Origin of the sequence: Arthrobacter sulfonylureivorans (assembly GCF_047607445.1) — a bacterium.
GTDB lineage: Bacteria > Actinomycetota > Actinomycetes > Actinomycetales > Micrococcaceae > Crystallibacter > Crystallibacter sulfonylureivorans_A.
Genome location: NZ_JBLKRT010000012.1, coordinates 57672 through 107378, shown reverse-complemented (window position 1 = coordinate 107378; position 49707 = coordinate 57672). Strand labels below are relative to the sequence as shown.

The 49707-nt window shown below is 65.3% G+C and carries 49 protein-coding genes and 1 tRNA gene (1 of these 50 cut by a window edge); 29 read left to right on the top strand and 21 right to left on the bottom strand.

The window, feature by feature from the left end:
* The first annotated feature begins 281 nt into the window (after positions 1–281).
* From ffh to ACMX2H_RS07990, 4 genes are all read left to right on the top strand, one after another.
* Positions 282–1868: a signal recognition particle protein gene (ffh, locus tag ACMX2H_RS08005; RefSeq protein WP_414959985.1), complete on the top strand. Its 1587-nt coding sequence runs from the start codon at positions 282–284 to the stop codon at positions 1866–1868.
* A gap of 167 nt (positions 1869–2035) precedes the next feature.
* Positions 2036–2593, top strand: coding sequence for an NUDIX hydrolase (locus tag ACMX2H_RS08000; RefSeq protein ID WP_414959984.1), 558 nt, complete (start codon positions 2036–2038; stop codon positions 2591–2593).
* Positions 2594–2603: 10 nt separating this feature from the next.
* A complete protein-coding gene (locus ACMX2H_RS07995; RefSeq protein ID WP_414959983.1) occupies positions 2604–3314 on the top strand; it encodes an alpha/beta fold hydrolase in 711 nt (236 codons plus the stop codon).
* A 61-nt stretch (positions 3315–3375) separates the two neighbouring features.
* Complete coding sequence (locus tag ACMX2H_RS07990; RefSeq protein ID WP_414959982.1) at positions 3376–4617, top strand: hypothetical protein; 1242 nt, start codon at positions 3376–3378, stop codon at positions 4615–4617.
* Here the strand turns inward: ACMX2H_RS07990 and ACMX2H_RS07985 are convergent.
* Positions 4599–5030 carry a YkvA family protein gene (locus tag ACMX2H_RS07985; protein WP_414959981.1) on the bottom strand — a complete coding sequence of 144 codons (432 nt, stop codon included), beginning with the start codon at positions 5028–5030 and terminating at the stop codon, positions 4599–4601. The two genes, ACMX2H_RS07990 and ACMX2H_RS07985, sit on opposite strands and share 19 nt — an antisense overlap.
* A gap of 151 nt (positions 5031–5181) precedes the next feature.
* On the opposite strand from ACMX2H_RS07985, the gene ACMX2H_RS07980 reads away from it, so the two are divergent.
* The 11 genes from ACMX2H_RS07980 to ACMX2H_RS07930 all read left to right on the top strand — a co-directional run bounded on the left by ACMX2H_RS07980 (position 5182) and on the right by ACMX2H_RS07930 (position 12801).
* Complete coding sequence (locus ACMX2H_RS07980; RefSeq protein WP_136786935.1) at positions 5182–6069, top strand: VOC family protein; 888 nt, start codon at positions 5182–5184, stop codon at positions 6067–6069.
* A 67-nt stretch (positions 6070–6136) separates the two neighbouring features.
* Complete coding sequence (locus tag ACMX2H_RS07975) at positions 6137–6622, top strand: hypothetical protein (RefSeq protein WP_414959980.1); 486 nt, start codon at positions 6137–6139, stop codon at positions 6620–6622.
* 378 nt (positions 6623–7000) lie between these two features.
* Positions 7001–7426 carry a 30S ribosomal protein S16 gene (gene rpsP / locus ACMX2H_RS07970; RefSeq protein ID WP_136786937.1) on the top strand — a complete coding sequence of 142 codons (426 nt, stop codon included), beginning with the start codon at positions 7001–7003 and terminating at the stop codon, positions 7424–7426.
* Positions 7426–7665, top strand: a complete 240-nt coding sequence (locus ACMX2H_RS07965; RefSeq protein ID WP_136786938.1) for an RNA-binding protein — start codon at positions 7426–7428, stop codon at positions 7663–7665. The genes rpsP and ACMX2H_RS07965 overlap by 1 nt, the downstream gene beginning before the upstream one ends.
* A gap of 121 nt (positions 7666–7786) precedes the next feature.
* The gene (gene rimM, locus ACMX2H_RS07960; RefSeq protein ID WP_136786939.1) at positions 7787–8335 is read left to right on the top strand and encodes a ribosome maturation factor RimM; all 549 of its coding nucleotides are present in this window, start codon (positions 7787–7789) and stop codon (positions 8333–8335) included.
* Positions 8336–9409 carry a tRNA (guanine(37)-N(1))-methyltransferase gene (gene trmD, locus ACMX2H_RS07955; RefSeq protein ID WP_414959979.1) on the top strand — a complete coding sequence of 358 codons (1074 nt, stop codon included), beginning with the start codon at positions 8336–8338 and terminating at the stop codon, positions 9407–9409.
* A gap of 389 nt (positions 9410–9798) precedes the next feature.
* Positions 9799–10155, top strand: a complete 357-nt coding sequence (gene rplS, locus ACMX2H_RS07950; protein WP_136786941.1) for a 50S ribosomal protein L19 — start codon at positions 9799–9801, stop codon at positions 10153–10155.
* Between the two features lie 41 nt (positions 10156–10196).
* A complete protein-coding gene (lepB, locus tag ACMX2H_RS07945; RefSeq protein ID WP_414959991.1) occupies positions 10197–10904 on the top strand; it encodes a signal peptidase I in 708 nt (235 codons plus the stop codon).
* An 11-nt stretch (positions 10905–10915) separates the two neighbouring features.
* Positions 10916–11749 (top strand): signal peptidase I, encoded by an 834-nt coding sequence (gene lepB, locus ACMX2H_RS07940; protein WP_414959978.1) that lies wholly within the window; start codon positions 10916–10918, stop codon positions 11747–11749.
* Entirely contained in the window at positions 11746–12444 is a 699-nt protein-coding gene (locus tag ACMX2H_RS07935) for a ribonuclease HII (RefSeq protein WP_414959977.1), read from the top strand. Before lepB (ACMX2H_RS07940) ends, ACMX2H_RS07935 begins: the two co-directional genes overlap by 4 nt.
* Positions 12445–12477: 33 nt before the next feature.
* Positions 12478–12801: a DUF2469 domain-containing protein gene (locus ACMX2H_RS07930; RefSeq protein WP_136786944.1), complete on the top strand. Its 324-nt coding sequence runs from the start codon at positions 12478–12480 to the stop codon at positions 12799–12801.
* Between the two features lie 3 nt (positions 12802–12804).
* Here ACMX2H_RS07930 and ACMX2H_RS07925 read toward each other — a convergent pair whose 3' ends face one another.
* Positions 12805–13104, bottom strand: a complete 300-nt coding sequence (locus ACMX2H_RS07925; RefSeq protein WP_414959976.1) for a hypothetical protein — start codon at positions 13102–13104, stop codon at positions 12805–12807.
* A 709-nt stretch (positions 13105–13813) separates the two neighbouring features.
* On the opposite strand from ACMX2H_RS07925, the gene ACMX2H_RS07920 reads away from it, so the two are divergent.
* The 5 genes from ACMX2H_RS07920 (at position 13814) to ACMX2H_RS07900 (ending at position 18806) form a co-directional block, all read left to right on the top strand.
* Positions 13814–14170: a YraN family protein gene (locus ACMX2H_RS07920; RefSeq protein WP_414959975.1), complete on the top strand. Its 357-nt coding sequence runs from the start codon at positions 13814–13816 to the stop codon at positions 14168–14170.
* A complete protein-coding gene (locus tag ACMX2H_RS07915; protein ID WP_414959974.1) occupies positions 14170–15711 on the top strand; it encodes a YifB family Mg chelatase-like AAA ATPase in 1542 nt (513 codons plus the stop codon). Before ACMX2H_RS07920 ends, ACMX2H_RS07915 begins: the two co-directional genes overlap by 1 nt.
* Positions 15712–15749: 38 nt before the next feature.
* On the top strand, positions 15750–16958 hold the full coding sequence (locus ACMX2H_RS07910) for a DNA-processing protein DprA (protein WP_414959990.1): 1209 nt from the start codon (positions 15750–15752) through the stop codon (positions 16956–16958).
* 200 nt (positions 16959–17158) lie between these two features.
* Positions 17159–18112, top strand: coding sequence for a tyrosine recombinase XerC (locus tag ACMX2H_RS07905; RefSeq protein ID WP_414959973.1), 954 nt, complete (start codon positions 17159–17161; stop codon positions 18110–18112).
* Positions 18113–18302: 190 nt separating this feature from the next.
* Positions 18303–18806, top strand: coding sequence for a DUF3145 domain-containing protein (locus tag ACMX2H_RS07900; RefSeq protein ID WP_136786950.1), 504 nt, complete (start codon positions 18303–18305; stop codon positions 18804–18806).
* A gap of 115 nt (positions 18807–18921) precedes the next feature.
* On the opposite strand, the gene fabF is transcribed toward ACMX2H_RS07900, so the two are convergent.
* The 6 genes from fabF to aceE all read right to left on the bottom strand — a co-directional run bounded on the left by fabF (position 18922) and on the right by aceE (position 26989).
* Positions 18922–20157 (bottom strand): beta-ketoacyl-ACP synthase II, encoded by a 1236-nt coding sequence (gene fabF, locus ACMX2H_RS07895; RefSeq protein WP_414959972.1) that lies wholly within the window; start codon positions 20155–20157, stop codon positions 18922–18924.
* Positions 20158–20263: 106 nt separating this feature from the next.
* Positions 20264–20509: an acyl carrier protein gene (locus ACMX2H_RS07890; protein WP_136786952.1), complete on the bottom strand. Its 246-nt coding sequence runs from the start codon at positions 20507–20509 to the stop codon at positions 20264–20266.
* A 112-nt stretch (positions 20510–20621) separates the two neighbouring features.
* Positions 20622–21689 (bottom strand): beta-ketoacyl-ACP synthase III, encoded by a 1068-nt coding sequence (locus tag ACMX2H_RS07885; RefSeq protein ID WP_414959971.1) that lies wholly within the window; start codon positions 21687–21689, stop codon positions 20622–20624.
* The gene (locus ACMX2H_RS07880) at positions 21686–22651 is read right to left on the bottom strand and encodes an ACP S-malonyltransferase (protein WP_414959970.1); all 966 of its coding nucleotides are present in this window, start codon (positions 22649–22651) and stop codon (positions 21686–21688) included. Before ACMX2H_RS07880 ends, ACMX2H_RS07885 begins: the two co-directional genes overlap by 4 nt.
* 109 nt (positions 22652–22760) lie before the next feature.
* Positions 22761–24119: a PucR family transcriptional regulator gene (locus ACMX2H_RS07875; RefSeq protein ID WP_414959969.1), complete on the bottom strand. Its 1359-nt coding sequence runs from the start codon at positions 24117–24119 to the stop codon at positions 22761–22763.
* Between the two features lie 128 nt (positions 24120–24247).
* Entirely contained in the window at positions 24248–26989 is a 2742-nt protein-coding gene (aceE, locus tag ACMX2H_RS07870; RefSeq protein WP_414959968.1) for a pyruvate dehydrogenase (acetyl-transferring), homodimeric type, read from the bottom strand.
* Between the two features lie 515 nt (positions 26990–27504).
* Here aceE and ACMX2H_RS07865 point away from each other — a divergent pair.
* From ACMX2H_RS07865 to ACMX2H_RS07850, 4 genes are all read left to right on the top strand, one after another.
* Positions 27505–27927, top strand: coding sequence for a DUF3052 domain-containing protein (locus ACMX2H_RS07865; protein ID WP_136786956.1), 423 nt, complete (start codon positions 27505–27507; stop codon positions 27925–27927).
* Positions 27924–28388 (top strand): peroxiredoxin, encoded by a 465-nt coding sequence (locus tag ACMX2H_RS07860; protein ID WP_414959967.1) that lies wholly within the window; start codon positions 27924–27926, stop codon positions 28386–28388. The genes ACMX2H_RS07865 and ACMX2H_RS07860 overlap by 4 nt, the downstream gene beginning before the upstream one ends.
* A gap of 5 nt (positions 28389–28393) precedes the next feature.
* Entirely contained in the window at positions 28394–29227 is an 834-nt protein-coding gene (locus tag ACMX2H_RS07855) for an NAD-dependent protein deacetylase (protein ID WP_414959966.1), read from the top strand.
* Positions 29228–29595: 368 nt separating this feature from the next.
* Positions 29596–29671 (top strand) — tRNA-Val (locus ACMX2H_RS07850).
* Between the two features lie 247 nt (positions 29672–29918).
* Here the strand turns inward: ACMX2H_RS07850 and ACMX2H_RS07845 are convergent.
* Complete coding sequence (locus ACMX2H_RS07845; RefSeq protein WP_414959965.1) at positions 29919–30161, bottom strand: hypothetical protein; 243 nt, start codon at positions 30159–30161, stop codon at positions 29919–29921.
* Positions 30162–30226: 65 nt separating this feature from the next.
* On the opposite strand from ACMX2H_RS07845, the gene ACMX2H_RS07840 reads away from it, so the two are divergent.
* From ACMX2H_RS07840 to gndA, 3 genes are all read left to right on the top strand, one after another.
* Positions 30227–30361, top strand: coding sequence for a hypothetical protein (locus tag ACMX2H_RS07840; protein WP_414959964.1), 135 nt, complete (start codon positions 30227–30229; stop codon positions 30359–30361).
* A gap of 538 nt (positions 30362–30899) precedes the next feature.
* The gene (locus tag ACMX2H_RS07835; protein ID WP_414959963.1) at positions 30900–31121 is read left to right on the top strand and encodes a hypothetical protein; all 222 of its coding nucleotides are present in this window, start codon (positions 30900–30902) and stop codon (positions 31119–31121) included.
* 128 nt (positions 31122–31249) lie between these two features.
* Positions 31250–32686, top strand: a complete 1437-nt coding sequence (gene gndA, locus ACMX2H_RS07830; RefSeq protein WP_414959962.1) for an NADP-dependent phosphogluconate dehydrogenase — start codon at positions 31250–31252, stop codon at positions 32684–32686.
* A 313-nt stretch (positions 32687–32999) separates the two neighbouring features.
* On the opposite strand, the gene ACMX2H_RS07825 is transcribed toward gndA, so the two are convergent.
* The 10 genes from ACMX2H_RS07825 to msrA form a co-directional block, all read right to left on the bottom strand.
* Positions 33000–35063 carry an acyltransferase family protein gene (locus tag ACMX2H_RS07825; RefSeq protein WP_414959961.1) on the bottom strand — a complete coding sequence of 688 codons (2064 nt, stop codon included), beginning with the start codon at positions 35061–35063 and terminating at the stop codon, positions 33000–33002.
* A 516-nt stretch (positions 35064–35579) separates the two neighbouring features.
* Entirely contained in the window at positions 35580–36353 is a 774-nt protein-coding gene (locus tag ACMX2H_RS07820) for a DUF2182 domain-containing protein (protein WP_414959960.1), read from the bottom strand.
* 1 nt (position 36354) lies between these two features.
* Positions 36355–36960, bottom strand: coding sequence for a DUF1326 domain-containing protein (locus tag ACMX2H_RS07815; RefSeq protein ID WP_414959959.1), 606 nt, complete (start codon positions 36958–36960; stop codon positions 36355–36357).
* A 198-nt stretch (positions 36961–37158) separates the two neighbouring features.
* Positions 37159–39363, bottom strand: coding sequence for a S8 family serine peptidase (locus ACMX2H_RS07810; RefSeq protein ID WP_414959958.1), 2205 nt, complete (start codon positions 39361–39363; stop codon positions 37159–37161).
* A gap of 687 nt (positions 39364–40050) precedes the next feature.
* On the bottom strand, positions 40051–41496 hold the full coding sequence (locus ACMX2H_RS07805; protein ID WP_414959957.1) for a hypothetical protein: 1446 nt from the start codon (positions 41494–41496) through the stop codon (positions 40051–40053).
* A gap of 364 nt (positions 41497–41860) precedes the next feature.
* Positions 41861–42742: a sunset domain-containing protein gene (locus ACMX2H_RS07800; RefSeq protein WP_414959956.1), complete on the bottom strand. Its 882-nt coding sequence runs from the start codon at positions 42740–42742 to the stop codon at positions 41861–41863.
* Positions 42743–42917: 175 nt separating this feature from the next.
* Positions 42918–43904, bottom strand: coding sequence for a diaminopimelate dehydrogenase (locus tag ACMX2H_RS07795; protein WP_414959955.1), 987 nt, complete (start codon positions 43902–43904; stop codon positions 42918–42920).
* A 47-nt stretch (positions 43905–43951) separates the two neighbouring features.
* Positions 43952–44539, bottom strand: a complete 588-nt coding sequence (gene epsC / locus ACMX2H_RS07790) for a serine O-acetyltransferase EpsC (RefSeq protein WP_136786967.1) — start codon at positions 44537–44539, stop codon at positions 43952–43954.
* Between the two features lie 80 nt (positions 44540–44619).
* A complete protein-coding gene (gene cysK, locus ACMX2H_RS07785; protein ID WP_414959954.1) occupies positions 44620–45555 on the bottom strand; it encodes a cysteine synthase A in 936 nt (311 codons plus the stop codon).
* A gap of 90 nt (positions 45556–45645) precedes the next feature.
* Entirely contained in the window at positions 45646–46170 is a 525-nt protein-coding gene (gene msrA, locus ACMX2H_RS07780; RefSeq protein ID WP_414959953.1) for a peptide-methionine (S)-S-oxide reductase MsrA, read from the bottom strand.
* 101 nt (positions 46171–46271) lie between these two features.
* Here msrA and ACMX2H_RS07775 point away from each other — a divergent pair, with 101 nt between their 5' ends.
* Both ACMX2H_RS07775 and ACMX2H_RS07770 read left to right on the top strand, forming a co-directional pair.
* Entirely contained in the window at positions 46272–47300 is a 1029-nt protein-coding gene (locus ACMX2H_RS07775; protein ID WP_414959952.1) for a Nif3-like dinuclear metal center hexameric protein, read from the top strand.
* Positions 47301–47375: 75 nt separating this feature from the next.
* Positions 47376–48116 carry a zinc ribbon domain-containing protein gene (locus ACMX2H_RS07770; RefSeq protein WP_414959951.1) on the top strand — a complete coding sequence of 247 codons (741 nt, stop codon included), beginning with the start codon at positions 47376–47378 and terminating at the stop codon, positions 48114–48116.
* Between the two features lie 62 nt (positions 48117–48178).
* On the opposite strand, the gene ACMX2H_RS07765 is transcribed toward ACMX2H_RS07770, so the two are convergent.
* Together ACMX2H_RS07765 and ACMX2H_RS07760 are read right to left on the bottom strand one after the other, a co-directional pair.
* On the bottom strand, positions 48179–49168 hold the full coding sequence (locus tag ACMX2H_RS07765) for an SGNH/GDSL hydrolase family protein (RefSeq protein ID WP_414959950.1): 990 nt from the start codon (positions 49166–49168) through the stop codon (positions 48179–48181).
* A 122-nt stretch (positions 49169–49290) separates the two neighbouring features.
* On the bottom strand, positions 49291–49707 hold the 3' portion of the coding sequence (locus ACMX2H_RS07760; RefSeq protein WP_414959949.1) for an accessory Sec system protein Asp2. Its footprint extends 1347 nt past the window's final position; 417 of the gene's 1764 nt are visible here — the last part of the coding sequence; its start codon lies beyond the right edge, outside the window — the gene reads right to left on this strand; it ends in the stop codon at positions 49291–49293.

Below are 49707 nucleotides of genomic sequence, written 5' to 3'. Positions count from 1 at the left end.
CGGAAGGAACGGTAGCGACGACGGGCGCCGCGACGCGGAGGCCCGGTACCGGCGACGGGTGCCGCGACGACGTTCTGGCAAACCCGCGTCGTTCCCGCGTCCGGAGAAAGCGTCTGCAGAAGCAGTCCGTACAGCCGTCCGAAGAAGATACGAAGAAGACGTCTGTAAAAGGCGGTCAAACGGCGGCGAGACTGAGGCCACCGCCAGTTGATACCCTTAAGAGCTGAACTCCGGCGTGGCCCGGGGACTGTGAACCAGATCGACGAAAGTAGACACGGCGCGTGTTCAATTCACTCTCTGACCGGTTGACCTCAACCTTCAAGAATCTGCGCGGCAAGGGACGCCTGTCCGAGGCCGACGTCGATGCCACCGTGCGCGAGATTCGGCGCGCCCTGCTTGACGCCGACGTCGCGGTGCCCGTGGTGCGCGAGTTCACCGCCCATGTGAAGGAGCGGGCTCTCGGCGAGGAAGTCTCGGGTGCGCTGAATCCGGGTCAGCAGGTCGTCAAGATCGTCAACGACGAACTGGTCAACATCCTCGGCGGCGAGACCCGCCGCATCAAGCTGGCCAAGAACCCGCCGACGGTGATCATGCTCGCCGGTCTGCAGGGTGCTGGTAAGACCACGTTGGCAGGCAAGCTGTCCAAGTGGCTCAAGGGACAGGGCCACAGCCCGCTGCTGGTCGCCGCTGACCTGCAGCGCCCCAACGCCGTGACCCAGCTTCAGGTCAACGGCCAGCGCGCCGGCGTGCCCGTCTATGCCCCGCACCCGGGCGTGCAGTCCGAGTTCGATGCCGTCACCGGCGATCCGGTGGCCGTGGCCCGCGATGGTATCGCCGAAGCGCGGCAGAAGCTGTACGACGTGGTCATCGTGGACACCGCCGGCCGCTTGGGCGTCGACGCCGAAATGATGCAGCAGGCCGCGGACATCCGCGCAGCCATCAACCCGGACGAAGTCCTCTTCGTGATCGACGCGATGATCGGCCAGGACGCGGTCAACACCGCGCAGGCCTTCAACGAAGGCGTCAACTTCACCGGCGTCGTCCTTTCCAAGCTCGACGGCGATGCCCGCGGCGGTGCCGCGCTCTCCGTCGCGTCGGTGACCGGCAAACCGGTGATGTTCGCCTCCACCGGCGAAAACCTGGACGACTTCGAGATCTTCCACCCGGACCGGATGGCAAACCGCATCCTGGACATGGGCGACATCCTCACCCTGATCGAGCAGGCGGAGAAGTCCTGGGACAAGGGCGAAGCCGAGCGGATGGCGAAGAAGTTCGCCGACCAGGAAGACTTCACGCTGGACGACTTCCTCGCCCAGATGCAGCAGATCCGCAAAATGGGCTCGATGAAGAAGATGCTCATGATGATGCCCGGCGCCGCCAACATGCGCCAGCAGTTGGAGAACTTCGACGAGCGCGAGATCGACCGCGTGGAGGCGATCGTCCGCTCGATGACGCCGCACGAGCGGGTCGCCCCGAAGATCATCAACGGTTCCCGCCGCGCCCGCATCGCCAAGGGTTCCGGCGTCCACGTCTCGGAGGTCAACGGCCTGCTGGAGCGCTTCGGCCAGGCCCAGAAGATGATGAAGAAGATGGCGCAAGGCGGCGGCATCCCGGGCATGCCCGGCGTGGCCGGCCCCGGCGGTTTCGGTGGCGCACGCAAAAAGCAGCAGGCTGCCAAGGGCAAGAAGAAGACCCGCTCCGGCAACCCGGCCAAGGCGGCGCAGGAACTGCGCGAGGCCGAGGAGCGGCGCAAGAACAAGGCATCGGTTCCGGCCGGAAGTGCCTTCGGCGCCCCGCAGGACGGACAGGATTTTGATCCGTCGGCGCTGAACCTGCCCAAGGGCTTCGATAAGTTCCTCGGCAAGTAGCCTGCCCAGGCTCCACATGCAGTGTGAATGCCCCGTCGGTATGTCCGGCGGGGCATTTGCCGTAAAGAGGGAAGGTAGGCTGGGTTGCTGAATCGTTTCGGCAAGACGACGGTCAAGACGACGCGGCTCATCGGCCCACCGGCGAGGCAGCGCAGCGAAGGAGTTTTGTGGCAGAGCAGGCACACACCGGAGTGGACCGCCCGGCCGGGCGGCGGCAGGGCGCCGTCGTGGTCATCGTACGCAGCGTCGGCGGATCCGTGGTGCTGCTGAACGGTCCCGACGGCCCCGCTTTGCCCGCTGCAGCCGTCCGGCCCGGCGAAGATCCCCGGTCCGCCGCGGCCCGCGTGCTGGCCGAATCCTCGCTCCCGGTGCCGCCCGGACGCATTCTGGCGCTCGACTACCAGCCGGTGGCTGCCGCTGCCGCCGAAGCCATCACCTTTGTGTACGACGGCGGAACGTACGACGGCGGTGAGCTCGCCGCGGGTGCCGGGGGACAGGCCGTCTTCCTCCCGGTCGAACAGGCTGCGACGGTCCTGGACGGCGCACAGTCCGCCCAGTTGGCCGCCGGACTGCGCGCCCACGAGCTGCTCACCGTGGCGGAACTGCGCAACGGGCAGGTGCTGCAGACCGCGCAGTCGCGCGTGCCGGAACGCGAGCTTGCCCCGCACGTCTGGGAACCCGAGCCGGCAGCTGGCTCCAAAGGAACTGTCGGGTCCGGCGTTTAGTATTTCTCCCATGGCAATTGGCAGCGGAGAGCGGGTGGTCTTTGTCCACGGCACCGACAGCTTCGGAGCCGCGGCCTGGCCGCACCAGCACCGGCTGGCCGGGCGGTACGACTGCCTGTTCCTCCGCCGCCACGGCTTTGACCTGCAGGCGGACCCGCTGCCCACGGATTTCGACGAAGACGCCCGGATCGTTGGCGGCCATCTTGGTGCCGGTGCACACGTCGTAGCGCATGCACAGGGTGCCGTCGCCGCGATGATGGCCGCCGTGGAACATCCGGACAAGGTGCTTTCGCTGACGCTGTTCGAGCCGGCGTGTTTGTCGCTGACTGCGGACCTGCCCGCCACGCAGGCCTACCGGCAACGCCTGGAGCCGCTGTTCGCTGCGCGCCGTGAATTGACCGATGAGGAGTACCAGCGCGAGTTCGTCCGGCTGGTGGTCGGAGCGGAAGCGCTGCCGCTGGCCACCGCGGCCGACCGGGCACAGGCAAAACGGGCCAGGTTGCAAGCGCCGCCATGGAACGCACCGCTGCACATTGTCCCGGGCCTGCCCACGCTAGTGGTCACCGGCGGCTGGGAGCCGCTGTATGAGGAAGTGGCCCACTACCTGGCCGGCACCGGCGCCATTCACCGCCACGCTGGCGGGCATCACCGCCCACAGGATTCCGAGCAAGGCCATGCACTTCTGGAGGCCTTCCTGGCCGGAAAGCCGCTGCCCGACTGAACCGAGCATTTCTGGCCGTCGCTGTGCCGCTGGACTGAGCAGAGATTGCTAGCGTTGAGCTATGAACCAAACAGGTTGGGAACCGGCGTCCGGACAACTGTGGTGGCCGTGGCCGCTGGATGAGGCAGGTGTGGCAGCGCTGCAGCAGCAACTCTCCAACCGGTCGCTGCTCGGCGCTTACGCCGGCGGGGTCCCGCAGCCCGGCGACAGTGTGGTGTCCGTGTTGCTGGCCGTGAATCCGGAGCAGCGTGCCGCAGTATTGGATGCCGTGGGCAAGGCGGTGCCCGGCCCTGACGTCGCGGCGCTGGTCCGCGGACTGTCCGCCGACTTGGGGGCAGCTGTGGAGATTGACGGCGTCGAATACGAGGCACCCGCGCCGGAAGCTGCGCTGGAATTGGATGTCGTGCCGGAACCCGACGACGCCGAGGAGCTTGCAGCACCGGACGCCGCCGAGCTGCGCACCGTGCTGGTGGGTAAGTTCCGGCGCGAGGATCTGATGATGTTCGGTGCCCTCAACGGCGTGGAGGTCCACCTCCTCGGCTCCGCTGAAGGAAATGCGGAGGGGCTTGCACCAGGGCAGCGCCTCGTGTTGATTCACGGCGACGCGGCGCCGGGCCTCTACAACTGGCCGGCCTCTGCTAAACCCATCGTGGCGCTGATGGACTTGGACGGGTTCCGCGCGGTCGAAGCCTGGCTGCCCGGCACCCGGCGCGATCCGGACACCAGCTTTTGGCATGCGTGGGAGGGGCCGGCCAAGCCGTTCCCGTCTGCATCGCGCGCCGATGCCGAGGCGCTGCGGCTGCTCGGCCGAATTGTGCATCCCGAAGGACCCGATCCGCGGCGGCTCGGCGACGTCCTCGGTCTGGAACCGGGCGCGGTCGAAGGACTCCAGGAGCTCATGGCTTCGCCGGACGAACCGGGGATCCTGGCCCGCGCCGGCCAACTCCTGGAACTGCCGCCGGTCGCCGCACGGCTGGCTGAAGGAACACTGCAGCCTGACCGGGTCCCCGGGATGGAGACCCTGCCGGTGCAGTCAATCGGCAAGGCACTGCTCGAACTGGCCAGCACCCCTGCCGAAGGGAGGGGGCCCTTCGCTGCATGGCAGCGCGCCGTCGTCGCACGCCCCGGGATGCTGGCTGGCAGTGCAGCTGCGGCGGCCACCGGGGCTGCGCTGCTGTTCCGGGCCGCGGCACGCCGTCCGGCCAGTGCCCGGTTGCTGCGCGCCGGTGCGCTGGGGCTGGTGTTGCAGGCCGCCGGAGATGTTGCATTGGGTGGCTATCTGGCCTACCGGCGGCGCCGCTGATCCTGGGAGACTCCGGCCAGCCGTTCCACCGCGTTGAGCCCGGCTTCCGTGCCGGGCCAATGCCGGCGCAGCGGTTCCGGTCCAGCCGACCGGACCATCGCGCGCAGCAGCCAAGCGGCCACCATCACGTCGTCGGCGTAGCCGAGTACCGGGACGAAGTCCGGAACCACGTCGATGGGCGAGGCCAGATAGATCAGCAGCAGCAGCGGAAGCAACCGCGTCCGGACGAGGAGCTCCGGATCGGCCGCCAGCCGGCGCAACAGGCGGAGCAGATCGGGCAACAGACGCAACGCATCCCGCATGCCAACGGTGTCCGGATGGCGCCTCGCATAGCCCCAGAGGGCCAGGAGCATCAGGACGTACAGGAGCACCAATCCGCCGGCCACGGCGAGGACCGGTTCCCACCATTGCATTGCAACATCCTGGTTTGTAGCTCGTAGTGACCCTTCAGGATCAGCGTACCGGCGGGGCGGCGGCGGAATCGGTGCGAGCTGGCAATAGCCAAACCTGAACCTCTGGGACAGGGGACTGGAATAAACGTGAAGGTTCAAGTATTCTATTTACATGAACTTTCAAGTAAGCCCTCAGGACCTGCTCTCCGCCGACCTCAGCATGGGCACCGTGATGCTCAAGGTGGGGGACATGAAGAACATGACCAACTACTACCAGCAGGCGCTGGGGCTGGATCCCGTCTCCGAGGGACTCGGTGGGGTCTTCCTGGGCCGCGGCACCACGCCGCTGCTCCACTTGGCGCCGGCCAACGGGTTGCAGTTGCCGTCCCGCGGCGAAGCCGGCTTGTTCCACACAGCCTTCCTGTTCGAGAACCAGTCGGACCTGGCCGCCACCGTGGCCACCGCGGCGCAGACCGATCCGTCCCGGTTCACGGGCAGCGCCGACCACCTGGTCAGCGAGGCGTTCTACTTCACCGACCCGGAGGGCAACGGCATTGAGCTCTACTGGGACCGCCCGCGCGATCAGTGGTCGTGGAATCAGACCGCGGAAGGCAAGGAGGTCCACATGGACAGCCTGGCCCTGAACCCGCAGACCTACCTGCAGAGCCACCTGACCGAGGAGTCGCTCGCCAACCAGCGCCAGTCCGGCGCGGATATCGGCCACGTGCACCTGCAGGTCGGCGACACCCACACCGCCGAAGAGTTCTACGTGAAGACCCTCGGCTTCGAGCGCACCGCCGGCTGGCACGGCCAGGCGCTGTTTGTTGCCGCCGGCGGCTACCACCACCACATGGCCATGAACGTCTGGAACAGCCGCGGCGCGGGCCCGCGCAAGGACACCCTGGGCCTGGGCGAAGTGCTGATCCACGTGCCGACCGACGATGAGGTGGGCGCCTTGGCTGAGCGGCTGACCAGCGCCGGCGTCTCGCACCATCACACCGGTGCCGAGCTGCGCTTCGAGGACCCGTGGCGCAACCAGCTGCGCATCGCCGTCGGCTAAGGGGAAGTCCGCCCGATGCGGCTAGGCTGAATGAGAACCATCGGTCTAGCCGCGGAAGGGCTTGCACATGTCCGGAACCACCGAAATCTTCGTTGCCACCCATGACGCCGCCGTCCGGCGCGCCGCAGAACTCGAGGCCAGCGTCGAATCCCGCGGCGAAACCGACGGACCCATGGCCGCGGTCGGGGATGCCCCCAGCCTCCGACTCAACGGAGTGACCGACCTGGAAATCGAAATCCTCGGCGGTCTGGCTGCCAAGGCCGTCGGCGCCGCCGGCGGCGAGGCGCTGGACATGGCAGACGTCTCCAGCGACTACCTGATGGTGGCCCCAGACGGCATGGTCCAGTCGCTGGCTGAGCTTTTGACCCATACCGACGACGCCGGTGCCTCCTTGATCCCGGAGGTCGCCTCGCTGTGGGCTGCCGAAGAGGACATGCCGTTCAGCGGCGACATCGCCGAGGACCATGTGCGCCGGATCGCCCAGCTGGCGTCGCAGGTCGAGCAGACCGAACGCCAGCAGCTCTACGTCTGGTCCAGCACCGCCGAAGCCTAAACGCCACGCCGTGGTCGACCAAGTGAGCGCCTGACCCGGTGGTCGACCAAGTGAGCGCCAGCGCCTGACCCGGTGGTCGACCAAGTGAGCACCAGCGAACGCGTGGAGACCCGCCGCAGCAAAAGCGCCAGCCCCACCCGGTGGTCGACCAAGTGAGCGCCAGCGAACGCGTGGAGACCCGGCCGCAACCCTCCGCAACCCGCCTATCGCCGTCGAGTCGCGCGGATTGGTTCCTATCTGGCACAATAGTCAGGTACTCGATCTGCGCGGCCCCTCTCTCCGTGTATGCATCTTGTCCTTTGAACCCCAACCATGGCCCGCCCCACGGGAGCAGACATACGGGTTCGCCCATTTTCAGAACCAGGAGTGACCACAACAGTGGCCGTAAAGATTCGCCTTAAGCGCTTCGGTAAGAAGTTCTCTGCCCACTACCGCGTCGTTGTCATGGATTCCCGCGCCAAGCGCGACGGCCGTGCCATCGAAGAGATCGGGCAGTACCACCCGACCGAAGAGCCCTCGTTCATCGAGATCAACTCCGAGCGCGCCCAGTACTGGCTCGGTGTCGGCGCCCAGCCGACCGAACAGGCTGCAGTCCTGCTCAAGATCACCGGCGATTGGCAGAAGTTCAAGGGTATTGAGGGCCAGGAAGGCACTCTCAAGACCAAGGAAGCCAAGGAAGCCTTCGTGGCTCCCGAAAAGGACTCCGTGATCATCCCCGAGGCCATCACCCCGAAGGCCAAGAAGGAAGAAGCTGCCGAGGCTCCGGCCGAGGAAGCTGCTGACGAAGCCGAAAAGGCTGAGTAGTGCTGGCTGAAGCGCTCGATCATCTGGTCCGCGGGATCGTTGACAGTCCCGAGGACGTCAAGGTCACGCAGAAGAACAGCCGCCGCGGTGACATCATCGAGGTGCGTGTTCACCCGGAGGATCTGGGCCGCGTCATCGGCCGCCAGGGCCGCACCGCCCGCGCACTGCGCACCGTGGTGAACGCCCTGGCCGATGAGCAGGTCCGCGTCGACGTGGTGGATACCGACCGCCGACGCTGATCCGGATCGGCGCTGCCCGGCTTCACGCCAGGCACCAAATCCATACCTCCGGCCCCTGTACCAGCTAATGGTCCAGGGGCCGGACGTTTTTCACCCGACGGACGTTTTCCAAGGAGTCTGCATGCAGCTACAAGTTGCCCGGATCGGCAAACCGCACGGCATTCGCGGGGAGGTCACCGTCCAGGTGCTGACCGATGCTCCGGCCGATCGCTTCGTGCCCGACGTCGAGCTGACCGTGGAACCGGCGCGGCTGGGACCGCTGACCGTCCGCAGCGCCCGCTGGAACAAGGACATTCTGCTGCTGGGCTTCCATGAAGTCGCGGACCGCAACGGTGCCGAAGAACTCCGCGGCGCCAAGCTCTTCATCGATACCGACGACGTCGAGGACGACGACGATGCCTGGTATGAACACGAACTGGTCGGCCTCGATGTGCGCATCGGGGACGAGGTCGTTGGCAAGGTGTCCGGCCTGAACACCATGCCCGCCCAGGACCTGCTGGTGGTGGAAAACCTCGACGGCGAGGAAGTCCTGGTGCCCTTCGTCGAAGCCATCGTGCCGGAGGTGGATGTGGAGGCCGGTTTCGTCCGGCTCACGCCGCCGGCCGGACTGTTCGAGCTGAACGCACCCGGCGCGCAGGAAACCCCCGACGACGGCGAGGGGGAGCGCTAGGTGCGCATCGACGTCGTCAGTATCTTCCCGGAGTATCTGGCCGCGCTGGACCTGTCGCTGATCGGTAAAGCCCGGCAGGACGGACTCCTGCAGCTGAAGGTGCATGACCTGCGCGACTTCACCACCGACCGCCACCGCACGGTGGACGACACCCCGTACGGCGGCGGCGCCGGCATGGTGATGAAGCCAGAGCCCTGGGCCCTGGCCCTGGAATCGCTGGTCACCGACTCCCCGGTGGCCGACCAAGTGAGCGCCCCACCGGTGGTCGACCAAGTGAGCGCCCCGCCGGTGGTCGACCAAGTGAGCGCCAGCGAACGCGTGGAGACCCAGACGGAGCCCACTTCCCCGGTGGTCGACCAAGTGAGCGCCAGCGAACGCGTGGAGACCCAAACGGAGCCCACTTCCCCGGTGGTCGACCAAGTGAGCGCCAGCGAACGCGTGGAGACCCAGACAGAGACCCAGACAGATCCCGCGCAGCCAGCCGCCGCCCGCCCCATCCTGATCGTCCCTTCACCGGCCGGTGAGGTCTTCAACCAGGCCCTCGCCTACGAACTCGCCCTCGAGGACCATCTGGTCTTCGCTTGTGGCCGGTACGAGGGCATCGACGAGCGTGTGCTCGAGTGGGCCGATGAGCACTTCCGCGTGCGGCCGGTCAGCCTCGGCGACTATGTACTCAACGGGGGAGAAGTGGCCGTGCTGGCGATGGTGGAAGCCGTGGGTCGGCTGGTGCCGGGCGTCGTCGGCAATCCCGAATCCCTGGTGGAAGAGTCACACTCGGACGGGCTGCTGGAATACCCCGTGTACACCAAACCGTCGGACTGGCGCGGACGCGGTATTCCGGAGGTGCTGCTCAGCGGCAACCACGCCAAGATCGCCCGGCACCGCCGCGACGAACAACTGCGCCGCACCGCAGAGCGCCGCCCGGATCTGATCCTGGCGCTGGACCCGGAGACGCTGGACAAGGCCGACCGTGCCACCCTCGGCTCGCTCGGCTACACCATCACGCCCACGCAGGTCCTGCCGGCCGCGTCGGAGTCAGTGGTTGCCGCCGAGGCGACCCGCCACACTCCCTGATCACTCGGCCCGGGGGACATCTCGCCATCAGGTCAGGGGATGCTGCCCCGACCTCGCAGTCAGTGCCACCTCGCAGCCAGTCCAACCTCCCAGCCGGTCCCTGAGCTCGGAGGGCCCGGCGGTCCCGGCTCGGAGCCGCGCAGTGGGCCCGGGGCCCCGATCGAATGCGGAAAATTAGAGCTTCGGCCGCGGCATGTGGCAAAATAGAGGATTGTGTCCGCTGGGCGCGATCCTGCCACAGGGGGAGCGCTGCCAACAGCCGGATTCGCCGGCCGCCGATTCCCGGACGGGCCGGTTCTTGAATTTCGGCAGCGACTGTTGCAGGCTTCAGCCTGACCGTCGCGCCGTAACCAAAGTGAATGACCTGTGGCGTTCACCAGGAGTGAGAAATGCATATCCTCGACTCTGTCGACGCAGCATCCCTGCGCGACGTTCCCGAGTTCCGCGCCGGCGATACCGTCAAGGTGCACGTGAACATCATCGAAGGCAAGACCGCCCGTATCCAGGTTTTCCAGGGTTACGTGATGGGCCGCCAGGGCCATGGTGTCCGCGAGACCTTCACCGTCCGCAAGGTTTCCTTCGGCGTGGGCGTGGAGCGTACCTTCCCGGTACATTCCCCGATCATCGACCACATCGAGGTCGTGACCAAGGGTGACGTTCGCCGCGCCAAGCTGTACTACATGCGCAAGCGCCACGGTAAGGCTGCCCGCATCAAGGAGAAGCGCGACTTCGGCTCTGCCAAGTAAAGCTGCATACCAGCAGCTTCTTGACTTAGGCAGTGCAGCAAATCTCTGGTTCCCCGGACGCGTCCGGGGAACCGCCAAGACGCCGGTCCGGACTTCCGGGCTGGCGTTTTGTGTTGGCCATCGTGATCTGTGCGGTGGTGCTCAGCGCCGTCGTGCGGGCCACGCTGGTGGACGTCTATTACATCCCCTCGGGTTCCATGGAGCCGCTGCTGGAAACCGGCGACCGTGTGCTGGTCTCGCGCACCGACTACCATTTCGGCGAGATCCGGCGCGGTGACCTGGTGGTCTTCGACGGCCGCGGTTCGTTCGCTCCCTTCAACAGCGGCAATTCCCCGTTCGTGGACCTCCTGCAGCAGGCCGGCCAGTGGCTGGGCGTTGCCGGCAGCGACACCATCTACGTCAAGCGCGTCATCGGCTTGCCGGGGGACACCGTCGAATGCTGCGGGCCGGACGGCCGCCTGCAGGTCAACGGCGAACCGGTGCAGGAGGACTACATCTTCGACGGCGACGCGCCCAGCGATATGGAGTTCTCCGTCCAGGTGCCCAAAGATAGATTGTGGTTGATGGGGGATCATCGCTCTGCCTCGGCCGATTCCCGTGTCCTCCTCGGTGCGCCCGGCGGGGGTATGGTTCCAATTGAGCGGGTCATCGGCCGGCCGACGAACATCATCTGGCCGCTGGACCGGGCGGCCGGGCTGGACCGGATACAGTTGGGTTCCCAGCCGGCGGATCAGCCCGCGGAGAATTGAGGATAGTGAGCATGGACCAGGACGACCCGAAGGATACTGGCGGGTACCAGCCGGACGCCTCCGGGCCGCAGAAGCGCGACCGCAGCAACCGCGAAGGCAAGAACCGGGACGGCAAGAACACCGGGCGGAACTCCCTGTTGTCGTGGCTGAAGGAGATCGTCACGATCGTCGCGGTCGCCGTCGTCCTTTCGTTCCTGATCAAGACGTTCCTCTTCCGCGCCTTCTTCATTCCGTCCACCTCCATGGAGGACACGCTGGAGGTGGACGACCGTATCTTCGTCAACCTGTTGGTGCCGCAGCCGTTTGCGCTCACCCGCGGCGACGTGGTGGTTTTCCAGGACGACCTTAGTTGGCTGCCTCCCAATGGCGAGCACGATGCCGGCAACTGGTTCCAGCAATTCCTTACTTTCGTGGGCCTGATGCCCGACGCGTCCCAGCAGCACCTGGTCAAGCGCGTCATCGGCCTGGGCGGAGACCATGTGGTCTGCTGCGACGCGGATGGCCGGATCTCGGTCAACGGCGTGCCGCTGAACGAAGAACCCTATCTGGCTCCAGGCTCGGACAACACGCGGATCCCCTTCGACGTGACCGTGCCCGAGGGTAAAATCTGGGTCATGGGCGACAACCGGAACCATTCCGCGGACTCGCGCGAGCACCAGGACGAAGCCTCGAAGGGCTTCGTGGACGTGGAATCCGTCGAGGGCAAGGCCAGCGTCATCGCCTGGCCGCTGGACCGGCTGGGCTTCCTGGGCAACTATCCGGAAGTGTTCGACGGCGTGCCGGCACCTTCCGCGGCGACCGGCACCGAGCAGCCCGCGATCGCCCGTCAGAACGAGTCCCAGTGACCACTAAAGCCCCTACGCTGCGTTTTGAGCGTTCGTTCGTCGAGGCCGGACACCGTTTGGTCGCCGGCGCGGACGAAGTCGGCCGCGGGGCCCTTGCCGGCCCGGTCAGTGTAGGGATGGTGGCCATCGACGCGACCTCGGCCAAACAGATCCGCGGCGTGCGCGACAGCAAGCTGCTCACCCCGGCCGACCGGGTGGCCCTGGTACCCAAGATCCAGAAATGGGCACTGGCCTACGGCGTGGGCCATGCCAGTGCGGCGGAGATCGACGCGCTGGGCCTGATGGCGGCCATGCGGTTCGCCGGAGCCCGCGCCTGGGGGCAGGTGCTGGCCACCGCCCGCCCGGACATCGTGATTTTGGACGGCAACCACGACTGGCTATCCGCCGGGGAGCCGTCATTGTTCGACGACGCCGCCCACCCGGGCTGCGACGCCCCGGTGCTGACACGGATCAAGGCGGACCTGCAGTGTCTCAGCGTGGCCGCCGCCAGTGTGCTCGCCAAGGTTGAGCGCGACGCCATGATGACCGGCTACGCGGCGGACTATCCGGAGTACGCCTGGGAGATCAACAAGGGCTACGCCACCCCCGCACACCGGGCCGCCCTGCTGGGCATCGGCCCGTCCGAGCTGCACCGCCGCAGCTGGCGGCTCACCCCGGAGCAGCCGCTGATGCCCGCGGTCGAGATCGCTAACTAAACACCGCCAGCCAATCTGGGGCAGGATGGATACATGAGCGCCGAAGACCTTGAGAACTATGAAACCGATATGGAGCTGCAGCTCTACCGGGAGTACCGCGATGTCGCCGGCCTGTTCAGCTACGTCGTGGAGACGGAGCGCCGCTTCTACCTGGCCAACCACGTTGATGTGCAGGCCCGCTCGGCCGACGGCGAGGTCTACTTCGACCTGACCCTGCAGGACGCATGGGTCTGGGACGTCTACCGGTCCGCCCGCTTTGTGAAGTCCGTCCGCGTGATCACGTTCAAGGACGTCAACGTGGAGGAACTGACCAAGAACGACGACCTCACCCTGCCCAAGGACGGCCTCGGCGGCTGACGCTTAGCTGCCGAACTTCTGGGCACGCCGGCGGTCCGCGCGTTCCCGCAGCAGGCTGAAAGCAACGACGGCGGTGCAAAGGTACAGCGGTAGGGTCACGGCAAGCGCGGGGCCGGCCACCTCCAGTTCCACACCTGTCGCGCCCGCCCCCAACAGGATCCGGTTGACGGTCAGGAATGCCAGATGTGCGCCGATGCAGGTCCAGATACTTGCCGCCACCGTGGCTTCGCGGGCGAAGATCAGCAGCAGGCTGAAGCCGGCCAACATGGCGTAGTAGGTCAACGCTCCGTCTTCGTCGGGCAATCGGCGGGAGTGCCAAAAACGCCGCTGTGGCCAGCAGGGCTGCGGCGCCGCGGGAGCGGCGCGACTGCAGTGCCGTGAGTGCGTAGCCGCGGATGGAGACTTCTTCAGGCAGCGCTTCCAGCAGCAGGGCGATCGCCGTGTTGACCGCCAAGAATGTTATGAACTCCAGTGGATCGAAGCCGGTCCAGCTAATGCCCCCGGTCAGGGACACCGCGGCGACGATAACAGCGCCGCAGCCGGATACGACGCCGGCGCCCAGCAGCAGGGAAATCACACTGGTTCGAAGGTCGGTGAGGCCGATCCCAGACAAACATCTTCTGTCCCACCGGCGGCGAAGCACCAGGATGGCCGGCACCACCACGGCCGAAACCAACGCCGCCGGGAGCAGCCTGTCGACAAAGCTCCTGCCACCGCCCAGCCACGCCGTCAGCAGCCCGGCAGCAGCCAGCGCAACTGCCATCACCAGCACGGCAACGGCAGCCCGCAGCAAGGGCAGCGGCAGCGGGCTGCGCACAGGAGCGGGAAATGGCGGGGACATTGCAAGCGATCCTGCCATCGTCCGCTTCCCACCGCAATGCGGAACGGATGGACCGGGAGATCCTTCAGCGCCCTTCCTGACTCGCCCTGCACAGCCTCTCTCTGCCTGCGCCTGTCCACATTCGGGACTTCGTGCTGCTCTCCACTGGTGCACCCCACCAAGCTTGAGGGCATGAGAGCGAAGGATGAACTCGGGCGGCGGGGCGAGGAGATGGCCGCGGCCTATCTGTCCGGCGCCGGCCAGCGGGTGATCGACCGGAATTGGCGCAGCCCGGACGGGGAGTTGGACATCATCACCGTGGACGGTGCGTCCATCGTGGTTTCCGAGGTGAAGACGCGCCGCAGCACCGATTACGGCCACCCGTTCGAGGCCATCACCGGGGCCAAAGTCCGGCGGCTCCGGACTTTGGGACACCAGTGGCTGCGGGACCACGGCATGGCTGGCACCGCCATGCGCGTGGACGCCGTCGCAGTGCTCTACGGACAGGCCCGCTGGCCGGTGATCGAGCACCTGAAGGACGTCGGCTGATGGGCCTCGGGCGCACGTTCTCCGTCGCCTTGGTGGGTCTGAACGGCCACATGGTGGAGGTCGAAGCGGACATCGGCCAAACTCTGCCGGCCTTCGTTCTCCTTGGGCTGCCGGATGCTTCCCTCTCCGAGGCGAAAGAACGGATCAAGGCAGCCGCGAAGAACGCCGGTGTCCCGCTAAGCCGACGCAAGATCACCGTCAACCTTGTCCCTGCCTCGCTGCCGAAAAAGGGGTCCGGCTTCGATTTGGCCATCGTGTTGGCCGCTTTGCAAGCAGCGGGTGACATCCGCCCCGCCGGCCGTACGGTCTTCCTGGCCGAGCTTGGCCTGGACGGGCGGCTCCGTCCGGTGAGCGGCGTCCTGCCCGCTGTCATGGCGGCCGTGGACGCGGGTTATCCGCAGGTAGCCGTCGCCGCAGCCAACGCCGAGGAGGCAGCCTTGGTGCCGGGTGCAGACGTACGCAGCTTCGAGACGCTGTCCGAGGTGCTCCTGGCATACGGAGCGGATCTTGACCGGCTCAACCTCCCCGCATCGGGACCGCAACTGGAGCCTCAACCCGCTGCTCCTGCCCCTGCCGGTCCGGCACCCGATCTGGTCGACGTTGCGGGACAGCATGAAGCGCGTATGGCGCTGGAAGTGGCCGCAGCGGGTGGCCACCACCTGCTGCTGGTCGGACCACCAGGGGCTGGGAAGACCATGCTGGCGGAAAGGCTGCCCGGCATCCTGCCCGACCTCCCTGACCATCACGCCATGGAGGTCACGGCCATCCACTCCCTGAGCGCCCCGGCGGCGCCGCTCACCGCTCTGATTCGGCGCCCGCCCTACGAGAGCCCGCACCATACAGCCACCGCCGTATCCATCATTGGAGGCGGTTCCGGGCTGCCCCGGCCGGGCGCCGCGTCAAGGGCCCACCGGGGCGTGCTCTTCATGGACGAGGCGCCGGAGTACGACCGCCAGGTCCTCGATGCCCTGCGCCAGCCGCTGGAAAGCGGAAAGCTGGTGGTGCACCGCGCCGCCGGAACGGCCGCCTATCCCGCACGCTTCCAGTTGGTGATGGCTGCGAATCCTTGTCCGTGCGGGCTTGCTGGCGGCAAGGGGCTGGGCTGCACCTGTACGCCCGATCAGAAGCGCCGTTACTTCGGCAAGCTCTCCAATCCCTTGACTGACCGCATCGACCTGCAACTGACCTTGCAACGGCTGACGGTGGGAATGCTGGCCGCCGGCAGCAGCCGGGAAACGAGTGACGCCGTCGCCGCACGAGTCGCTGCCGCCCGGGCAGCCCAACAGGAACGGTTGCGCCCGTGGGGGATCAGCCTGAACTCGGAAATCAGCGGCGAATTGCTCACCGGCAAGCTGCGGCCTTCGGCGGCTGTCACGCAGGACCTGGACCGTGCCATGGAGAGCGCGGTGCTGACCGGCCGCGGCTACACCCGCGTCCTGCGCGTGGCGTGGACGCTCGCGGACCTAGCCGGCTTGGACAGGCCGGACCGGGACGCAGTCAGTACCGCGCTGGCCTTCCGCCAACAGGTCAAGGCGGCCTGAGCATGCTGCCCCCATTAGCGCCAGCCAGCTACGAGGAGATGACCAGAATGACGCGACTGCCCTCCGATGACGAGCGACTGGCCCGCGCGTCGCTGTCCCGGCTGATGGAGCCGTCCGACTGGATTGGCCTGGCACTGGTTGCCGTTGCCGGGCCGTTCGATGCCCTACGCATCGCCACGGGACAGCTGAGCGCCGGACACGGGCTGCAGGCAGAGATGCTCAGGACCTTGGACCGGCAAGCCTCAACGGACAATGCGCAACCCTTGTCCGACGCCTTGGACCGCTGGGCACCGCGGGTCAAGGACTTGGCGCCGGAACGAGACCTCGCTGTCATGGGTCGGCTCGGCGGCGCGCTGCTGATACCCGGGGATGCCGTATGGCCGGCTGGATTGGCCGATCTCGGGCTGGGAGAACCGCTCTGCCTCTGGGCACGGGGCAGGTTCACCGACGGCATTCCGGCGGTCGACGCGACGGTCGCCGTTGTTGGCTCCCGGGACAGCACCAACTACGGGAACCAGGTAACGGGCGACATCAGCAGTGGCCTGGTGCAGCGGGGCTATTGCGTGATCTCAGGTGGGGCCTATGGAATTGACGCGCAAGCTCATCGGTCCGCCCTCGCGGCGGAGGCGGATCATGTCTCGACCATGGCAGTCATGGCCGGCGGTCTCGACCGGTACTACCCGGCAGGTAACGAGGAACTGCTTCGGGCGATCGCCAGCCGGGGCATTCTTCTGGCCGAGGTGCCACCTGGGGCCGCGCCAACCCGGTGGAGATTTCTGCAGAGAAACCGACTGATAGCAGCGTTGGCAGCGGCCACCATTGTTGTGGAAGCGCGCTGGCGATCCGGCGCTCTCAACACGGCGCACCACGCCGCAGGCCTTGGTCGGGGAGTCGGCGCAGTGCCTGGATCCGTGTACAGCGCCAACTCTGCAGGGACGCACCGGTTGCTGCGCGACGGCAGCGCGACCGCCATCACCGACGCAGCCGAGGCGGCCGAACTCGCAGGCCCCGTTGGAAGCGCCCTTGAGTCAGGAACCCAGGAAAAGCTGGCGGACCACGACGGTCTCGGTGTGGACGACTTGCTGCTGCTGGACGCCCTGCCGGTTCGCCGCGGAAGCACCGTGGACAAACTCGCCACGGTCGCCGGCATTCCGGTTCGCACGGTGCTGGCCGGCCTCGGGCGCTTGGAGGCCGCTGGGCTCGCCGTCCAGGATGCCGGCGGCTGGCGGCGGGGGAGGAGGAGCTGAGGGCTGGAGAAGGGGATTGAGGGTCCAACATGCGGGCAAGACAGGGGTGTCCGAGTCGGGGCGGAGCAAGCCAGGCCGCGGGGGCAAGACAGGCTTCCGAGTAGGGGCACGACGGGCACCGAGGCAGGACGGGGCAGAAAGATCGGCATTCGCCCGTGTGCCTGCTTGAGTTCGGCCGCACCGGCCAGCAAAGTGAAGGGATGAGCTCTGCAGATAACCCCGAAGTGCAGGGCACAGACCCACTCCCGGAGGCTTTTGACACGGCTCTGGACGGCTTCGCCCGTTATTTGAGCGCTGAACGTGCCCGTTCCGAGCACACCGTCCGTGCGTATCTGACCGATGTCAGGCATCTGCTCGGCTATGCCGCGGAGGCCGGAGCCGCAAAGCTGACGGACATTACGCTCGGGACTTTGCGTGCGTGGCTCGGTGCCATGAACAGCGGGGGGATGGCCAGATCCACGTTGGCTCGGCGCACCGCAACCGCACGCAGCTTCATGGCCTGGGCCTTGCGCGAAGAGCTCATTCCCACGAACCCTTCGCTGCGGTTGAAGGCACCCAAACGGAACGGCTCGCTGCCAACCGTGCTGCGGCCGGCCCAGGTCGACGAACTGTTCCGCACCCTCGCGGAGGAAGCAGTGGACGGGCAGCCGCTGCCGCTGCGCGACCGGGCGATGATCGAATTGCTCTACGCCACCGGCATCCGCGTCAGCGAATTGGCCGGCCTCGACATTGACGAGGTGGACAACGAACGGCGGACCATCCGGGTGCTGGGCAAGGGCAACAAAGAGCGCACCGTACCGTTCGGGCTGCCGGCCGCCGTCGCCATGGATGACTGGCTGCGCCGCGGACGGCCCAAGCTCGCCGGTGCCGAGAGCGGCCCGGCCGCGTTCCTGGGCCAGCGCGGCAAGCGGGTGGACCCACGCCAGGTACGCTCCGTGGCGGCCCGGCTGTTCGCGCTGCTGGGAGACACGTCCGCGACTGGACCGCACGCGCTGCGGCACAGCGCCGCCACCCATCTGCTGGACGGGGGAGCGGACCTGCGCGCCGTGCAGGAGATTCTGGGACACAGCACGCTGGCAACCACGCAGCTCTACACCCACGTCTCGGTGGACCGGTTGCGGCGCAGCTACCAGCAGGCGCACCCGCGGGCTTAGCATGTAAACCGCCACTGAGCGGCTGAATCCGCGACACGCAATGGCACATTGGTAGTTACACTGGCGCAATTCGCTGCTGTACGGCACAATGAGGATCGAAAGCGTCGGAAACAGCAGTACTGACAAGTTCCATCTGTCTCAAGGCTGAAGGTCGTTGGGGAAGACGTACCTACAGCAAATGGAGGATGGGATGTCTGTTGTGATGACTCGTGGCGTGCTGTTTGTGCATTCAGCACCTTCGGCATTGTGCCCTCATATCGAGTGGGCCGTCGGATCCGTCGTGGACAAGCGAACGGATCTCGAGTGGACCGCTCAGCCCGCCGCGCCCGGAATGTACCGGGCCGAGCTGTCGTGGGTCGGCCCGCAGGGGACCGGTGCGATGCTGGCTTCTGCGCTGCGCGGCTGGGCGCACCTTCGCTATGAAGTGGCCGAAGAACCGAGCGCCGGCGTCGACGGCGGCCGCTGGTCGCACACCCCTGAACTCGGCATCTTCCACGCGATGACCGATGTCCACGGCAACGTCATGGTGAGCGAAGACCGCATCCGCTACGCCTACGAGGCCGGTGCCGGCGATCCCGCTGCCGTCTACCACGAACTGTCCCTCGCCCTGGGCGAGGCCTGGGACGAAGAGCTCGAGCCGTTCCGCCACGCAGCCGAAGGCGCCCCCGTGCGCTGGCTGCACCAAGTCGGCTAACCGCCAGCTTCCAAAACCCTCCTCCAGCAACGTCAAAGGGAGGGCGGCCGGTCAACACCGGCCGCCCTCCCTTTCGTGCTGCCTGCGGGCGGGCAGCACTCAGTCAAACTTTGAATTAGACGTTGCGGAACACGACGACGGCGTTGTGTCCGCCGAAGCCGAACGAGTTGTTCAGCGCAATGATGTCGCCCTGCGGCAGGTCGCGGGCGGTGGTGACCACGTCCAGCGGGATCTCCGGGTCCTGGTTGTCCAGGTTGATGGTCACCGGTGCACGGCGTTCGTAGACGGCCATCACCGTCATCACGGACTCCACGGCACCCGAGGCTCCGAGCAGGTGGCCGGTCTGCGACTTGGTCGCGGAGACGGCAACGTTGGAAACGTGGTCGCCGAGTGCTGCCTTCAGCGCGGTGTACTCCGGCTTGTCGCCCACCGGAGTGGACGTGGCGTGGGCATTGACGTGCACCACGTCGGTCGCCTGAGCCCGCGCGTCGAACAGCGCAGCCTTCAGCGCACGAGTGGCGCCCAGTCCCTCGGGATCCGGTGCCGTGATGTGGTAGGCGTCGGCGGTGACGCCGGAACCGGCAAGTTCGGCGTAGATCCGGGCGCCACGGGCCAGGGCATGCTCTTCGGCCTCCAGCACCAGCGCACCGGCGCCTTCACCCATGACGAAGCCGTCGCGGTCCATGTCGTAGGGGCGCGACGCACGCTCCGGGTCGTCGTTGCGCTTGGACAGCGCCTGCATGGCGCTGAACGCGGCAATCGGCATCGGGTGGATCGCGGCTTCGGCGCCGCCGGTCATCACCACGTCGGCCTTGCCAGAGCGGATCAGATCGATGCCCATGGACATGGCTTCGGTGCCGGAAGCGCAGGCGGAAACCGGGGTGTGCGCGCCGGCGCGGGCGCCCAGGTCCATGCTGACTGCGGCAGCAGGGCCGTTCGGCATCAGCATCGGCACGGTCATCGGCAGCACGCGGCGCGGACCGCGGTCACGCAGCGTGTCCCAAGCGTCCAGCAGCGTCCACACGCCGCCGATGCCGGTAGCGAAGGCCACGGCCAGCCGGTCGTGGTCCACGTCTTCGATGCCGGAATCCTTCCAGGCTTCGCGCGATGCCACGACGGCGAACTGCGTGGAGGGATCCATCCGCTTGGCTTCGACCCGGGTCAGGACCTCGTCGGGACGGTTGCTGGCCTTGGCGGCGAACGTCACCGGCAGCTCGTACTTGGCCACCCAATCATCTTCGAGGGTATGGGCCCCGGAAACGCCCTTGAGGGCATTCCGCCACATCGTGGGGACGTCGCCGCCAATCGGGGTGGTGGCGCCGAGGCCGGTGATGACTACTTTGCGTGCCATTGATTCAGTCTCTCAATAGTGATTGGGCGATAAATCTGGTGCGGCGGCCGGACTGGGAGGTCACCCGCCGGCCGCCGAGTCCCGGGTAGACCCGGGCAACGCGGAACTAAGCCTGGGCGTTGACGATGAAGTTGACGGCGTCGCCGACGGTCTTGAGGTTCTTGACCTCTTCGTCCGGGATGCGCACGCCGAACTTCTCCTCGGCGTTGACCACGATGGTCATCATCGAGATGGAGTCGATGTCCAGGTCATCGGTGAAGGACTTGTCCAGCTCGACAGCCTCCGGGGCCAGGCCGGTCTCTTCGTTGACGATCTCGGCCAGACCGGCCAGGATTTCTTCGTTGCTAGCCATGGTGGCTCCTTTTCTTGTGCTGCCGGACGGTGTCCGGACGGGGTTTCAAACCGCGTTGTGCGGCCTGGTTCTGGTGGGAATGTAGGGGGAGGCCCGACTACCGGAAGGCAGTCTACGGCAGGACGATAACCTGGGCGCCGAAGACCAGACCGGCGCCGAAGCCGATCTGCAGTGCCAGTCCGCCGGAGAGCGAGGGGTTCTCCTGCAGCAGCCGGTGTGTTGCCAGCGGGATCGAGGCTGCCGAGGTGTTGCCGGCGTCGGCGATGTCGCGGGCCACGACCACGCTCTCGGGGAGCTTCAGCTGCTTGACCATTTCGTCGATGATGCGCATGTTCGCCTGGTGCGGGATGAAGGCGGCGAGGTCTTCCGGCTGCAGGCCGGCCGCGGCCAGCGCCTGCTTGGCCACTTTGGCCATTTCCCATACGGCCCAGCGGAAAACGGACGGCCCGTCCTGGCGCAGCGTCGGCCAGATCTTGGCGTCCTTCGGGTCATAGCTGTCGGAGATGGCGGACAGCGAGCCGGCGGCCTCGGCGGCCAGCGACAGTTCGCGCACATCGTTGAGCGAGTGGGTCATGCTGATGGTGTCCCACTTGCTGCCGTCCGAACCCCACACCGGCTTGCTGATGCCCGGAGTGTCGGAAGGGCCCACAACGACGGCGCCGGCGCCGTCGCCGAGCAGGAAGGAGATGGTCCGCTCGGTGTTGTCGATGACGTCGGAGAGCTTCTCCGCGCCGACCACCAGCACATAGTCCGCGGTGCCGGAACGAACTAGGGCGTCGGCCTGGGCAATGCCGTAGCAGTAGCCGGCGCAGGCGGCGGAGATATCAAAAGCCGGGGCCGGCGTGGCGCCCACCCGGTCGGCAAGGGCTGCGGCGGCGGACGGCGTGGCGTACGGATGCGACACGGTGGAGACGATCACCGCTCCGAGCTGGTCGCCGGTGATGCCGGCCTGTGCCATGGCTTCCTTGGCAGCGCCTTCGGCCATGTCCAGCACCGAGGTGTTGGCACCGGCCCGGTGGCGGGTGACGATACCGGTCCGCTGGCGGATCCATTCGTCGGAGGAATCGATCCACTGGCAGACGTCGTCGTTGGTGACGATGATGTCGGGACGGTAGGCGCCGATTCCCAGTACGCGAGAGAAGTCGCGGAGCGGGGTCTGCTGGATGACGGGGGTGCTCACTTCTCGGATTCTCCAGACATGCTGTTCAGGACGGGGGTCTGTTCGGTGTGTTCGGCGATGAAGGCTTTGGCTGCGTCCAGATCCTCCGGGGACTTCAGCGCCATGGTGGCCACGCCCTTCATGCCGCGTTTGGCCAGTCCGCTCAGGGTCCCGGCCGGCGGCAGCTCCAGCAGCCCGGTGATGCCGACGGACAGCATCTTCTCCATGCACTTGTCCCAGCGCACCGGGCGCGAGACCTGGGCGATCAGGCTGTCCAGGTTCTCTTCGCCGCCGACAACCGGTTCGCCGTCGTAATTGGACAGCAGGGTCAGCGACGGCATGGCCGGCTTCAGCTGCGGGCGCAGGTTCTCCAGCGCGCTCACCGCGGGAGCCATGTGTTCGGTGTGGAAGGCGCCGGCCACCTTCAGCGGGATAACCCGCGCCTTGGCCGGCGGGTTCGCCGCGAACGCCTGCAGCTGCTCCAAGGTTCCGGCTGCGACAGTCTGGCCGCCACCGTTGGCGTTGGCCGGGGTCAGCCCCGCGGCCTCGATCGCGGCGAGCACTTCGTCCGGGTCGCCGCCGAGCACAGCGCTCATGCCGGTCGGAGTCTGCGCAGCGGCACGGGCCATCGCGTTGGCCCGCTCGCGCACAAAGTTCATGGCGTCGTTCTCGGTCAGCGCGCCGGAGACGGCGGAGGCGGTGATTTCGCCAACCGAATGGCCCGCGACGACGGTGGAGAGGTCCAGCACCTCGTCCGCCGTGAGCGCGCGGGCGGCCAGCAGGCCTGCGGCGACGATCAGCGGCTGGGCGACGGCGGTGTCCTTGATGGTCTCCTCATCGGACACGGTGCCGTGGGAGAGCAGGTCCAGCTGCGCGATGTCGCTGAGCAGCCCGAGGTGTTCGGCCACGCCGGGAACCTCGAGCCACGGGCTGAGGAATCCGGGCGTCTGGGAGCCCTGGCCTGGGCAGACTATTGCAAGCACGTATTCAAGCTTTCCAAAGAGGAGATGGTTTCCACGGTGTTTCGGCACACGAAGCTCGCCGGACCGCTTTGTAGGAAGTCTACAAGGTAGTGCCGATTGCCGCAGGCTATTACCGGCTGGGCGCGCGGTCCTTCGGGCTCCGGGGTGGAGCAATCAGGCGGCCCACGCCGAGCGCGGTCTGGAGCACGAAGGCCTCGCGCGGCAGCAGCGGATCCCAGCCGGTCACGTCACAGACCCGGCGCAGCCGGTAGCGCACCGTGTTGGCGTGGACGAACAGTTCGCGCGCCGTGGCTTCCAGCGAATGCCCCAAGGACAGGTAGCTGGAGAGTGTCTCGACCAGCCCGTTGCCGGCGTTGACCAGCGGAACGTAGATGTACTTGTACAGGTCCCGGCGGGCAATATCGTCGCCGGACATCACCCGTTCCGGCCACAGGTCGTTGGCCGCCACCGGCCGTGGCGCCGCCGGCCAGGCCTTCGCGGCGCTGAGCCCGGCGAACGCGGCCTGCGCCGAGCTGCTGGCGTCCACCAACGAGCGGGCCTCGGGCCCGTAGACCACCGGACCGGGGCCGAATAGGTCGGCGAGGCGGACGAACGCGGTGTCCTGGTCCGTCACGCCGCCCAGCACCAGGATCAGCCGGTCGCCCTGGATACCCACCAGCGTGTCGGCGGCGTAGCGGGAGCTGGCGCGGCGCAGTTCGGTCACGAAGCTGGGGCCGGGTTCGCCGGGCGAGCCGCCCACCATCACCGTGATGGGGCCGGTGGTCTTCCAGCCGACGGCGGCAATCCGCGAGCGCAGCGCGTCGGAGCTTTCGCCGCGCAGGATCGCATCCACCACCAGTGCCTCAAGCCTGGTGTCCCAGGAACCGCGGGTCTCGGCCGCGCGGGCATAAACGTCGGCTGCGGCGAACGCCACTTCGCGCGAGTAGCGCAGCACGGCTTCGCGCAGCTGGGCTTCGTCGCTGCCGCCGGCCAAGTCCGGGACTTCGTCCTCCACCGCCTCAACCACTACGCGGATCAGCTGCAGCGCGCGCTGCAGGCTGATGGAGCGAGTGAGCTCGGTGGGGGCGGTGCCGAACACGTCGTTCATCACCCAAGCGGGGGAGGTGGGGCGTTCGTACCAGGTGACAAAGGACGCGATGCCCTTCTGCGCCACCAGGCCCAGGGCGGACCGTTCGTCCGGCCGCAGTCCGCGGTACCACGGCAGGTCCGAGTCCAGCCGCTTCAGCGTGGCCGTGGCCAGGGCACCGATTTTGGACCGCAGCCGCTCCAGTGTCTCCGGGTTGCCGGTGGCGGCGCGATCGGCTTTCCGTCCCGCGCCGGCGCGGCGGCGGGCGGCAGCTGGCGCCGTCGTCGGGCCGGCGCTAACGGCATCTTCGGGGGTCTGCAGAGCCGCAGACGCAGCGGCCGAGGTCTGCTGCGGGGCCGGCTGCGCGGCAGCTTTGACGGTCTCGGTCCGGGCTTGGGGCATGCAATGAGCATACGCACTCGCCGGTGCAAGCTCCATTCGTCCTTTTGTGTGGTTCCTACTAAAACAGGCGGCGGACCCGGCCGTGAAAGGCTGGGTCCGCCGCCTGAATTGTGGCGCTGTTGCCGGGTCTAGGCGTCGCCTCCGGCGTTGCCCGAGGTGCCGGCGTTGACGTCCAGCAGCCGGTACTTCTCGAACGCATCCTTGGGCACATTCGCATCGACCTCGCCGCGGCGGGCCAGCATCTGCAGCGCCCGGACCACAATCGAGTGGCTGTCGATCTTGAAGAAGCGCCGGGCCGCGGCACGGGTATCGGAGAACCCGAAGCCGTCGGCGCCGAGCGTGGCGAACTCGTTGGGCAGGTACTGCCGGATCTGGTCCGGCACGGCCGCCATGTAGTCGCTGACCGCCACGATCGGGCCGGTGGCGCCTTCGAGCTGCTGGGCAACGAACGGCTTACGCGCCTCAGCGCCGGGGTTCAGGAAGGCTTCTTCCTCGGCGGCCAGGCCGTCGCGGCGCAGTTCGTTCCAGCTGGTCACGGACCAGACGTCGGCGGAGACACCCCAGTCTTCGGCGAGCAGCTGCTGGGCTTCCAGTGCCCACGGCACGGCCACGCCGGAGGCCAGCAGCTGGGTGCGCGGCCCGTCGATCTTGGCCGGAGCCAGCAGGTAGATGCCCTTGACGACGCCCTCGACGTCCAGTTCCTCCGGTTCGGCGGGCTGGACGATCGGCTCGTTGTACACGGTCAGGTAGTACATCACGTTGGGATCCGGATGGTTCCCGCCGTACATGCGCTCCAGGCCGGACCGGACGATGTGCCCGATCTCGTACCCGTAGGCAGGGTCGTAGGTGACCACGGCCGGGTTCGTCGAGGCCAGGATCGGCGACTGCCCGTCGGCGTGCTGCAGGCCTTCGCCGGTCAGGGTAGTGCGTCCGGCGGTCGCGCCGATCACGAAGCCGCGTGCCATCTGGTCGGCGGCGGCCCAGAAGAAGTCGCCGGTGCGCTGGAAGCCGAACATCGAGTAGAAGATGTAGATCGGCACCAGCGGCTCGGCGTGCGTGGCGTAGGAGGTGCCGACGGCGGTGAAGGCGGCGGTGGAGCCGGATTCGTTAATGCCGGTGTGCAGGATCTGACCCTGCGGGGACTCCTTGTACGCCAGCACCAGGTCGCGGTCCACGGACAGGTAGTTCTGGCCCTTGGGGTTGTAGATCTTGGCGGTCGGGAAGAACGAGTCCATGCCGAAGGTCCGGGCCTCGTCCGGGATGATCGGCACCACGCGGGCACCGAACTCCTTGTCCCGCATCAGGTCCTTGAGCAGCCGGACGAACGCCATGGTGGTGGCGGCCTGCTGCTTGCCGGAGCCGCGCTTGGCCACCTCGTAGGCCTTCTCCTCGGGCAGGTGCATCTGCTTGTGTTCGGTCCGGCGCTCCGGCACGGATCCGCCCAGGGCGGCGCGGCGCTCCATCATGTACTTGATCTCCGGGGCGTCCGGGCCCGGGTGGTAGTACGGCGGACGGTAGGGATCGGCTTCGAGCTGCTCGTCGCTGATCGGGATGCGCAGGTGGTCGCGGAAGTCCTTCAGGTCCTGCAGGGTCAGCTTCTTCATCTGGTGGGTCGCGTTGCGGCCCTCGAAGTGCGTGCCCAAGCCGTAGCCCTTGACCGTCTGGGCCAGCACTACCGTGGGCTTGCCCTTGAACTCGGTGGCGGCGCGGTAGGCGGCGTAGACCTTGTGATAGTCGTGGCCGCCGCGCTTCAGGTTCCAGATCTGCTCGTCGGTCATGTCCGCAACCATTTCCTTGGTCTGCGGTGTCTTGCCGAAGAAGTGCTCGCGGACAAATCCGCCGGACTCGGCCTTGTACGTCTGGTAGTCGCCGTCGAGCGTGGAGTTCATGATGTCCACCAGGGCGCCGTCGCGGTCCTTAGCCAGCAGTTCGTCCCACTCGCGGCCCCAGGTCACCTTGATGACGTGCCAGCCGGCGCCGCGGAAGAAGGCCTCAAGCTCCTGCATGATCTTGCCGTTGCCGCGCACCGGTCCGTCCAGGCGCTGCAGGTTGCAGTTGATCACGAAGGTGAGGTTGTCCAGCTTTTCGTTGGCTGCCAGCTGCAGGAAGCCGCGCGATTCCGGCTCGTCCATCTCGCCGTCGCCCAGGAACGCCCAGACGTGCTGGTCGGAGGTGTCCTTGATGCCGCGGTTGTGCAGGTAGCGGTTCAGCTGCGCCTGGTAGATGGCGTTGGCCGGTCCGATGCCCATCGAGACGGTGGGGAACTCCCAGAACTCGGGCATGGATCGCGGGTGCGGGTAAGACGGCAGCGCATGGCCCTCGCGGGATTTTTCCTGCCGGAAGCCGTCCAGGTCTTCCTCGGTCAACCTGCCTTCCATGAACGCGCGCGCGTACATACCGGGGGAGGCGTGGCCCTGGAAGAAGACCTGGTCGCCGCCGCCGGGGTGGGCCTTGCCGCGGAAGAAGTGGTTGTAGCCCACTTCGTAGAGAGTGGCTGCGCCGGCGTAGGTGGAGATGTGTCCGCCCACGCCGATGTCCGGGCGCTGCGCGCGGTGCACCAGCATGGCCGCGTTCCAGCGCATCCACGCGCGGTAGCGGCGTTCGGTCTCTTCGTCGCCCGGGAACTCAGGTTCCTGGTCCACCGGAATGGTATTCACGTAGTCGGTGGTGGTCACCATCGGCACGCCAACGCTCTGCGCACCTGCACGCTGCAGGAGGGAGCGGACAATGTACTGGGCACGTTCGGTGCCCCGGTTCTCCACCAGGCCGTCGAAGGACTCAATCCATTCGGCGGTTTCTTCGGGATCGCGATCCGGCAGCTGGCTTGTCAGCCCGCTCAGGATGTGCGAGGTGTCTTCTCCTGCGCTCACGTCCAACCTCTCATACGTGCGCAGATTGTGTCTGCGCTTTACGTGGCATAGCGACCCGGCGCAAAGGTCCGGCCGGGAGGATATTCTTCACTGCCACTCTAACTGTTCACCGCATTACAGCGCAGCCGAAGCCCCGCATGCCAGTTATTACGACGACGGCGGCCGCGCACCGCCGTCGCGCGCCCCGCGCGGCTGCTTGTATAGGAGGGGCGGCCGCCGCCTGGGCCCGCAGACACAGGCCGCGCACCGCCGTCGTGCCCGTGGCGGGCACCGCCCTCTAAGACATGGTGCGCGCCACCGACGGAACCCCGCCGGCCCAAACCGCCCGCACCGCCGTCGTACCCGCTATGCGCTCCCTCATCAAAGGGACGCGATTAAAGGGACGCGCCGTGACAAAATTCCGCACCTTCTTGCGGGTGGCTTGAAGCGATGGCGATTAGGGTGTTGGCTTGTAACTAGCAACACGCTCACTTTTCCGGTGGGCGGATCAATACGTTCCATACAGGAGGAGCACAGTGGGCGAGGCCGAAGCCGCCGCGGTAGAGAATGTGGCAGGCAACTTGGGTTTCAAAGACGGAGACCTGATCCAGGAGTTCGGCTACGACGAGGACGTGGACTTCGATCTGCGCGACGACATCGAGGACCTCACCGGCTCCGAGCTGCTCACCGAGGACGACCACGAAGTGGTTGACGCGGCGATCCTGTGGTGGCGCGACGGCGACGGGGACCTGGTGGACACGCTGGTCGACGCACAGACCACGCTCGCGCCGGGCGGCGTGGTGTGGCTGCTGACTCCGAAGTCGGGCCGCGACGGCTACGTGCCGGCATCCGACGTCCAGGAAGCGGCACCGACCGCCGGGCTGCACGTGACCACGTCCGCCGGTGTGTCCAGCGACTGGTCCGCCAACCGGCTGGTCAGCAAGCGGACCAACAAGTGAGCGCGGCCGCACCGCAGGTAGGCCAGTCTGCGCCCGATTTCGAGCTGGTTAACCAGTTCGGCGAACCGATCCGGCTCTCCGCGCTGCGCGGCGGCAACGTGGTGGTGGTGTTCTACCCGTTCGCGTTCTCCGGCATCTGCACCGGCGAGCTGTGCGAGCTGCGCGACGACCTGAACGTGTTCCGCAGCGAAAACGCCCGCGTCATCGCGGTCTCGGTGGACCATAAGTTCGCGCTGCGCGCCTTTGCCGAGCAGGAAGGCTACGAGTTCGACCTGCTGGCCGACTTCTGGCCGCACGGCGAGGTGGCCAAGGCCTATGGCGTGTTCGACGAGGAATCCGGCATGGCGCTGCGCGGCACCTTCATCATCGACGCCGAGGGCATCCTGCGGCACGAGATCCGCAACCCGCGCGGCCAGGCCCGTGACATCCAGGAATACCACCGCGTGCTGAAAGAGCTCTAGCCACCATGGAGCAGCTGGCGCCGGCGCTCGAGCTGCTGGCCGGACGCCGGCTGGCCGTCTTGACCGGCGCCGGCCTCAGCACCGATTCCGGCATCCCGGACTACCGCGGCCCCACCTCCGTGCCGCGGACCCCGATGACCTACCAGCAGTTCGTCGGCGACGAGGAACTGCGCCGCCGCTACTGGGCCCGCAACCACGTGGGCTGGCGGCACATGCACCACGCCGCGCCCAACCCCGGCCACTACGCGCTGGCCGCGATGGAAAGCAATGGAGTGGTGGTCGGCCTGATCACGCAGAACGTGGACCGGCTGCACGAAGACGCCGGCAGCGTGAACGTCATAGACCTGCACGGCCGCTTCGACCGGGTCATCTGCCTGAACTGCGGCGACGTCACCACCCGCTCCTCCCTGGCCGACCGGCTGGAAGAGCTCAACCCCGCCTACGCCGCCACCGGGGATGCCGGCGACGTAGCCCCCGATGCGGATGCCGACGTCGCCCACACCGCGCACTTTGTTGTGGCGGATTGCCTGGTTTGCGGCGGCATGCTCAAACCGGACTTCGTCTACTTCGGTGAAAACGTTCCCAAGGACCGCGTCGCGTCTGCCTACGCCATGGTGGACGACGGCGAGGCGCTGCTGGTGGCCGGGTCATCTCTGACGGTGATGAGCGGCCTGCGCTTTGTCCGGCACGCCGCCAAGCACGGCAAGCCGGTGGTCATCATCAACCGCGGCACTACCCGCGGCGATGACCTGGCGGACGTGAAGCTGGAAGCCGGCGTTTCCGAGGCTCTGGGCTATCTGGCTGCGGAGCTGCCGGGACGGCTGCAGCAGCTGGCCTGAGCGGCTTCTGGCAGACCGCGTCAGCGGGCCGTCTGGCGGCTGCTTGCGGGCCGCCGGACACGAGTTTCCAACGGCGTCCTGAATCGCCCCCAACTGCCCGTACGGACGACCCATTGCGGGCTGGCTGGATCTCCCAAGCGGTGGGGCCGAACCATGCCCGAATCGGACGCCAACCGCTCCCAAAACGCACGACGGCGGTGCCTCGCCACTGTGCCCCGGCCCACCTGAGCCACGAGTCAGGTTTATCGTCCTATCGTGTTTATTGCCACGGAAGTTTAGTTGGCGTTCACGCCCATTTATCCGGTAGAGTAAATCCTCGTGATGTTGCGGCGGATAACGCTCCGCGGTCCCGCTTTCGACATTACAACGGGTCTTTAGCTCAGCTGGTAGAGCGCCACGTTTACACCGTGGATGTCATCGGTTCGATCCCGGTAGGACCCACCATCCAACCCCGTGTTTTCTCGCCTAACCGGCCGGAAAACACGGGGTTTCTTCGTCTCCCGGTCTCGCTACCGCCCCGCATCCGACGAGTACGCGGTGCCGGACCGTTCAATCCTGAGCAGATCTTTAGCAACAGGCCTGCCGATCAGGTGTAACGTGTGTCTCCCGGCGATGACTACATGGGGGTAGGGAGAACCGGATTGATGAGGTAACGGCCCCGCCTTCTGTGGGGGAGGGGCGGGGCCGTTCTCTAAGGTTCCGGGATGTGCCGGATGAAGTATTCGTCCGTGTGAAGCATCCGACGGCGGCTGTGCCTGCTCTCGCGAATCCAGACCACTCCCAGCCCCGCGGCGGTATCTTCCACGCGGCCCCGGTAGTAGACCACGTCGTTTTGCCCGGCTTCCACTTGATCTCCCCGACGGAAGTGGGAAAGATCAGCCAGCCACACCGGGCTGCCGCCAAGGTCCTGGTCCCGCTGCTGCTCAGATGACATCTCATCCTCCTTGGATCGAGCGATGCTCACCATGGTGCAAGCCCGGCGTTGCAACGGTATTTCCAGTGGGTTATATCGATGCGAAGACACCATTCCTCGCGGACGTCTCGGGGGCAGCCGGGCATGAAGCACAAGCGAGGAGCAGGCTCCCGCCGATGGCCAGGATCGGCAAGGGGCTGGCCATGATCGGCAAGATTTAAAGGGAAAGGCACTGTCCCTGAGAGGGACAGTGCCTTTCGGGCAGCCGTTAGATGGGGGATCAACGGGACTGCCAGGGGATCGGCGGTGCAGCGCTTGGAGATGGGGGCTCCAAGGCATTCATAAGGCAACCGCCTCGGGCTAGTCTGCCATGGCGATGGGCATTTCTCAACCACAATCATTGATCTTCCCAACGTGTCCTTCGACGGGCGCAGTTCCGCCCGAAACAGCGGCATCACCAAGGGTTTCATGCTCCAGAAAAGCCGTTCCAAGGCTCGTCTTGCGCATACCATGAGCCAACGCTGAGCCGACGCTGCGTCATGCAATAACGGTTAAGCAACGGAGCTTGCGAACCCTCCACAACCATCCGACTGTCTGTAAAGCTGTACCGGTCATGCTGGATTTCGTTGGGGGGCAACAATGGATAGATTCTGTCGCGGAGCAGGCCACACCTTCATCCACACGCGCGCTGTCACGTCCAGGCGCTGTGCGTATTGCGGCACACGCCGCTGGCCGTGGTCGGTGCAGGATCCCGGGCAGATGACGCGGCGGGATCTAATGGAGGACAGCGCCCTGCCCGCGTTAGCCCATCACAATGCCTTCAATCCAGCGGCTGCTGTGGTCGTAGCGCTCGACGGCGAAGCGGCCGAGGGCAGTGCCGGCGCGGTTGCCGGCCCAGGATCTCCCGTCGAGGATGCTGCCAGTGATGATGCCATTGACGCCTGGCTGCGCTTCCGCCCATCCATGCCAGCGGGCGAATGAGCCGAAGGTAACGCTCCGCCACTTAGCCGGTGCCGCCGGTCACGACTAGGCTTGTTGAGGAACCTCGGCCCGCTCGGGCTGTTCGCTGACGTCCCTGCCCGCGGGGACCGCCCACACATGGAGATTCAATGAGCGCACACATCGGTGTGACAGGTCTGGCCGTCATGGGTGCCAACCTGGCACGGAACTTTGCCCGCAACGGCTACACGGTCGCCCTGCACAACCGCTCGGTGGCAAAGACGGACGCGCTGCTGCAGGCGCACGGCGACGAGGGCGAGTTCATCCGCACCGAATCGCTGCAGGAACTGGTGGACAACCTGCAGAAGCCGCGGCGCGTGCTCATCATGGTCAAGGCCGGCAAGCCGGTGGATTCGGTGATCGAGCAGTTGGTCCCGCTGCTCGAAGAAGGCGACATCGTCATCGATGCCGGCAACTCGCACTACGAGGACACCCGGCGCCGCGAAGCTTCGCTGGCCGAGAAGGGCCTGCACTTCGTGGGCATCGGCGTCTCCGGCGGCGAGGAGGGCGCGCTGCTCGGCCCGTCCATCATGCCCGGCGGCTCCCGCCAGTCCTATGACTCGCTCGGCCCCATGCTGGAAAAAATCTCCGCCAAGTACGACGGCGAGCCCTGCTGCCGCTGGATCAGCACTGACGGCGCGGGCCACTTTGTGAAGATGGTGCACAACGGCATCGAATACGCGGACATGCAGGTCATCGGCGAGGCCTACGACCTGCTCCGCACCGGCGCCGGCCTGGAGCCGCAGCAGCAGGCCGAAATCTTCACCGCCTGGAACAAGACTGAACTCTCGTCCTTCCTGATTGAAATCACCGCAGAGGTCTTGGCCCACACAGATGCCAAGACCGGCAAGCCCTTCGTCGACGTCGTCGTGGACTCGGCCGGCCAGAAGGGCACCGGCCGCTGGACCGTCGTCTCGGCGCTGGAGCTCGGCTCGCCGGTGTCCGGCATCGCCGAATCCGTCTTCGCCCGCGGACTGTCTTCGCAGCGTGGCCAGCGGGCCATCGCCCAGGACGTCCTGACCGGTCACGAAGAGGACGTCACCGTGCCGCAGAGCTTCGTCGAAGACGTCCGCCAGGCGCTCTTCGCCTCGAAGCTGGTCAGCTACGCCCAGGGCATCGACATGCTCGGTTCCGCGGCCGGCGAGTACGGCTGGGAGCTGAAGTTGGACGAAATCGCCTCGCTCTGGCGCGCCGGCTGCATCATCCGCGCCGAGCTGCTGGACGACATCATGAAGGCCTACGCCGGCGACTACAAGCCGGAGAACCTGCTCTTCGCCCCGGCCTTCGCCGAAGCCATCGGTGCCGCTGTCCCGGCCTGGCGCCGCGTGGTGGCCACCGCCGTGCAGTTGGGCATCCCTGTGCCAGTCTTCTCCTCCTCGCTGGCCTACTACGACGGACTGCGCCGCAAGCGCTTGCCCGCCGCACTGACCCAGGGCCTCCGCGACCTGTTCGGCGCGCATACCTACGGTCGCACCGACGCCGAAGGAACCTTCCACACCCTCTGGAGCGGCGACAAGTCCGAAGTAGAAGCCGTCGACACCCACTAAGTAGGAGAAACCAACCAAGGTTGTCCCTTGCCGGTGATCGACCAAGCTTGCCCCCTTGCCGGTGATCGACCCATGGTTGCCCCACCGGTGATCGACCAAGGTTGCTCAGCAACCGCGTGGAGATCCCTGACGCGCGAATGCCCCGCAGCTGCTCAAGCAGCTGCGGGGCGTTCCGCTTTTGCCGCATGTCCGAACGCAAATGCTCGCGTGTACGCGAACCGGACGCCTGTGGCGCGCTGCAACCACGGAACCAGCCGGTGAGTGGCTGCTCGGTCACCGGCCGGTTCTGTTTGATCTAGACGTCAGTAGCTGGTCAGTGGCCCAAAGCCTTGAGGATAGGTTGTTCCAGGTAGGGGGCCAGGGTTTGGGCGTAGGTGGCCGTGATGTGGGAGGCATCGAAGTAAGTGACAACTGAGCCGACCACGGCAGGGCACGAACCGTCGGCGCAGAAGTACCGGTCCATGTTCACGGTATGGATCCTCGAGTGGTCCAGTTCCCGGGCTGTTGTGGTGACCGGGTCCATCCAATGCCACGCTTCTGGTGTGCCCCCGCATTCTTGGGGGCTGCCTGGGTTCTCCGCGAGGCAGTCCGGAATTGAATCGACAGTATTGCCCGGGTAGGGCGGATCCTTGATGACCAGGACGTTGGCGCCGCTGTCCGCCCAACGGGACAAGTAGTCCCGGTAGCCGTCAGTTGCTGGTTCTTCGGTGCCATCCCAAGACTGTCCCTGGACCGGAACCGACTGACGTTCCGACGTGATGATTAGGTCGAACGCATCTCTGGACGTCTCGTCCATCACCCACTCGCCATAGGCGCTGCAATTGGCTGTCTTTTCCTCGGTGTCGAATTGCAGCGGTACCGACGTCGGATTGCACATCGAGACCAGGTATGTGGAGATCGTCCAGTCATTCCGTTCGGCCAGTACCTGCAGTGCGGGAAGCCAATGCCCAGCATGCGAGTTTCCGACGAGCGCCACCTTGGTCGGCCCATCGCCGTACTTGCATACGGGGCGGTCCGAAAAGGGTTCGTTCGACCAGCAGCCGTCCGCATAGGCGTCCGACTTGTCCTCCTTGGCCAGCGCAGGCTCCGGGACTATTGGCGACTGAGGGTCCGGAACGCATTCGTCAAAGCCCTTGGCGAGGGCGGCGGCGCCGAAGCAGGGATCCCCATCGCTCACCATGGCCGCGAGCTGCTGCTGACCTTGGGATGTGCGGTGGTTAGTCTCCACCAACTGCGCCCCGCCCACCGCGGTGAGCAACACCATGCCCGCCGCCGCAAATCGATAGGTGGACGCCCATCCCTTCTGGCTGGACGGGAACCGGAAGCGGTCCTCAATGAAGGTCTTGCTGAGCCCCGCCAAGACCAGCGTGGCAGCCAAGATCAGCGATTTGTCCAACCAGCCCAGGTCTCCGCCACTGGCGTACGGCAGAAGGACAATCAAGGGCCAATGCCAGAGGTAAACCGAGTAGGAAACCGCCCCGAGCCACTGGACGGGCCGGATCCGCATCACAGCAGTAGGGGAGAGCTTGCCCTCGGCGCTTGCGAAGATCACCAGGGCGGTGCCCATTACCGGCAGCAGCGCTGTATACCCCGGGAATGGCACTGCCCCCGTGTAGAGCGCGCCCGCACTGACGATTGCCGCAATCCCAATCCATGCTAGGGCTGCTCGCACAGCGTCAGGGGTGCGCTGTGCCAAGGCGGGCGCAGAAAGAGCGACGAGACCGCCTACTCCCAGTTCCCACATTCGCGTTGGTGTAATGAAATAAGCACTTCCGGGCTCAGAAGCGGTGGCAGCGATGGAGATCATCAAAGAGAGTGCGACGACGGCGGCTACAGCGCCGACGAGCAGGCGCCGTGCTTTGAGCCTCCATTTGCCCGCAAACCAGAACACCCCGAATACGAGGACCGGCCAAAAGAGGTAGAACTGCTCCTCGACAGACAAGGACCAAAAATGCTGAGTGGGCGTGGGAGCATTGTCAGCCGCCAAATAGTCCACCGAGCTACCGGCTAACACCCAGTTCTGCACATACAGCGCCGAGGAGATGATCTCCTTGGCTATCGCACCCCACTGCGTGGGCGGAGCCACCAGCCGGGAAGCGACAGCCGTCGCGGCTAATACGACAAATGCTGCAGGCAGGAGACGGAGTATCCTGCGCGCCCAAAATGCGTTCAGATCGTGCCAGTTCGTCGGCGGCCGCTTGATCAGGTGGGACGTGATCAAGAAGCCTGAAATGACGAAGAAGACGTCCACTCCGACGAATCCGCCGGTCAATCGTTCTGGCCACAGATGGTAGATGACGACTAAAGCTACGGCTATCGCCCGGAGCCCTTGGATGTCCAGACGGATCTTTGTTCCGGGCTTCGTCGCTAAGGACACGGTCCGAGGTGTTGCAACTGCAGAGATGGGCTTGCTCCTGCGAGGGGACGGGGGACTTGGAACGACCCACTCTATCGAACGCGAGTGTCGAATGACTGGGCCAGCATCCTCGTGCACAGCCCCGACTAGATTCTTGACCACCATCACCTGCGCTCGACTGCTAATTGCGCCCCGGCCGGGACCGGCCGCCCAGATCATGCGCAAGCGTCAGCAGTAGGCCGGAATCATGGACGCTTGCAGAGCGGGGATCGATACAATCTGGGACCAAGCTGGCCCCGGGGCAACCTGATCGGTTGGCCCGGGGCCAGCCGGTAAAACTGCGTCGTTAAGTACGGACTAGCGCTTAGAGGGCCGGTAGCCAGCGTTGATAGCTGCTCCCTGGCTCGCGAAGCACTCTTCTGGGTTCTTCGTGGCCGTATGCGCATAGCTGGACGACGGCAGGCGGTCACGGTGTTGGCAGCAACGGTGCCGCAGAGCGTCGTCGAGGACCCACGCCGGGCGCTGGGGTGAGTCAGGCTACATCATCATGCCCGGGGCCATATACAGCCCGGGCAGTAGCCAGGGGTTGGCCGGCACGAAGCAGGCGAAGACAATCAGTGCGACGCCGATCGCGTGACTGAACGCGATTCCGTGCCGCCAGGTCTTTTCCAGCAGGACGGCGGCAGCAATGGCGGCCATCCAGGCCAGATTCATGACGCCTACAGTGATGAGAACCAGCATCAGCCCCCAGCAGCAGCCCACGCAGTACAGGCCGTGGTACAGGCCCACGCGAAGGTCGCGGAAGGCACCTCGGTAGCTGGAAGCGTGCAGCAGGAAGGCCATTGGCGAGCGGCAGTGTCGGAGGCAAAAATTCTTCAGCGGCGTCAGCTGGTAGATGCCCGCGGCCGCCAGCAGCCCGGCTCCGACCCAGGCGGCGGCGATCGGGGCATCGGCGGCCAGCCGGGCGCCGAGTACCGACGCGGCATAGGCCAGGATGCCGAAACCGGTCCAGGTGAGCAGGTATCCGGCCACCAGTGCGGTAGTCCGCGCGGCCCGGGTTCGGCTGTTGTGCTCGGCGCGGATGGACCGCAGGTACGCCGACAGCAGCGGGGCCAGAGACGGCAGCATCATCGCGGTCATCATTAGCGCCCAGCCGGCTAGGAAACCGGCCAGCCCCAGCCCCATGGCGCCGGGGCCCGGCGGCATCCCGGCGGCCAGTTGCACCGTGAGGTACCAGGCCAGCAGGGCGCAGCCTATAAGGGCGAGCAGACCCGGACGGAAGCGTACAGCAGGAACGACGCGGCGTTGCATCCTAGGCTGACCAGGCAAACGGGGCTGAGAAGGAGCTCTTGCCCGCGTTGTCCCAGGTCATCCCGAATACGTCGACGCGTGAGGCGGTTGCCGTGCCGGCAGCCAGCGGATCGGATGGGAAGCCCACCCCGCTGACCTTCACGCCCTGCTCGGTCGGGTCGAAACGCGAAACGAAGTCCTCGACGGCGATGTCTACCCCGCCGCCAGCCCGGACCTGGTGCCGACGTCCGTCGTCGGAGTAGTTCATATCGACTTGCTCCATGCCGACCATCTCGCCAATTAGCGGAGCCGCGCCAGCCATGGGTCCGCCGATCTGTCCGCTGAAGACAGCGCCGAGAGCCTGGGCCTGGTCTGCGGAGGCGGAGGCGTCCATCAGCACGCCAACCTTCCAGCCCCCGTCGCTCATCACAGGCGGAGTGTCGGCCACGATGCAGACGGTGAGGTCGGAGACGTCGACGTGGTCAACTTCCCCTGTTTCGACGTGGAAGGCTAGTGCGACCTTGCATCGTTCATTATCCGCTGGCGCAATCATGCCCGAGGTCGAACATGGGCAGATCATGTCGCAATTGCAGTTTTCGAAGTATGTACCTTCGATGTGCCAGGACATTCGAGGCTCCCTTCAAGAGGCACCCCTCTTTGAATTGTCCTCCGCGGCAAAAAGCCGGTCAATAGGCCGATAACAGCGGTCAGATTCACAATTGCTGGTCCGAGATACTCAGATGTATTCACCGCGGGCTTCATCGCTCTAGCTGTGGTCGAGGTACCGGAAGGTCGGAGTGGCCACTGCGCCGAGGGTCGTCTGTCGTCAGATTTTCCGCGTTTTGGAGGAGATTCTCGTGGCGGTGGTGTAGCCGGACTTCGTGCCGGTTATCTTCACGCTGATCCGATCACCGCGGTCGATCGAGACGAGCTTGTAGGTCTTAAATTTCGCGCCCTTGATGGCTTTTCCGGAGCGGTACCACTGGTACTTCAGTTTGGTGCCGGATGTCCAAGTGCCGGCCTTTGCTGTCAGCTTCTTTCCGACTTTAGCTGTCCCGTAAATCTTCGGTTTTGCAGACGTCAGGGTGCCGGCGGCGACTTTGCCTGTCTTCGCCGAGGTTTTTGCTGCGGAGGCGTATCCGGCCTTGGACCCGGTGACCTTCACGGTGATCCGGTCGGCGCGGTCGGCGGCGACGAGCTTGTAGGTTCTGGATGTGGCGCCCTTGATGGCTTTTCCGGAGCGGTACCACTGGTACTTCAGTTTGGTGCCGGAAGTCCAGGTTCCCGCCGTCGCCGTGAGCTTCTTTCCGACTTTGGGGGTACCTGCAATCTCAGGGGTGGCGGTGGCCATCGTGCCGGCTGCGACTCTAACGGCGGCAGATTCACGGGCGGCGGTGGCGTATCCGCTTTTCGCTCCGGTCATCCGGAGCTTGATGGACTTGCCGACATCGATCGCAGTCAGTACGTATGTAGTGTCGGTGGCCCTATGGATGGGGGAGCCGTTGCGCAGCCACTGGTACGTCAGAGTGACGCCAGGCGTCCAAGGCCCGCTTGTCGCCTTGAGCAGGTGGCCGACCTTGGCGTTACCAGTGATCATCGGAGTAGCGGTGGCTAGAACGCCTGCTGAAATGGCCGCAGAGCGGCGGACACTGGTCGCGTAACCGCTCTTAGTGCCGGTCACGAGGACTGAAACTTTTGAACCGGTGTCGGCTGAGGTCAGCCGGTAGGTAGGGCCTGTTGCCCCAGTAATGGAAGATCCGTCGCGGAGCCACTGGTAGGAGAATAGAACGGGTTGGGGGGACCACGCGCCTGCGTTGACGGAGAGTGTGCTGCCGATCGCGCCTGTTCCGACGATGACGGGAGTGCTGGTGATTAGCTTTGGCAGAAGGGAATCGACGGCCGCCAGTGCACTCACGAGTCCCGTGCCGCAGCCGCGAGAGCAGTCGGCGATTGGACGCGCCGAGTTCTTGATGACAGCCTCGATCTGTGCGGGGGATAGGAATGGGTCGGCTGACTTCAGCAGGGCGGCAACACTGGCCACGTGCGGTGCAGCCATCGAGGTGCCCTGCATGCTGGCGTATCCCTCTCCCACGGGGATCGTAGTGCCGGTGTCCACAGTTGATAGGATGCCGCCGGTGCGAAACCGCATGTCTCCACCCGGAGCCGTTACGTCGACGGCGGCTCCGTAGTTGGAATAGTGGGCGCGGTCGCCGGTCGGACCAGAGGCGGCTACGGTAATGACGTTGCTGCAGTTGGCAGGGGAGGAGTTTTCGGCGGGCTTGGCTTCGTTGCCGGCCGCGACTACAACAGTGCTTCCCTCACCAACCGCAAAATCGATGGCGTGCTGCATGCTGGGGCTGCAAGCATCGCCGCCGCCAAGGCTCATATTGATAACGTCGGCGGGATTCGGATTGCGAATTGTGTCTTCAACGTCTCCGCCAGCCGCCCAGATGACGGCGTCTGCGATGTCAGACATCCAGCCCCCGCAAGCGCCCAGCACGCGGACAGGAACGACTTTCGCACCATGGGCCGCCCCCGCAACTCCTCGACCATTGCCTGCGACGGCAGCGATGATGCCTGCCACATGGGTCCCGTGCCACGAAGAGTCGGAACCGATTTCGTCGCACCAGTCGCCATTGTCCATCGGATCCTGATCGCGCCCGTCGCCGTCCCGCGATATATCGGGGTCGGAGATCAGATCGGCGCCGGGCAAAATATTAGCTTCGAGATCGCTGTGTTGGGTCAGTCCAGTGTCGATCACAGCAACCACGGACCCCTCGCCGGTTGTGGTGAGCCACGTTTCGGGGAGGGCCAGACCGGCATTGCTGTTAGCGAATGACCATTGTTGCTTGTAGTGCGTATCGTTGGGACTGTACGCCGGGTACATCAGGACATCCTGCTCCGCGTACTCGACATCCGGGTGGCTAGCCAAGGCGTCGACGAATTCATTGGCGTCCGCGGCAGTGAGTTCCCGATCGGACTCGATGACCCTGGCCCCGTCTGCCGTTGTGCGCAGTTCTTCAATTCCCACGTCGGCATCTGCAGCAGCTTCGCTATAGACGTCTCGCACGGTGGCCGTGGCCTCAGCGGTGTCGCGGAACTTGACGATAAATCGGTCGCCGCCTTCCTCCGTGGATGGCGCTTGACGCGCCTGGACATTCGGAAGGTGGGGATGGCGGTTCGCTGCGGACGCGGCGGCAGGAGCCGGAAGGACCGAACCAGACACGAGTAATATCGCTGAGGCGGTAACGACCCATGCTGGTACCAATTTGCGGAACATTCCCGACATATGAATCCTCAAGCTTGATGAAGGCGCCCAAAAAATACGAGTCGTCCAGCGCGAGATTAAAGCCTGGGCGGGGGCAATGCGAATTCCTCCGCGCTGCTAGCAGGCCTGCGTCTGTTGAGCGGCGACACGGCCAGCATCTAATTACGCCCTCGACGTTGAGACTAGTTGGAGCCGTGCCGCATCTTTCTATATCGGCAGTTCTGCTTGATTGGTAATGTCGACGAGCTATGCCAATCAGGCGTTGGGCCCCCGTTACAAATTGGTCGTCGCGCTCCAATCTGATGGTCTGTCGCGAGGGCGGGGGGCCACAGCCGAGAAATGGGTTGCTGCTGAAGGCAACAACCCATTTCTTGAGAGTCATGGTGGACCGACTCGATTGCCGTGGATCCTGTAAAGTGTGGTTCTCCACAGAATCGGCGACGGTACCCCTTAGAATCCCTTAACGTATTCGACTGATCCAGCGGCGTAATCTCTGATGCGCCAGACTCCACCCTTGACTTCATCGGCTGGGACATCAGCAAACACCACTCCGTAGCCAATCGAGGATCTAACGTCCACGTCTGCGGGAAGCAGTGGCCCTATATCGCGGTAGGAATCCTCTACCGTGTACCAGGACTCGTCGTAGACGCCTCCGTAGCGCCCGATGTAATCAATGACGATCGAGTCAGCCGGATCAGCGATATGATCGCTGATGTTACCCAAGAGAACCTCTACATACAGGTCCACTTTTCCTGACTCGGTGTCACTCGGATATGCACGTGGCCCAAAAAACGTTGCCATCCAGTCGTGCATGGCGAATACCTGGTCAATAGCGAAAGGGTCTTGTTTCGTTGAATATACATACAACACCGTTGTTGCTGAGATAGCCCTTCCAGCCTTGTTCGTGACTGTGACCCTATAGGTGTTCAATTCATTTTTAGACCGTGCGGTAAAGGTGTAGTTCGGGCCAGTTGCTCCAGAAATTCTCGTCCAGTTGACTCTTCCGTCAACTCCTTCGACCTCGCGTTCCCACTGATAGGACAGGGCCCCTCCGGTCGCTTGACTCTTGATAGTGACGGATCGACCGGCCGTGGTTACGACAGAAGTCGGGATCTTAACTGCTGGTTTGACGACAGTGAAGACTCTCGCGGTCTGAGATGTGGCTTTTCCTGCCTTGTTGCTGGCAATGACCCGATATTCGATTGTAGACTGCCCTGTGGGAGCGGTGAAGGAATGGGTCGACCTGGTGGCCTTGGAAATATTCGCCCATCTAGATCCGGCTTTACGCTGCCACTGGTAGGACACGGAACCGCCGCTGGCTTTGACCGAAAGCGCTACCTTCGATTGTGCAGCCGCGGTCACGCTCTTGGGCTGAGTTGTGATCTTGGGTGACGTGACCACGCTGAGCTTGGCGCTCTTGGAAGTCGCTTTTCCGCGCGAATTGGAGACAATGACGCGGTACTTTGCTCCATTGAGGCGTGTGTCGGCCTTCACCTTTAGAGTTTTGGTTTTCGCGGAAGAGCCTGTCGCCTTGACCCATCTACTGGACTTGGGCTTCTTCACCTGCCACTGATACTTGAGCTTGCTACCGGTTGCTTTGACTTTGAAGCCGTGAGTCTTGCCCTTGGCTACGGTTGCAGACTTTGGGCTGGTCGTGATTTTTGCTTTGCCGACCGCCGTGGTGGCCGCGATCGTTGTAGTGACGCTACGGGTGATTGGGCTCGCGTTTGCCGGAGCGACGGCAATCGGCGCAGCGAGCAGAAGCGCGGCCACCGAAATTGTGGTGGCGCGCTGAAGGAGTCTCTTCAAGAATATTCCCCCAACGAGAATGAGAAATAGAGCAGATGGAAGTGTTTGCTCTCCGGATGATCTCGGAGTTCCCTGCATAATACCCAATAAATAAGCATTATGTAGGCTGTGGAGTGATTGATTACACTGGGAGACTGCCCTCGGAATCCGCAACGTCATCGGCTATCGGGGAGGCGGCCTGCTTCCGCCCGAGGCCATGCCCCTAAATGCAAAGCCCTCAGCCAGGTGGAAACCATTTCGCAAACAGTGCATCGAGACCCTCGTATGTTCGATTCTTGGATAGCTCGGCCGTCCGTGAGTCTGGCGCTACGCTGACAATACGTCGAAAAAAGTTTTAGGCGCCGAATGGATCTGGAAAACGGTGACGTCAGGCGGGATACAGGCTGGCCCGGGACGACCGATCGGTTGTCCCGGGCCAGCCTTATGCTTTGTTCTAGGCCAAAGAGTTAGGTTAGCGTTTTGAGGGACGGTAACCCGCGTTGATGGCTGCGCTCTGGCTGGCAAAGCACTCTTCCGGATTGGTCCGGCTGTAGAAGCTGCCGCCAGGAACGTGGTAAATCATCGAGCTGGCGTTGCCCTTGATCGGATAGCCAGCCGGGCAGTTCCAACTGCCCGTGCCAGCAACGCTGGCGGGCTTCTTACCGGACTTGATGGTCAGCAATTGGGTCTTCGTCGCAGTACGCGTGGCCATCGAGGACGGCAAACGGTATTTCACGGTTGTCGTGACTTTGTATTTTCCGGCTTTGAGAGACGCCGACTTCTTGTTCTTAGCCACAGTCTTGTTGCCCAGCTTGACCGTCAAGGTTTTGGAAATGACCTTCACACCCTGAGCAGCCGTAACGTTCGGCTTGATGGTCGCCTTTCCGTTGTAGGGAACCTTCTTGCCAGCGATCGACTTCACTGCAACGGCGTTGCGGACGACCAGTTTTTGAGTCTTGGTGGTGCTCTTGGAAGAGGCGTAGACGCGGGTGCCGTCCTCCATCGCATATTTCTTGTACTTTACTGTGGTCTTCACCGAGTAAGTGCCGGCTTTGAGCTTCGCCTTGGTCTTGTTCTTGACCACCACCTTGTTGCCCTGCTTGACCGTCACGACCTTGGAGGTGACGGTGACCCAGCCGGTTGTGGAGACCGCTGGCTTGACGGTTGCCGTTCCGTTGACGGGCGCTACCGGGCTTGCGATCTTCATGATCGCCAGGCTCGTCTCGGGTGCAGGAGTCGGAACCGTTTCGTCGACTGGTGTTTCAGATACGGGTGTTGTGGCTGGCAGCGGTGCTGCGTGGGCAGCGGTGACCGAACCAAAGAGGAGCGAGGCTGCGGCCGCTGAGACCGCCATACCCCGCATTAAAGATGCGAGTTTCAATTTCCCCAACTTTCCCGGGCAATTAGCCGGTAAATAGTTTGACGGGGTAATCGTATGACAGATGACTCCAGTGGTGTGTGCGCCGCTGAGGTGATGACGTAATCGGCAAAATTCGGTCGTGCCGGACGGCCACCAGACCGTGACAGAACTACAGCAATTCGGCGCGCAGTTGGGCCGCGGACTTGGGGGAGAGCAGGCCTGGTGGGACGTCGAAGACGGTGACGGCGCCGAACTGGCCCTGCTGGTTCAGCCGGTGCACTGCCCGGGCGTAGGCCACCAGGACGCTGGCGGTGAATTCCGGGTTGCTCTCCAGGGTGAGTCGGTATTCGATGACCTGGGCGTGCGCGTCGCTGGTGTTACCGCTGCGGATCGTGACGCCGCCGTGCGGCATGGCGCTGTGATCGCGGGCCAACTCTTCGGCGGTGATGAAGTGGACTTCGGTGTTGTACTGGTCGAAGTAGTGCGGCATGGTCACGATGGCCTCGCGGACGGATGCGGCGTCGGCGCCGTCGGCCAGTACCACGAAGCATTCGCGGGCGTGCTTCTCCCGGGTCTCCAGCTGCGGGCGGCTGCCGTTGCGGACCTGCTCGATGGCGTCCTCGGACGGCAAGGTGTACTGGACGCCGGCGGCTACACCGGGCACGCGGCGAATCGCGTCCGAGTGGCCCTGGCTCAGCCCGCGGCCCCAGAACGTGTAGGTGTCGCCGTCGGGGAGCAGGGCTTCTCCGTAGACCCGGTTGATCGAGAGAATCCCGGGATCCCAGCCGGCCGAAATCAGCGCGGTCTTCCGGGCCGCGCGGGCCGGGGTGTCAACGGTCTCGAAGTACTCCGGGATGCGGGCGTGCGTGTCGAAGCTGTCCACGGTGTTGAAGAGGGCGGCGATGACCGGCCCCTGCTGCGGCAGGTCTTCCTTCGAGCCGCCGCACAGAATCAGCACGTCAATGCGGTCCTCGTGCGCGGCGAGGTCATCCATGGCGTAGACCGCGGTCTCGGTGCGCAGAGTGGCCAGATCCGCGGGATGCCGGCGGGTGAACACCCCCACCAGTTGCATGTCCGGGTTTTTGGCCACCGCGGCCTCCACGCCGCGGCCCAGGTTTCCGTAGCCGGCAATGCCGATACGAATCGATTCACCCAAGGGTCTGTCCTATCGTCAGTTTCAACGGTGTTTCAGGCAGCGGAGGGTTAGATCCACATCGCGGGATCGATGTACTCGGCCGGGTCAACGGCAGGCTTGGTTTCGCGCTGCGGGTCGCGGTGCCGGAAGGTGGCAGGAATGCCGGTGATGATGGATTCCGGCGGGGCGTCCTTGACCACCACGGCGTTGGCGCCGATGGCGCTGTCCGCGCCGATAACCACGGGCCCGAGCACCTTGGCTCCGGCGCCGATGACCACGCGGTCGCCGATGGTGGGGTGGCGCTTGACCTTCGCCAGCGAGCGGCCGCCGAGGGTGACGCCGTGGTAGATCATCACGTCCTCGCCGATCTCCGCGGTTTCGCCGATCACTACGCCCATACCGTGGTCAATGAAGAACCTGCGGCCAATCGTCGCGCCGGGGTGGATCTCGATGCCGGTCAGGAATCGGCCGGCCTGGGAGATCAGCCGGGCCGGCAGCCGCAGCGACGGGTTGGCCCACATTTTGTGGGTCAGCCGGTGGATCCAGATGGCATGCAATCCGGAATAGGCCAGGAAATTCTCGACGCGGCCCCGCGCCGCCGGGTCATGCGACCGGGCGGCCTCGAGGTCTTCACGCAGTCGCGCTAGGAAACCCATGTGCTCTTTCTGATCGGACATCGCGCCGCGGGCGGAGCTAAAACTGCCTAGCCGCCGCCCGCCTGGCGCGGGGAAGCTGGTTAGCCGCGGATGTCGTCGTAGAGGAGCGTGGAAATGTAGCGCTCACCGAAGTCGGGCACCACGGCCACGATCAGCTTACCGGCGTTCTCCGGCCGCTTGGCCACTTCCAGCGCCGCCCAGACCGCAGCACCGGAGGAGATGCCGCCGAGGATGCCTTCCTTGATGCCCAGATCGCGGGCGACGGCGACCGAAGCCGACGTCGGTGCATCCAGCACTTCGTCGTAGACGTTGGTGTCCAGCACCTCCGGAATGAAGTTGGCGCCCAGGCCCTGGATCTTGTGCGGGCCGGGATTGCCGCCGGTCAGGATGGGGGAGTCTTCCGGCTCGACGGCAATGATCCGCACGCCGGGCTTGCGCTCCTTGAGCAGGCCGCCGGCGCCGGTGATGGTGCCGCCGGTGCCGATGCCGGCCACCAGGATGTCCACCTGGCCGTCGGTGTCGGCCCAGATTTCCTCGCCGGTGGTGTTCCGATGGATCAGCGGGTTGGCCTCATTGGCGAACTGCTGCGCCCAGATGGAGTTCTCGGTGTTGGCCACGATCTCCTTGGCCTTCTCCACCGCACCGCGCATGCCCTCGGAGCCCGGGGTCAGCACGATCTCGGCACCGAAGGCGCGCAACATCACGCGGCGTTCGGTGGACATGGTCTCCGGCATGGTCAGGATGACCTTGTAGCCGCGGGCCGCGCCGACCATGGCCAGCGCGATGCCGGTGTTGCCGGACGTGCCCTCCACGATGGTGCCGCCCGGCTTCAGGGCTCCGGCCTTCTCGGCGGCGTCGACGATGGCCACACCGATCCGGTCCTTCACCGAGTTGGCCGGGTTGTAGAACTCCAGCTTCACGGCCACCTGGGCCGGCAGGCCTTCGGTGAGTCGGTTCAGGCGCACCAGCGGGGTGCGTCCCACAACCTGGGTGACGTCGTCGTAAATCGGTGCCATGTGTGTGTTCCTGCCTTCTGGCCCGGAGGCCGCTACAAAGATGGGAGTAACAAAACTTCTTTCAGCCTAGTCAGCGCGCTGATCGGCCTGCTATGCGGTGAGCCATTCGGCGTAATATTTTCGGGCCTTGGCCAGCTTGGGATTGATGATCACCTGGCAGTAGCCCATCTGCGGATGCTTGGCGTAGAAGTTCTGGTGGTATTCCTCCGCCGGGTAGAACTCCGGCAGCCGGACCACTTCGGTCACGATCGGGTCGTGCCAGTCGGCCTGCGCACGTTCAATCGCCGAAACAAAGGTCTGCTTCTGCTCGTCGTCGATGTAAAACATCGACGAACGGTACTGGGTGCCGACGTCGTACCCCTGGCGGTTCAGCGTGGTGGGATCGTGCGACGCGAAGAACATGCCCAGGATGACGTCTTCGGGAACAACCGTCTCGTCGAACGTGACCGCGACAACCTCCGCGTGCCCGGTGGTTCCGGAGCAGACCGCCTCATAGGACGGGTTCCGCACAGCGCCACCGGTATAGCCGGAGACCACCTCCGTCACGCCGCGGGTCATGTTGTAGACCGCGTCCAGGCACCAGAAGCAGCCACCGCCAAGCACAAAAGTCTTCATGGGTTAAACAATGTCACGGACCCCTCGAATGTTCCCGGGGTGCAAGTCATCCGCCCCGGGCGGGTGAGCGGGCCCGCGGCGGATGGGGTAGAAAAGGACTTATGGTCGACGACGAACAGCTCCGCACCGGGGACACCGACGCCCCCGCGGGATCCACACCTTCAGCGGGAACCCAAGCCCCGGCCCGCACCGACAACCCTGCGGAAGCAGAAACCTCACACGATGATCAGGCTCCCGCGGGCGCCGAAACCACTGCGGGTGCAGCAGCCGCCGGGCCGGTCGAAGAGCAGCCGAAAACGCCGGTCCTCGGCGATGTGCTGCTGGCCATTGAGGAACTGTGGCCCGAATCGCTGGCCGAGCAGTGGGATGCCGTTGGCCCCGTCGTCGGGCGTCCGACTGCGGAGGTGCAGAAGATCCTGTTCGCAGTGGATCCCACGGCCGACGTGATCACCGAAGCCATCGAGTGGGGCGCCGACCTGCTGGTCACCCACCACCCGCTGCTGCTGAAGCCGGTCAATTCGGTGGCAACCTCCAGCTTCAAGGGCGACGCGGTGCACCGGCTGATCGAGAACGGCTGCGCCTTGGTCACCGTGCACACCAACGGGGACAGCGCAGTGGGCGGAGTTTCCGACGTGCTGGCCGATGCCCTCGGTTTGCAGGACGTGCGGCCGCTCTCGCCGGCCGACAATGGGCTGCCGGAAGAAGGCATCGGACGCGTCGGAGAGTTGTCCGAAGCCAGGACCCTTGGCGAGTTCGCCGAGCAAGTCTTCAGCATCCTGCCGGCCGTCGCCGGGGGAGTGAAGGTGGCGGGCGACCGCAACGGAATCATCCGCAGTGTGGCCGTCTGCGGCGGTGCCGGCGACTCGCTGTTCGATCAGGTCCGCGCATCCCGCGCGGACGTTTATGTGACGGCAGATCTGCGCCACCATCCGGCCTCCGAGGCACGCGAAGGAACGGTGGAAGGCCGGCCGTACCTGATCGACGTCTCGCATTTCGGCAGCGAATGGCTCTGGCTGACCCCGGCGTCGGCGGCGCTCGACAACGTCTTGACCGACCAGGGCTACCGCGTGGAAGTCAAGGTCAGCGTGACCAACACCGACCCGTGGGATTTCGTCCTCACACCGGGCTAACAGCGCCGCGTCCGGACGGTAGGCTAGGACGAGGCTGAACCGCAAACGGTTCCGCAGCGTGTTGAAAGGACGTACATGGCGAAGGCACCGGCTTCCGAGCAACTGAGACTGCTCGACCTGCAGGCACTCGACGGCAAGCTCACCCAGCTGAGCCGCCGCGCTGCAGCCACTGCCAAGAACGCCGAGATCGACGCACTGGTGGAGAAGCTGGCCGCCGCCGACTCGTCGCTGGTTGCCCTGAACACCGAGATTGCCGACACCGAGCGCGAGCTGAAGCGCGCCGAGGCGGACGTGGAGACCGTGGAATCGCGGATCGAACGAGACCAGAAGCGGCTGAACAGCGGATCGGGCACACCCAAGGACCTCACCGCGCTGCAGCATGAGCTGGTCTCGCTAAACAAGCGCCGCAGCGACCTCGAAGACGTTGAGCTGGAAGTGATGGAGCGCCTTGAAGCGCTCCGGACCCGCCAAAACGAACACAAGCAGGCCAACGACCAGCTGCGCGAGGAGTTGTCCGGCCTGGAACGTACCCGCGACGATGAACTCGCGGCGATCGACAATGAACGCGGCACCGTGTCCGCGGAGCGCAAGGAACTGGCTGCCAGCTTCGAACCCGCCCTGCTGGCCGTCTACGAAAAGACGCTGGCCCACCGCGGCATCGGCGCGGCCCGCCTGTTCCACGGTAAGTCCGAAGGTTCGGGCATGCAGCTCAGCGCCGGCGATCTGGCCGACATCCGCAAGGCATCCCCGGACGACATCGTCTTCTGCCCCGACTCCGGCTGCATCCTCATCCGCTCACAGGAGTGGGCCAGCTAGTCCCCTCGGAGAAAGCCGGGCAGCGAGCCGGCATTTCGGTCGGCCGTTGAGCGAAGCGGTACTTATCGAGCTGGCGGGAGCCAGCCCAGGTTTGTCAGCTTGGCCTCGATGACCCGCCGCAGGACCTCGTACCCCACCGCATTTAGGTGTGCACGGTTGCTGGAGAGACTGGGCGGCTTGTTGCCTCCAGCCTGTTCTCTCAGGTCCGACGGCGTCGGCCGGACGCCGGCCATCTCCCAGATCCCTCGGTGTGTCAGCAAGCGGTCCAGATCCACGTACCGCGGACCGTACCGAGAGCTCAGGGCATCATTGACACGGTAGATGCGCCGTCGTACTGGTGCCGAGGCTTGTGTCCCAGTATTGACGAAATGTCCCCAGACCAGCACATGCCCGCCGGCGGCTGAGAGCCACTTGTCAGCTGCGTCAGTCCACTCGACGATGGTGTCCGGGTCGCTCGTTGCATGGTATTTGCCGGTGAGATTGTTTTTGCCAATGCTCAGGTGGCTGATGCCGGCCCGGAAGCCACTGCCTTCGGTGGGGAGAAACGGGGTTCCGTCAGGAATCCGCACACTCTTGCCGGGCTGGCGCCGGTGGAAGCGGTAGCCCGGTTGTGCGCCATGGGCCTTGGATAGCTTCCCCGGAATGCCCGCCAGGTCGCCCGCAGCGCTGAACGATGCAGCATCCTCGGCGCTCATCGACCGTGACGACAGGAGGGCGGCGCCAGAGGCCGGGATGACTCCGGCGGCAACGCGCGCCGGCCGGGCTCCGATCCGGGCGAGGATCTGTTCCGCGCTCTGACCGCCGGCGCCCCCATTGAAGTACGTCATCCCGTAGGCAGAGGCTAGCTGTGCCAACTCCGGGGACGTTCCCTCGGCAGTCGAGGAGCCCCAACATGCCATCGTCGGCGCACCGCGGAGGCCCGGGTGGGCGGGGCGGGCCATGGCGCGTACCGCTGGCTGGCCCGCGACGTCGGCGGCTGCAGCACAGGGGACTGCGGCCAGCATCAGGCCAAGTACGGCCCGGCGCCGGACGGAATGCTGGATCGAGGACACGGTGCCTCCCCTACGGTGACGTCAGCAGTGGCAATGCCCGTTCAACAATGAACGGTGCCGTCGAGCGCATGCCCAAATATAGGCCTTGGGGGCCAATCGGATAAAGGCTCGGAAGATGCTGGTCAGCTCGCGACCAGCCGGGACAATCGCCGTTTGATCTTGCGTCGGATCTTCCGCGGCAGGTCCCTTGGCGGTACCGACCCTAAGCCTCGGCGCCGCAGGGGAGCAGTGTCGTGCATCGTGGCGGTGGTGCCGGTCGCGGTAGTTCGGATTTGGATAGTTTTGCCGGTGGGGAGGGTGTAGAGTCCGCCGGCGCTGCTGAGGCTGATGGAGGCGTGGTAGGTGCCCGGCGGGAGCTGGGAGACGTCGACGCCGGTGCCTTTGCGGGTGCCGAAGTGTGCGCCGGAGTAGTCGCTGAGTGCGTCGCCGAAGACGTTGGGGTCTGCGCGGAAGCCTCCGGCGGCCAGGGTGAAGGCGTGGATGCCGGCGGGTCCGTGCAGCACCAGGTAGTAGCGGGCGGCTTTGCTGTCGGGGATTTC

Excerpts from the sequence above, each read along its gene's own strand:
- ACMX2H_RS07980 (WP_136786935.1), top strand. The coding sequence starts at position 5,182 with ATGAACTTTCAAGTAAGCCCTCAGGACCTGCTCTCCGCCGACCTCAGC.
- ACMX2H_RS07900 (WP_136786950.1), top strand. The coding sequence starts at position 18,303 with ATGTCTGTTGTGATGACTCGTGGCGTGCTGTTTGTGCATTCAGCACCT.
- msrA (WP_414959953.1), bottom strand. The coding sequence starts at position 46,170 with ATGAAGACTTTTGTGCTTGGCGGTGGCTGCTTCTGGTGCCTGGACGCG.
- ACMX2H_RS07770 (WP_414959951.1), top strand. The coding sequence starts at position 47,376 with ATGGCGAAGGCACCGGCTTCCGAGCAACTGAGACTGCTCGACCTGCAG.
- ACMX2H_RS07930 (WP_136786944.1), top strand. The coding sequence starts at position 12,478 with ATGAGCGCCGAAGACCTTGAGAACTATGAAACCGATATGGAGCTGCAG.
- fabF (WP_414959972.1), bottom strand. The coding sequence starts at position 20,157 with ATGGCACGCAAAGTAGTCATCACCGGCCTCGGCGCCACCACCCCGATT.
- ACMX2H_RS07855 (WP_414959966.1), top strand. The coding sequence starts at position 28,394 with ATGGAGCAGCTGGCGCCGGCGCTCGAGCTGCTGGCCGGACGCCGGCTG.
- epsC (WP_136786967.1), bottom strand. The coding sequence starts at position 44,539 with ATGGGTTTCCTAGCGCGACTGCGTGAAGACCTCGAGGCCGCCCGGTCG.
- ACMX2H_RS07975 (WP_414959980.1), top strand. The coding sequence starts at position 6,137 with ATGTCCGGAACCACCGAAATCTTCGTTGCCACCCATGACGCCGCCGTC.
- ACMX2H_RS07820 (WP_414959960.1), bottom strand. The coding sequence starts at position 36,353 with ATGCAACGCCGCGTCGTTCCTGCTGTACGCTTCCGTCCGGGTCTGCTC.
- ACMX2H_RS07995 (WP_414959983.1), top strand. The coding sequence starts at position 2,604 with ATGGCAATTGGCAGCGGAGAGCGGGTGGTCTTTGTCCACGGCACCGAC.
- rimM (WP_136786939.1), top strand. The coding sequence starts at position 7,787 with ATGCAGCTACAAGTTGCCCGGATCGGCAAACCGCACGGCATTCGCGGG.
- ACMX2H_RS07845 (WP_414959965.1), bottom strand. The coding sequence starts at position 30,161 with ATGTCATCTGAGCAGCAGCGGGACCAGGACCTTGGCGGCAGCCCGGTG.
- cysK (WP_414959954.1), bottom strand. The coding sequence starts at position 45,555 with ATGGCACCGATTTACGACGACGTCACCCAGGTTGTGGGACGCACCCCG.
- lepB (WP_414959978.1), top strand. The coding sequence starts at position 10,916 with ATGGACCAGGACGACCCGAAGGATACTGGCGGGTACCAGCCGGACGCC.
- ACMX2H_RS07910 (WP_414959990.1), top strand. The coding sequence starts at position 15,750 with ATGACCAGAATGACGCGACTGCCCTCCGATGACGAGCGACTGGCCCGC.
- ACMX2H_RS07875 (WP_414959969.1), bottom strand. The coding sequence starts at position 24,119 with ATGCCCCAAGCCCGGACCGAGACCGTCAAAGCTGCCGCGCAGCCGGCC.
- ACMX2H_RS07775 (WP_414959952.1), top strand. The coding sequence starts at position 46,272 with ATGGTCGACGACGAACAGCTCCGCACCGGGGACACCGACGCCCCCGCG.
- ACMX2H_RS07890 (WP_136786952.1), bottom strand. The coding sequence starts at position 20,509 with ATGGCTAGCAACGAAGAAATCCTGGCCGGTCTGGCCGAGATCGTCAAC.
- ACMX2H_RS07815 (WP_414959959.1), bottom strand. The coding sequence starts at position 36,960 with ATGTCCTGGCACATCGAAGGTACATACTTCGAAAACTGCAATTGCGAC.
- ACMX2H_RS07920 (WP_414959975.1), top strand. The coding sequence starts at position 13,814 with ATGAGAGCGAAGGATGAACTCGGGCGGCGGGGCGAGGAGATGGCCGCG.
- ACMX2H_RS07835 (WP_414959963.1), top strand. The coding sequence starts at position 30,900 with ATGACGCGGCGGGATCTAATGGAGGACAGCGCCCTGCCCGCGTTAGCC.
- ACMX2H_RS07800 (WP_414959956.1), bottom strand. The coding sequence starts at position 42,742 with ATGGCGGTCTCAGCGGCCGCAGCCTCGCTCCTCTTTGGTTCGGTCACC.
- gndA (WP_414959962.1), top strand. The coding sequence starts at position 31,250 with ATGAGCGCACACATCGGTGTGACAGGTCTGGCCGTCATGGGTGCCAAC.
- rplS (WP_136786941.1), top strand. The coding sequence starts at position 9,799 with ATGCATATCCTCGACTCTGTCGACGCAGCATCCCTGCGCGACGTTCCC.
- ACMX2H_RS07905 (WP_414959973.1), top strand. The coding sequence starts at position 17,159 with ATGAGCTCTGCAGATAACCCCGAAGTGCAGGGCACAGACCCACTCCCG.
- ACMX2H_RS07985 (WP_414959981.1), bottom strand. The coding sequence starts at position 5,030 with ATGCAATGGTGGGAACCGGTCCTCGCCGTGGCCGGCGGATTGGTGCTC.
- ACMX2H_RS07915 (WP_414959974.1), top strand. The coding sequence starts at position 14,170 with ATGGGCCTCGGGCGCACGTTCTCCGTCGCCTTGGTGGGTCTGAACGGC.
- ACMX2H_RS07990 (WP_414959982.1), top strand. The coding sequence starts at position 3,376 with ATGAACCAAACAGGTTGGGAACCGGCGTCCGGACAACTGTGGTGGCCG.